61 protein-coding genes, 2 tRNA genes and 1 pseudogene (2 of these 64 only partly in view) are annotated in these 55,560 nt (G+C 72.4%); 34 read left to right on the plus strand and 30 right to left on the minus strand.

Annotated features, from left to right (window positions below):
* Window positions 1-1,234, minus strand: partial view of a NupC/NupG family nucleoside CNT transporter gene (locus tag FHX74_RS00535; protein ID WP_182558156.1) — the 5' portion only. 137 nt of this gene lie to the left of the window's left edge; the window shows 1,234 of its 1,371 coding nt (coding positions 1-1,234); its start codon is at window positions 1,232-1,234; its stop codon lies off the left edge, out of view.
* A 202-nt stretch (window positions 1,235-1,436) separates the two neighbouring features.
* On the opposite strand from FHX74_RS00535, the gene FHX74_RS00540 reads away from it, so the two are divergent.
* Together FHX74_RS00540 and FHX74_RS00545 are read left to right on the plus strand one after the other, a co-directional pair.
* The gene (locus tag FHX74_RS00540; protein ID WP_182558157.1) at window positions 1,437-3,182 is read left to right on the plus strand and encodes an alpha/beta hydrolase; all 1,746 of its coding nucleotides are present in this window, start codon (window positions 1,437-1,439) and stop codon (window positions 3,180-3,182) included.
* Window positions 3,183-3,256: 74 nt separating this feature from the next.
* Window positions 3,257-3,329 (plus strand) — tRNA-Lys (locus tag FHX74_RS00545).
* Here FHX74_RS00545 and FHX74_RS00550 read toward each other — a convergent pair.
* Window positions 3,327-4,247 (minus strand): TetR/AcrR family transcriptional regulator, encoded by a 921-nt coding sequence (locus FHX74_RS00550; protein WP_328823542.1) that lies wholly within the window; start codon window positions 4,245-4,247, stop codon window positions 3,327-3,329. The two genes, FHX74_RS00545 and FHX74_RS00550, sit on opposite strands and share 3 nt — an antisense overlap.
* Here FHX74_RS00550 and FHX74_RS00555 point away from each other — a divergent pair.
* Both FHX74_RS00555 and FHX74_RS00560 read left to right on the plus strand, forming a co-directional pair.
* On the plus strand, window positions 4,210-5,535 hold the full coding sequence (locus FHX74_RS00555; RefSeq protein WP_328823543.1) for an MFS transporter: 1,326 nt from the start codon (window positions 4,210-4,212) through the stop codon (window positions 5,533-5,535). The two genes, FHX74_RS00550 and FHX74_RS00555, sit on opposite strands and share 38 nt — an antisense overlap.
* Window positions 5,536-5,568: 33 nt before the next feature.
* The gene (locus FHX74_RS00560; protein WP_182558159.1) at window positions 5,569-6,588 is read left to right on the plus strand and encodes an aldo/keto reductase; all 1,020 of its coding nucleotides are present in this window, start codon (window positions 5,569-5,571) and stop codon (window positions 6,586-6,588) included.
* Between the two features lie 80 nt (window positions 6,589-6,668).
* On the opposite strand, the gene FHX74_RS00565 is transcribed toward FHX74_RS00560, so the two are convergent.
* The gene (locus FHX74_RS00565; protein ID WP_268925837.1) at window positions 6,669-7,334 is read right to left on the minus strand and encodes a TetR/AcrR family transcriptional regulator; all 666 of its coding nucleotides are present in this window, start codon (window positions 7,332-7,334) and stop codon (window positions 6,669-6,671) included.
* 57 nt (window positions 7,335-7,391) lie between these two features.
* Here FHX74_RS00565 and FHX74_RS00570 point away from each other — a divergent pair, with 57 nt between their 5' ends.
* Together FHX74_RS00570 and FHX74_RS20855 are read left to right on the plus strand one after the other, a co-directional pair.
* Complete coding sequence (locus FHX74_RS00570) at window positions 7,392-7,799, plus strand: ester cyclase (protein WP_182558161.1); 408 nt, start codon at window positions 7,392-7,394, stop codon at window positions 7,797-7,799.
* 152 nt (window positions 7,800-7,951) lie between these two features.
* A pseudogene (locus FHX74_RS20855) lies at window positions 7,952-8,455 on the plus strand (dihydrofolate reductase family protein); the annotation flags it as partial.
* Window positions 8,456-8,565: 110 nt separating this feature from the next.
* On the opposite strand, the gene FHX74_RS00580 reads toward FHX74_RS20855, so the two are convergent.
* Entirely contained in the window at window positions 8,566-9,384 is an 819-nt protein-coding gene (locus tag FHX74_RS00580; protein ID WP_182558162.1) for an alpha/beta fold hydrolase, read from the minus strand.
* A 44-nt stretch (window positions 9,385-9,428) separates the two neighbouring features.
* On the opposite strand from FHX74_RS00580, the gene FHX74_RS00585 reads away from it, so the two are divergent.
* Together FHX74_RS00585 and FHX74_RS00590 are read left to right on the plus strand one after the other, a co-directional pair.
* Window positions 9,429-10,064 (plus strand): TetR/AcrR family transcriptional regulator, encoded by a 636-nt coding sequence (locus FHX74_RS00585; RefSeq protein ID WP_182558163.1) that lies wholly within the window; start codon window positions 9,429-9,431, stop codon window positions 10,062-10,064.
* 69 nt (window positions 10,065-10,133) lie between these two features.
* On the plus strand, window positions 10,134-10,511 hold the full coding sequence (locus tag FHX74_RS00590) for a VOC family protein (RefSeq protein WP_182558164.1): 378 nt from the start codon (window positions 10,134-10,136) through the stop codon (window positions 10,509-10,511).
* A gap of 31 nt (window positions 10,512-10,542) precedes the next feature.
* On the opposite strand, the gene FHX74_RS00595 is transcribed toward FHX74_RS00590, so the two are convergent.
* Window positions 10,543-11,334 carry an SDR family oxidoreductase gene (locus FHX74_RS00595; RefSeq protein WP_182558165.1) on the minus strand — a complete coding sequence of 264 codons (792 nt, stop codon included), beginning with the start codon at window positions 11,332-11,334 and terminating at the stop codon, window positions 10,543-10,545.
* Window positions 11,335-11,388: 54 nt separating this feature from the next.
* On the minus strand, window positions 11,389-11,748 hold the full coding sequence (locus FHX74_RS00600; RefSeq protein ID WP_182558166.1) for a nuclear transport factor 2 family protein: 360 nt from the start codon (window positions 11,746-11,748) through the stop codon (window positions 11,389-11,391).
* A gap of 78 nt (window positions 11,749-11,826) precedes the next feature.
* On the opposite strand from FHX74_RS00600, the gene FHX74_RS00605 reads away from it, so the two are divergent.
* Window positions 11,827-12,621, plus strand: a complete 795-nt coding sequence (locus FHX74_RS00605; protein WP_182558167.1) for a MerR family transcriptional regulator — start codon at window positions 11,827-11,829, stop codon at window positions 12,619-12,621.
* Window positions 12,622-12,640: 19 nt separating this feature from the next.
* On the opposite strand, the gene FHX74_RS00610 is transcribed toward FHX74_RS00605, so the two are convergent.
* Together FHX74_RS00610 and FHX74_RS00615 are read right to left on the minus strand one after the other, a co-directional pair.
* The gene (locus FHX74_RS00610; protein ID WP_182558168.1) at window positions 12,641-13,327 is read right to left on the minus strand and encodes a class I SAM-dependent methyltransferase; all 687 of its coding nucleotides are present in this window, start codon (window positions 13,325-13,327) and stop codon (window positions 12,641-12,643) included.
* Between the two features lie 106 nt (window positions 13,328-13,433).
* Window positions 13,434-13,823: a hypothetical protein gene (locus FHX74_RS00615; RefSeq protein WP_182558169.1), complete on the minus strand. Its 390-nt coding sequence runs from the start codon at window positions 13,821-13,823 to the stop codon at window positions 13,434-13,436.
* Window positions 13,824-13,972: 149 nt separating this feature from the next.
* Between FHX74_RS00615 and FHX74_RS00620 the strand changes: the two genes are divergently transcribed.
* Window positions 13,973-14,542, plus strand: a complete 570-nt coding sequence (locus FHX74_RS00620; protein WP_182558170.1) for a GNAT family N-acetyltransferase — start codon at window positions 13,973-13,975, stop codon at window positions 14,540-14,542.
* A gap of 26 nt (window positions 14,543-14,568) precedes the next feature.
* Here the strand turns inward: FHX74_RS00620 and FHX74_RS00625 are convergent, their stop codons facing one another.
* Window positions 14,569-15,201: an MBL fold metallo-hydrolase gene (locus FHX74_RS00625; protein WP_328823544.1), complete on the minus strand. Its 633-nt coding sequence runs from the start codon at window positions 15,199-15,201 to the stop codon at window positions 14,569-14,571.
* A complete protein-coding gene (locus FHX74_RS00630) occupies window positions 15,198-15,794 on the minus strand; it encodes a dihydrofolate reductase family protein (RefSeq protein ID WP_220483356.1) in 597 nt (198 codons plus the stop codon). The genes FHX74_RS00625 and FHX74_RS00630 overlap by 4 nt, the downstream gene beginning before the upstream one ends.
* A gap of 68 nt (window positions 15,795-15,862) precedes the next feature.
* Here FHX74_RS00630 and FHX74_RS00635 point away from each other — a divergent pair, with 68 nt between their 5' ends.
* From FHX74_RS00635 to FHX74_RS00655, 5 genes are all read left to right on the plus strand, one after another.
* Window positions 15,863-16,366, plus strand: a complete 504-nt coding sequence (locus FHX74_RS00635; protein ID WP_182558171.1) for a winged helix-turn-helix transcriptional regulator — start codon at window positions 15,863-15,865, stop codon at window positions 16,364-16,366.
* Between the two features lie 55 nt (window positions 16,367-16,421).
* On the plus strand, window positions 16,422-17,204 hold the full coding sequence (locus tag FHX74_RS00640) for a MerR family transcriptional regulator (RefSeq protein ID WP_182558884.1): 783 nt from the start codon (window positions 16,422-16,424) through the stop codon (window positions 17,202-17,204).
* A complete protein-coding gene (locus tag FHX74_RS00645) occupies window positions 17,201-17,596 on the plus strand; it encodes a VOC family protein (RefSeq protein WP_182558172.1) in 396 nt (131 codons plus the stop codon). The genes FHX74_RS00640 and FHX74_RS00645 overlap by 4 nt, the downstream gene beginning before the upstream one ends.
* 85 nt (window positions 17,597-17,681) lie before the next feature.
* The gene (locus FHX74_RS00650) at window positions 17,682-17,912 is read left to right on the plus strand and encodes a hypothetical protein (RefSeq protein WP_182558173.1); all 231 of its coding nucleotides are present in this window, start codon (window positions 17,682-17,684) and stop codon (window positions 17,910-17,912) included.
* Window positions 17,913-17,931: 19 nt separating this feature from the next.
* A complete protein-coding gene (locus FHX74_RS00655) occupies window positions 17,932-18,840 on the plus strand; it encodes a phosphotransferase family protein (protein WP_182558174.1) in 909 nt (302 codons plus the stop codon).
* Between the two features lie 45 nt (window positions 18,841-18,885).
* Here the strand turns inward: FHX74_RS00655 and FHX74_RS00660 are convergent, their stop codons facing one another.
* Window positions 18,886-19,431 (minus strand): hypothetical protein, encoded by a 546-nt coding sequence (locus tag FHX74_RS00660; RefSeq protein ID WP_182558175.1) that lies wholly within the window; start codon window positions 19,429-19,431, stop codon window positions 18,886-18,888.
* Between the two features lie 127 nt (window positions 19,432-19,558).
* Here FHX74_RS00660 and FHX74_RS00665 point away from each other — a divergent pair, with 127 nt between their 5' ends.
* The 3 genes from FHX74_RS00665 to FHX74_RS00675 all read left to right on the plus strand — a co-directional run bounded on the left by FHX74_RS00665 (window position 19,559) and on the right by FHX74_RS00675 (window position 21,907).
* Entirely contained in the window at window positions 19,559-20,389 is an 831-nt protein-coding gene (locus FHX74_RS00665) for an oxidoreductase (RefSeq protein WP_182558176.1), read from the plus strand.
* Between the two features lie 67 nt (window positions 20,390-20,456).
* A complete protein-coding gene (locus FHX74_RS00670; RefSeq protein WP_182558177.1) occupies window positions 20,457-21,344 on the plus strand; it encodes an aminoglycoside phosphotransferase family protein in 888 nt (295 codons plus the stop codon).
* Window positions 21,341-21,907: an NUDIX domain-containing protein gene (locus tag FHX74_RS00675; protein ID WP_220483358.1), complete on the plus strand. Its 567-nt coding sequence runs from the start codon at window positions 21,341-21,343 to the stop codon at window positions 21,905-21,907. The genes FHX74_RS00670 and FHX74_RS00675 overlap by 4 nt, the downstream gene beginning before the upstream one ends.
* Before the next feature lie 78 nt (window positions 21,908-21,985).
* On the opposite strand, the gene FHX74_RS00680 is transcribed toward FHX74_RS00675, so the two are convergent.
* From FHX74_RS00680 to FHX74_RS00705, 6 genes are all read right to left on the minus strand, one after another.
* Window positions 21,986-22,816 (minus strand): phytanoyl-CoA dioxygenase family protein, encoded by an 831-nt coding sequence (locus FHX74_RS00680; RefSeq protein WP_182558178.1) that lies wholly within the window; start codon window positions 22,814-22,816, stop codon window positions 21,986-21,988.
* An 83-nt stretch (window positions 22,817-22,899) separates the two neighbouring features.
* Window positions 22,900-23,178, minus strand: coding sequence for a hypothetical protein (locus FHX74_RS00685; RefSeq protein WP_182558179.1), 279 nt, complete (start codon window positions 23,176-23,178; stop codon window positions 22,900-22,902).
* Window positions 23,178-23,411: a hypothetical protein gene (locus tag FHX74_RS00690; protein ID WP_182558180.1), complete on the minus strand. Its 234-nt coding sequence runs from the start codon at window positions 23,409-23,411 to the stop codon at window positions 23,178-23,180. Before FHX74_RS00690 ends, FHX74_RS00685 begins: the two co-directional genes overlap by 1 nt.
* Before the next feature lie 143 nt (window positions 23,412-23,554).
* On the minus strand, window positions 23,555-24,046 hold the full coding sequence (locus tag FHX74_RS00695; RefSeq protein WP_182558181.1) for an SRPBCC domain-containing protein: 492 nt from the start codon (window positions 24,044-24,046) through the stop codon (window positions 23,555-23,557).
* On the minus strand, window positions 24,043-24,360 hold the full coding sequence (locus FHX74_RS00700) for an ArsR/SmtB family transcription factor (protein ID WP_182558182.1): 318 nt from the start codon (window positions 24,358-24,360) through the stop codon (window positions 24,043-24,045). Before FHX74_RS00700 ends, FHX74_RS00695 begins: the two co-directional genes overlap by 4 nt.
* Window positions 24,361-24,411: 51 nt before the next feature.
* A complete protein-coding gene (locus FHX74_RS00705; protein WP_328823545.1) occupies window positions 24,412-24,942 on the minus strand; it encodes a Chromate resistance protein ChrB in 531 nt (176 codons plus the stop codon).
* Between the two features lie 334 nt (window positions 24,943-25,276).
* Here FHX74_RS00705 and FHX74_RS00710 point away from each other — a divergent pair, with 334 nt between their 5' ends.
* Window positions 25,277-25,552, plus strand: a complete 276-nt coding sequence (locus FHX74_RS00710) for a GlsB/YeaQ/YmgE family stress response membrane protein (protein ID WP_182558184.1) — start codon at window positions 25,277-25,279, stop codon at window positions 25,550-25,552.
* 173 nt (window positions 25,553-25,725) lie between these two features.
* On the opposite strand, the gene FHX74_RS00715 is transcribed toward FHX74_RS00710, so the two are convergent.
* The gene (locus tag FHX74_RS00715; RefSeq protein WP_328823546.1) at window positions 25,726-26,994 is read right to left on the minus strand and encodes an MFS transporter; all 1,269 of its coding nucleotides are present in this window, start codon (window positions 26,992-26,994) and stop codon (window positions 25,726-25,728) included.
* A gap of 7 nt (window positions 26,995-27,001) precedes the next feature.
* Window positions 27,002-27,604, minus strand: a complete 603-nt coding sequence (locus tag FHX74_RS00720; protein WP_182558185.1) for a DUF2127 domain-containing protein — start codon at window positions 27,602-27,604, stop codon at window positions 27,002-27,004.
* Between the two features lie 225 nt (window positions 27,605-27,829).
* On the opposite strand from FHX74_RS00720, the gene FHX74_RS00725 reads away from it, so the two are divergent.
* The 3 genes from FHX74_RS00725 to FHX74_RS00735 all read left to right on the plus strand — a co-directional run bounded on the left by FHX74_RS00725 (window position 27,830) and on the right by FHX74_RS00735 (window position 30,258).
* On the plus strand, window positions 27,830-28,873 hold the full coding sequence (locus FHX74_RS00725; RefSeq protein WP_328823547.1) for a TerC family protein: 1,044 nt from the start codon (window positions 27,830-27,832) through the stop codon (window positions 28,871-28,873).
* 170 nt (window positions 28,874-29,043) lie between these two features.
* Window positions 29,044-29,319, plus strand: a complete 276-nt coding sequence (locus tag FHX74_RS00730) for a hypothetical protein (protein WP_182558186.1) — start codon at window positions 29,044-29,046, stop codon at window positions 29,317-29,319.
* An 81-nt stretch (window positions 29,320-29,400) separates the two neighbouring features.
* A complete protein-coding gene (locus FHX74_RS00735; protein WP_182558187.1) occupies window positions 29,401-30,258 on the plus strand; it encodes an NAD-dependent epimerase/dehydratase family protein in 858 nt (285 codons plus the stop codon).
* 167 nt (window positions 30,259-30,425) lie between these two features.
* On the opposite strand, the gene FHX74_RS00740 is transcribed toward FHX74_RS00735, so the two are convergent.
* The 6 genes from FHX74_RS00740 to FHX74_RS00765 form a co-directional block, all read right to left on the minus strand.
* A complete protein-coding gene (locus tag FHX74_RS00740) occupies window positions 30,426-31,850 on the minus strand; it encodes an APC family permease (protein WP_182558188.1) in 1,425 nt (474 codons plus the stop codon).
* Window positions 31,851-31,914: 64 nt separating this feature from the next.
* Complete coding sequence (locus FHX74_RS00745) at window positions 31,915-32,829, minus strand: proline iminopeptidase-family hydrolase (RefSeq protein WP_182558189.1); 915 nt, start codon at window positions 32,827-32,829, stop codon at window positions 31,915-31,917.
* Window positions 32,830-32,903: 74 nt separating this feature from the next.
* Complete coding sequence (locus tag FHX74_RS00750; RefSeq protein WP_220483359.1) at window positions 32,904-34,454, minus strand: GMC family oxidoreductase; 1,551 nt, start codon at window positions 34,452-34,454, stop codon at window positions 32,904-32,906.
* The gene (locus tag FHX74_RS00755; RefSeq protein ID WP_182558190.1) at window positions 34,451-35,842 is read right to left on the minus strand and encodes an alpha/beta hydrolase; all 1,392 of its coding nucleotides are present in this window, start codon (window positions 35,840-35,842) and stop codon (window positions 34,451-34,453) included. The genes FHX74_RS00750 and FHX74_RS00755 overlap by 4 nt, the downstream gene beginning before the upstream one ends.
* A gap of 131 nt (window positions 35,843-35,973) precedes the next feature.
* On the minus strand, window positions 35,974-36,552 hold the full coding sequence (locus tag FHX74_RS19915; protein WP_182558191.1) for a polysaccharide deacetylase family protein: 579 nt from the start codon (window positions 36,550-36,552) through the stop codon (window positions 35,974-35,976).
* A complete protein-coding gene (locus FHX74_RS00765) occupies window positions 36,549-36,857 on the minus strand; it encodes a hypothetical protein (protein WP_182558192.1) in 309 nt (102 codons plus the stop codon). The genes FHX74_RS19915 and FHX74_RS00765 overlap by 4 nt, the downstream gene beginning before the upstream one ends.
* A gap of 133 nt (window positions 36,858-36,990) precedes the next feature.
* Between FHX74_RS00765 and FHX74_RS00770 the strand changes: the two genes are divergently transcribed.
* From FHX74_RS00770 to FHX74_RS00780, 3 genes are all read left to right on the plus strand, one after another.
* Window positions 36,991-38,433 carry a YcaO-like family protein gene (locus FHX74_RS00770; protein ID WP_182558193.1) on the plus strand — a complete coding sequence of 481 codons (1,443 nt, stop codon included), beginning with the start codon at window positions 36,991-36,993 and terminating at the stop codon, window positions 38,431-38,433.
* Complete coding sequence (locus tag FHX74_RS00775) at window positions 38,430-39,446, plus strand: NAD-dependent epimerase/dehydratase family protein (protein ID WP_182558194.1); 1,017 nt, start codon at window positions 38,430-38,432, stop codon at window positions 39,444-39,446. The genes FHX74_RS00770 and FHX74_RS00775 overlap by 4 nt, the downstream gene beginning before the upstream one ends.
* A 169-nt stretch (window positions 39,447-39,615) precedes the next feature.
* Window positions 39,616-41,499 (plus strand): outer membrane protein assembly factor BamB family protein, encoded by a 1,884-nt coding sequence (locus tag FHX74_RS00780; protein WP_182558195.1) that lies wholly within the window; start codon window positions 39,616-39,618, stop codon window positions 41,497-41,499.
* Between the two features lie 49 nt (window positions 41,500-41,548).
* Here FHX74_RS00780 and FHX74_RS00785 read toward each other — a convergent pair whose 3' ends face one another.
* A complete protein-coding gene (locus tag FHX74_RS00785) occupies window positions 41,549-42,394 on the minus strand; it encodes a DMT family transporter (RefSeq protein ID WP_182558196.1) in 846 nt (281 codons plus the stop codon).
* Between the two features lie 192 nt (window positions 42,395-42,586).
* Between FHX74_RS00785 and FHX74_RS00790 the strand changes: the two genes are divergently transcribed.
* Entirely contained in the window at window positions 42,587-43,351 is a 765-nt protein-coding gene (locus FHX74_RS00790; protein WP_182558197.1) for a sigma-70 family RNA polymerase sigma factor, read from the plus strand.
* A gap of 45 nt (window positions 43,352-43,396) precedes the next feature.
* Here FHX74_RS00790 and FHX74_RS00795 read toward each other — a convergent pair whose 3' ends face one another.
* The 3 genes from FHX74_RS00795 to FHX74_RS00805 all read right to left on the minus strand — a co-directional run bounded on the left by FHX74_RS00795 (window position 43,397) and on the right by FHX74_RS00805 (window position 45,289).
* Window positions 43,397-44,206, minus strand: a complete 810-nt coding sequence (locus tag FHX74_RS00795; protein ID WP_182558198.1) for an SDR family NAD(P)-dependent oxidoreductase — start codon at window positions 44,204-44,206, stop codon at window positions 43,397-43,399.
* Window positions 44,207-44,217: 11 nt separating this feature from the next.
* Window positions 44,218-44,772, minus strand: coding sequence for a type 1 glutamine amidotransferase domain-containing protein (locus FHX74_RS00800; RefSeq protein WP_182558199.1), 555 nt, complete (start codon window positions 44,770-44,772; stop codon window positions 44,218-44,220).
* A gap of 205 nt (window positions 44,773-44,977) precedes the next feature.
* Entirely contained in the window at window positions 44,978-45,289 is a 312-nt protein-coding gene (locus tag FHX74_RS00805) for a hypothetical protein (RefSeq protein ID WP_182558200.1), read from the minus strand.
* A 179-nt stretch (window positions 45,290-45,468) separates the two neighbouring features.
* On the opposite strand from FHX74_RS00805, the gene FHX74_RS00810 reads away from it, so the two are divergent.
* From FHX74_RS00810 to FHX74_RS00840, 6 genes are all read left to right on the plus strand, one after another.
* Entirely contained in the window at window positions 45,469-46,455 is a 987-nt protein-coding gene (locus FHX74_RS00810; protein WP_182558201.1) for a TIGR03557 family F420-dependent LLM class oxidoreductase, read from the plus strand.
* 68 nt (window positions 46,456-46,523) lie between these two features.
* Entirely contained in the window at window positions 46,524-49,913 is a 3,390-nt protein-coding gene (fdh, locus tag FHX74_RS00820) for a formate dehydrogenase (RefSeq protein WP_328823548.1), read from the plus strand.
* Window positions 49,910-50,869: a 4Fe-4S dicluster domain-containing protein gene (locus FHX74_RS00825; protein WP_182558203.1), complete on the plus strand. Its 960-nt coding sequence runs from the start codon at window positions 49,910-49,912 to the stop codon at window positions 50,867-50,869. The genes fdh and FHX74_RS00825 overlap by 4 nt, the downstream gene beginning before the upstream one ends.
* Window positions 50,870-50,966: 97 nt before the next feature.
* A complete protein-coding gene (nrfD, locus tag FHX74_RS00830; protein ID WP_220483360.1) occupies window positions 50,967-52,100 on the plus strand; it encodes an NrfD/PsrC family molybdoenzyme membrane anchor subunit in 1,134 nt (377 codons plus the stop codon).
* Between the two features lie 50 nt (window positions 52,101-52,150).
* Window positions 52,151-53,236, plus strand: coding sequence for a spore photoproduct lyase family protein (locus FHX74_RS00835; protein ID WP_182558204.1), 1,086 nt, complete (start codon window positions 52,151-52,153; stop codon window positions 53,234-53,236).
* Window positions 53,237-53,294: 58 nt separating this feature from the next.
* The gene (locus FHX74_RS00840) at window positions 53,295-54,182 is read left to right on the plus strand and encodes an SDR family oxidoreductase (protein WP_182558205.1); all 888 of its coding nucleotides are present in this window, start codon (window positions 53,295-53,297) and stop codon (window positions 54,180-54,182) included.
* A gap of 102 nt (window positions 54,183-54,284) precedes the next feature.
* Here the strand turns inward: FHX74_RS00840 and selD are convergent, their stop codons facing one another.
* Window positions 54,285-55,283 (minus strand): selenide, water dikinase SelD, encoded by a 999-nt coding sequence (gene selD, locus FHX74_RS00845; protein ID WP_182558206.1) that lies wholly within the window; start codon window positions 55,281-55,283, stop codon window positions 54,285-54,287.
* Between the two features lie 56 nt (window positions 55,284-55,339).
* Here selD and FHX74_RS00850 point away from each other — a divergent pair.
* A tRNA-Sec gene (locus tag FHX74_RS00850) sits at window positions 55,340-55,435 on the plus strand.
* A gap of 47 nt (window positions 55,436-55,482) precedes the next feature.
* On the plus strand, window positions 55,483-55,560 hold the 5' end (the start) of the coding sequence (gene selA, locus FHX74_RS00855) for an L-seryl-tRNA(Sec) selenium transferase (protein WP_328823549.1). 1,227 nt of this gene lie beyond the right edge of the window; only the first 78 of its 1,305 coding nucleotides appear in the window; the start codon lies at window positions 55,483-55,485; its stop codon lies beyond the right edge, outside the window.

The raw sequence follows: 55,560 nt of genomic DNA on the forward strand, positions 1-55,560 counted from the left end.
TGGCGATCGAGCCGAAGTTGGCGAACCCGGCGAGCGCGAACGTCACCACCACCACGGTGACCGGCGACAGCCGCGACACCTGCGGGCCGAACTCGCCGTAGGCCACGAACTCGTTGAGCACGGTCTTGAGGCCGATGAACTGGCCGGCCTCGACCGCCTCTCTCCAGGGCACGCCGAGCAGCCAGGCCACCGGGGCCATCGCGTAGCCGAGCAGTTTCTGGAAGGTCAGGCCCTCGACGCCGAACAGCCCGGCGATCCCACCGATGATCCCGTTGGCCAGCGCGATCAGGGCGACGAAGGCGATCAGCAGGCAGCCGATGGTCACGGCCACCCTGCCGCCGGCCAGGGCGCCGCGGGCGAGCGCGTCGAGGATGTTGGTCGACTCGGTGTCGCGCACGTCGCGGACGTCGAAGTCGTCGGCGGTCGTCGCGGCCTCGGCCCGGCTGACCCGGGTGACCTCGAGCCGCGCCCGCTTCCCACTGTTCGCCTTCGCCGGGGCTGCCTCGGCGTCGGCATCGGCCGACGCCCCGGTCGCCTCGGGTGTGCCGGCGGGGACGCCCTCCACCTCGGCCCGGACAGTGTCCGGCCAGATGATCTTGGCCATCACCAGCGCGGCCGGGGCGTTCATCACGGTGGCGGCGAGCAGGTAGGGGAGCGGGGCACCGAGCAGGGCGTAGCCGACCAGTGTCGAGCCGGAGGCCGCGGTGAGGCCGGCGACCACGATGGTGAAGGTCTGCGAGGCGGTCAGCCGCTTCAGATAGGGGCTGATCAACAACGGCGCCTCGGACAGCCCGAGGAAGACCACCACGGCGGCGTACATCGACTCGACCTTGCTGACCTTGAGCAGCTTGCCGATCGCCCCGCCGATGACGTGCGTGGCGAACTGGATGACCCGCAGATAGAGCAGCAGATAGATCAGCGCGCCGAGGAAGATGATCACCGGCAGCACCTGGAGGGCGAAGGCGACCCCGCTGGGGGCGCCGACCTTGGCCAGCGGTCCGAACACGAAGTCGGTGCCCGACTGGGTGAAGCCGATCAGCTTCTCCACCTGCCGCGAGAGCCAGTTGAGCACGTCGCGGCCGGGGGTGGTGCGGAGCACTAGGAAGGCGAAGATCACCTGGAGCAGCAGCGCGACGATCACCGTGCGCCAGCGGATGCCGCGCCGGTGCCGGGAGGCCAGCACCGCGATGCCGAGCAGCAGGACCAGGCCCAGGACACCGCGCAGTGCTTCCATGTCCGCAATGTAGCGGCGCCGACCGTCGAGCACGCCGGGACGGGGCGGTTGGTAGGTCCGTTGCCGAATCGTCACCCGACGCACACCGCCGGACCTTGTCGCGCGGCGGACGAGATCGTTAGGGTCGTGATTCCGCCAGGCCCGGCCGGCCCCCGACGTCGTTCCGGCCGCGTGGCACGGCGTCCCCCGATCGAAGGAAGCCATGACCCGCTCGTCCGCACGCCGTCCGTCCCGTGCGCGCGGTCGGTGGTCCGCCGCCGCGCTCGGCCTGGTCTCGTCCGTGCCGCTGGCGGTCCCGGTGCTGACTGCCGCGCCGGCCGAGGCGGCGCCGGCCGTTCCGCCGGTCACGATCACCACGACGGGTCGGCCGGCGGCTCCGGCGCCGACGGTGCCGAAGATCAGCTGGGCGAGTTGCGGACCGGACTACCCGGCCTTCCAGTGCGCGACCGTTCGCGTCCCGACCGACTACGACAGGCCGCGGGGGGCGACCACGAAGATCGCGATCACCCGGTTGCCGGCGGCGAGGCCGTCGGAGCGGATCGGCTCGTTGTTCACCAACCCGGGCGGTCCCGGCGGGTCCGGGGTGGACTTCGTCCAGCAGAACGCGCAGGCCGTCTACAGCCAGACGGTCCGCAACCGGTTCGACATCGTCGGGTTCGACCCGCGCGGGGTGAACCGCTCGAATCCGGCGACGTGTTTCCGCGACCCGGTGGAGGAGAGCAGCGCGCTCTCCTCGACGCTGCCGTTCCCGCTCAACCCGGGCGCCGAGCCGCGCTACGCGGCCGAGTCGAAGTCGCTGGCCGCCCACTGCGCCGCGACCTCGCCGGGACGGCTCTCACACATGTCCACCGCGAACGTCGCGCGCGACCTGGAGCTGCTCCGCCGGGCCGTCGGCGACGCCCGGCTGAACTACGCCGGCTACTCCTACGGCACGTTCCTCGGCGCGACCTACGCCAAGCTGTTCCCCGGGAAGATTCGCGCGATGGTGCTCGACGGCACCCTCGACCCGCGGGTCTACGTCGGGCGCGACGCGCGCTACCGCAACGTGCCGGCCGGGATCCGGATCGGTCAGGACCGCGGCGGGGCGGAGGTGTTCGGGCAGTTCCTGACGCTGTGCGCCCAGGCGGGCCCGGACGTCTGCTCGTTCGCGCAGCTCGGTCAGCCGTCCACGGTGGCCCGGACGATGTTCGACCGGCTCAAGCAGCGTCCGGCGGTCTACCGGGTGCCGGGGGCGCAGACGGTCAGCGTCGACTACCAGCTCGCGGTGGGGACGATCTACAACGGCCTGTACACCCCGACCAACTGGCTCGACCTGGCCGACTTCATGACCAGCGTCGCCCGGGCGCTCGAGCCGTCCAGCGCGCGGGTCCGCCCGCTGCCCACCGCGGTGCTGCAGCGGGGGAGCGATTACCTGGCGACGGTCCGGCGAGGTCAGGACTACCCGTCGATCGGTGGCGCGCTGGGCAGCAGCTGCGTCGACACGGTGACCCCGAACCCGCGGGTCTACCCGGCGGCCGCCGACCGCTCGGACGCGAACCACCCGGAGTTCGGGCGCTACCGGACCTGGGAGGACCTGCCCTGCTGGTATCTGCAGCGTGACGGCGTCGTCGACCGCGACGCCTACCGCGGCGGCTGGAAGCAGACGACCCGGACGCCGGTGCTGGTGCTCGGGACGCGTCACGACCCGGCGACGCCCTACGCCAGCACCAAGCCGTTCGCCTCGCTGTTCCCGAAGGCCACGGTGATCACCCTCGACGGGTGGGGTCACACCACCCTCGGCCAGAGCGCCTGCACCGACGCCCAGGTGACCAGTTATCTGGTGGCGCCGACGGCGAAGCGGTCGGCCACGACGTGCCAACCGGACAGCCGGCCGTTCACCTTCACCTTCTCGAGGCGGGCCGAGCAGCGCGCCGCCGCGGGAGCGTGGCTGGCGGCCGTCGACCGCTGACCGGTCGCGGTCGGCGCTCGCCCGCGGTTCGGGCGGACCGGTAGGTTGGGGGCGCGTCCGGCCGTCCGGCTCGCGGGCCTCTAGCTCAACTGGCAGAGCAGCGGACTTTTAATCCGCGGGTTGTGGGTTCGAGTCCCACGGGGCCTACCGAGTGCCGCCCCGCTGGATCTCGCCGACCCTTCCCGACGTTCGCGGCCTCGTGGGTGCCATCACCGCGTGAGTCTGGTCGCTCGTCAGCGGCCCGACCGGCAGCGGTGTCGCGGGCCCCGGGTGGGCGCGCAGGCCGTCCAGCATGAGGTGGAGATACCGGCGGTAGAGCTCGGGATGGGCGTCCCGGGATCGCGTCATGATGGCGTTGAGCCCGATCTGGATGAAGGTCAGATCGGTGCCGGTGACGTCGCTCCGCAGCTGACCTGCCTCCTGGGCCCGCGCGACGAGAGCGCGGTTCTTGGGGGCAGTGACCTCGCGGTTCCAGTCGTGTTGCTCCTGGCTGATCCGGTCTCCGCTCACGATCTGCGCAAGACCCTTGTCGCGGAGCTGCAGCGCGAGCGAGGTCTCCAGATAGCCGACCAGACCCTGCCAGGGATCCGGATCCGCGAGGCCGGCGTCTGCGGCAGCGGCCAGTTCGATGGTCTGCTCGGCGAAGAGGGCGTCGAGCAGCTCGCCCTTGTTGGCGAACCGACGGTAGGCGGTGCCCACGCCGAGGCCGGCGTGCCGGGCGATGTCGTCGAGGGTGACGTCGAAGCCCTGGTCCGCCAGCAGCTCGCGAGCGGCGGCCAGCAGACGGCGCCGGTTCTGCGCGGCGTCGCGTCGCAGGGTGCGCGGTCCCTGTGCTGCTGCGCCTCCGGCCATGCCTCGACTGTAGCCGATCCGGAGACCGCTTCTCCGTTTCTGTGGTAGCGTCGGCGCGGAAGCGGAGGCGTTGGCTCCGTTTATGACCAGGAGGAGAGACGCGATGTCCGTCCGCACCGGCAGCCGCCTGGCGCCTCCGGTCGTCAGGTCGCCGAACGGGCCACGGGCGCGGGTCGTGATCGCGGTCGCCTCGATGGGGTTCTTCCTGATCACGCTGGACATCTCCATCGTGAACGTGGCGCTGGCCCGGATCCGGGCCGAGCTGGGCGGCGGCACCGTGGGCCAGCAGTGGATCATCGACGGCTACACCCTGCTCTTCGCCGCCCTGTTGCTGTTCGCCGGGAACCTGTCCGACCGGATCGGCGCCAAGAGGGCCATGACCCTGGGCATCACGATCTTCACCGTCACGTCGGCGGCCTGCGCTTTCGCCCCGAGCGCCGCCGTGCTCATCGCCGCACGTTGTGTCCAGGGTGCCGGAGCAGCGATCATGCTGCCCGCCTCGATGGCGCTGGTCCGGGAGGCCTTTCCCGACCCGGCGCGACGCGCCAGGGCGCTCGGCGTGTGGGCGGTCGGCGGCGCCGTGGCGGGCCTGATCGGTCAGCCGTTGGGCGGGTTGCTGACCACCGTCGACTGGCGATGGGTCTTCACCATCAACCTGCCGGTCTGCGTCGGCATGCTGATCTTCCTCCGGGCGGTCGGCTCCTCGCCGACGCAGCCGGCCCCCTTCGACTGGGCCGGTCAGGGCCTCGCCGTCCTCGGACTGGCCACCCTGGTCTACGGCCTGATCGAGGGTGGGCACTCGGGGTTCGGTTCGTGGCCGGTGCTGGCGGCGCTGGTGCCCGCAGTCGTGGCGCTGATCGGTTTTCTGCTGGTCCAGTCCCGGGTCCGCCACCCGATGATGCCGCTCGGTCTCTTCCGGGCCCGCGGGGTGCGGCTGGCCCTGCCGGTCGGGTTCGCGTTCATGATCGGCAACTACGGCAACGTCTTCGTGGTCAGCCTCTTCCTCCAGCAGCAGCTCCGGCTGCCCCCGCTCCGCGCCGGTCTGGTGTTCCTGCCGGCAGCGTTCTTCGCGATCGCCGGCAACCTGGCCTCCGGGCCGGTGACCAACCGCTACGGCGCCCGGCTGCCCGTCGTGTCCGGCTTGGTCGCCATGGCGGTCGGCCTGGCGGCGATGCTGATCATCGCTCCGCTGGGGCAACCGCTCGCGATCGCTGCCTGTCTCGTCCCGGTCGGGGCCGGTGGTGCGCTGGCCATGCCCTCGGTCACCGGCGTCGTCCTCGACGGTGTGCCCGCCCGCCAGGCCGGAACGGCCTCTGCGGTGTTCAACACCTTCCGACAGGTGGGTGGGGCCGTCGCCATCGCCGTCTTCGGCGCGCTCATCGCCGATCCGGGCCGGGTGGTTTTCGGGCTGCGTCTCAGCCTCGGCATCGCCGCCGCGCTCCTGCTCCTCGCGGCGCTCAGCAGTCTTCGCATCCACGCACGCCCCGACGTCACACCCTGACCCAACCGACCCATCGAGAACAAGGAGCACAACATGCGCCACAACATGCTCGGACGCAGCGGCGTCTCCGTCAGCCGGTTCTGCCTCGGCGCCATGATGTTCGGTGCCTGGGGCAACCCGCATCACGACGAGTCCATCCGCATCATCCACACCGCCCTTGACGCCGGGATCAACATCATCGACACCGCCGACGTCTACGCCCAGGGCGAATCCGAGGAGATCGTCGGCAAAGCCATCGAGGGCCGTCGCGACGACATCATCCTGGCGACCAAGTTCCACGGCGCGATGGGCGACGATCCCAACCGGCAGGGCAGTTCCCGCCGCTGGATCATCCGGGCCGTCGAGGACTCACTCCGTCGGCTCCGCACCGACTACATCGACCTCTACCAGGTGCACCGGCCCCGTACCGACACCGACATCGAGGAGACCCTCGGCGCCCTCACCGACCTCGTCCACCAGGGCAAGATCCGCTACCTCGGCGCCTCGACGTTCCCGGCGAGCCAGATCGTCGAAGCGCAGTGGGTGGCCCGCGAACGCGGCCTGCAGCGCTTCCTGACCGAGCAGCCCGCCTACTCGATCCTCGTCCGACGGGTCGAGGACGACATCCTGCCGACCTGCCAGAGGCACGGGATGGGCGTGCTCTCCTACAGCCCACTGACCGGGGGCTGGCTCTCCGGACGCTGGCGCAAGGACGCCGGCCAGCAGGAGTCGTCGCGCGCCAGCCGGCTCCCGCAGCGTTTCGACCTCTCGCAACCCGCCAACCAGCGGAAACTCGATGCGGTCGAGGAACTCGCCCAGCTCGCCGACGCCTGCGGGCTGACCCTCATCCAACTCGCCATCGCCTTCGTCCTCACCCATCCGGCGATCACCTCGGCGATCATCGGACCCCGGACGCTGGAGCAGCTCGAAGGGCAACTGGCGGCCGCCGACGTCGTCCTCGAGCCCGACGTTCTCGACCGGATCGACCAGATCGTGGCCCCCGGCACCACGGTCAATCCCGTCGACAACTCCTTCGACAACCCGGCACTCGCCCCTGCGGCTCGTCGACGCTGACCTGGCCCGCTCGGAGGACCGCTCGCGGTCACCACACCTCTCGCAGGCTCGGGTGCTGTCGACCAGGTGGCTTCAGGGATTCAGCCGGCTCGATCCGGGCCGATCAGCGCGTCGGTCATCGTCCGGGCGAGCCAGTGCTCGTAGGCGTCCCAGCTCCAGCCGCGCCGCCGCACGAGCCGATCGGCGACCTCGGGGGCGGTGAGCACCCAGAGCACGTCGGCCGCCGCTGTCTCGTCCAGCTCCGGACGGAGGCCGAAGGTGGCCGCGAGGTGGTGCGCGGTCGCCGTGGTCCCGAACCCGCGTTCCCGTTCGACGGTGTCGGCGAGCTCGGTCAGCAGGGGGTCGCCGGCGGCCGCCTGCGCGAGAATCACGCTGATGATGGCCGCGGTGCGTTCGCCGATCTGGCGGGCGAGCTGCGCATAGAGCCCGAGTGCGGTGCGGGCGTCCGGCGCGCTGGTCATCGCCTGGATGATCGGCCGCTGCGCCATCGGGACCTCGGCGTCATCGCCGGCCACCGACCGGTCGTAGACCGCCTTGAGCAGCGCCGGCTTGCCGCCGACGAGGTTGTACACCGTCTGGACGCTGACGCCGGCGGAGCTGGCTACGTCGGCCAGCGTCGTCCCGAGATAGCCCTGGGAGCGGAACAACGCATCAGCCGACTCGAGGACACGCCGTCGCGCCGCGTCCGACTGCCGTGCTCGGCTCTCACTGTTGTACCGACGTTCCGCCACGCTGCCCCTTGACATTTGCTGGAACCAAGTTCAATCTAATTGAACGAGATTCCAATGTATCGGGAGGTCACGGTGCTCAGTGTCGAACGCGCGGCGCGCGAGGTCGAGGAGATCCTGGCGACGCGGGCCTATGACCGGCTTCGTGACGTCGTGACCGAGGACTTCGTCGATCACGGCGCTCCTCCCGGCGCGTCGACGGGCGCCGACGGGTACGTCGCGACCCTGCGCTTCGTCGGCGAGCAGCTCGGCATCGCCTACCAGGTCGTCGGCGTGATCGCTTCGGGCGACGACGCGGTCGTCCACACGATCGCCCGCGGCAGCTACACCGCGCCGCTGCTCGGGATCCCCGCCACCGGGCGCCCGTTCGCGGTGCCCGCGATGCACTGGTACCGAGCACGAGGCGACCGGCTGGCCGAGCACTGGGGCGTCATCGACCAGCTGGGCATGTTGACCCAGGCGGGGGCGCTCCCGCTGACCTGACTATTTGGCCTGACTGTTTGGCCTGACTGCTGACCTGACTGGAGCGACTGCTGGCCCGACCGATGACTCCGGCTTGTCCCGAGGGTCCACCACGGTGAGTGCCCGTCGCCGAACCCTCCGCAGGAGCAGTCGTGAGTGATCTGGTCGTCGTCATGTCCATGTCCCTGGACGGCTTCGTCGCCGCGCCCGGCGACGGCTCCGGGGCCGGTCTCGGGGTCGGCGGCAAGGCGCTGCACGCCTGGCTCGCTCCCGGCGACGCCGACCCGACCACGCACCGTCCGGCCGGCGGTGCCGACGCCGCGATCTTCGACGAACTGCTGGCCACCGGCGCGGTGCTCACCGGTCACCACACCTCCGCCTGGGCCGGGGAGTGGGGTGGTGATCATCACGACGGCGTGCCCGTGTTCGTGCTGACGAGGACCCCGCCGGCGACACCCGTGCAGGGCTTGGTGCACTACGTCAGCGATCCGGCCGACGCCGCCGCGCGCGCCAAGGCGGCGGCCGGCGACCGGGACGCCCTGGTCCACGGCGCGTCCTCGGTGCAGGCTCTGCACGCCGCCGGGCTGGTCGATCGCTACCTGATCACCCTGGTGCCGATCGTCCTGGGCGCAGGGAAGCGGCTGTTCGCCGCCGAGCCCGAGTCCGGACGTCTGCAGCTGACCGAAGCGGTGCCGGGTCGGGACGTCCTCCACCTGCGCTACCGCGTCGGCCCGCGCTGTCGCCCGGTCGCCCGGTCGCCCGGTCGCCCGGTTGCCCCGTCGCCTGGTCAGCCCGTCAGGAAGTCGGCGAACGGTGCGACGACGCCGGGGCGGGCGACGTTCAACGCGTTGTGGGTCCCGCGGGGGATCCGGACGCTGACGGCATCCGGCATTGCGGCGGCGAGGGCAGCGCAGACCGTGCCGAAGTACCGGGCGCTGCGCGCGCCGGCGGCCAGCAGGGTCGGCGCACTGATCGCGGCGTAGTCGGTCGCTGGTCCGTCGTGCGCGACGATCTGTCCGACCTCGGTCGCCACGGTCGGCAGTTGCTCGGCGATCCGTCTTCCCACCCCGGCGCGGAGCAGCAGCCGGCACATCAGCAGCTGGACGGCGAACGGCAGCCGGGCGGCGGCGCCGTCCGGGTCGGCCCCGGCGCCCATCAGCGCCATCGCCCGCGGGGTGTCGCCACGCCGGACGGCCTCGCGGAACGGCTCGAGCCAGGCGCTCGCGACCGATCCGTCGACGGAGACCCCCGGGTCGTAGACGGCGATCCGTTCGACCGGGAGCCGCAGTCCGGCGCGCAGGGCGACGAAGGCCCCGCCCGAGTGGCCGAGCAGCCGGCGCGCCCCGGTGCCCTCGAGCACGTGCGCGAGGTCGTCGACGTCGGTCTCGACCGTGTGCGTGTGGTCGGAGAGGTAGGGCGGTGCCCCGGGACGGCCTCGACGGTCGTAGAGGTGGACGGTGCACCGCTCGCCGAGCACCCGCGCGAGGCGCTCGTACTCGCGGGAGTCGATACCGCCGCCGTGGAGCACGACCACGCCCGGGCCCTGGCCTGTCGACCGCACCCGGAACCCGCCGCCGCGACCGTCCGGAACGCTGATCTCGTCCACTGCGCCTCCTACTGTGAACAGTGTTCGCAGTTTAGACTGCGGGAGTGCCGGATCGCCAGCGTGACGAGCGTCGGGGGACGCGCGGGCCGGCCCGGTCGCGGACGCCGGGCGAGATCGCCGATGCGGCCGTGCGCCTGGCCGACGCCGCCGGTCTCGACGCGGTCACCGTCCGGTCGGTGGCGGGGCGGCTGGGGCTGGCGCCCGCGGCGCTCTACCGCTATCACCCCTCGAAGGACGCCCTGGTCGAGGCCGCCGCGGACCGCGCCATGGACGACCTCGCCCTCCCGCCGGTGACCGGGGAGCTGGCCGCGGACCTGCTCGCGCTGGTGCGGGCCCAGATCGACGTCCTGCGTGCCCATCCCTGGCTGATGGACACCCTGCCCGGGATCCGTCCGGGCGCCCGGGCGATCGCGGTGCTCGAACAGGGCCTGGTGATCATGGACGACACGACGGCCCCCTCGTCGCGCAAGCTCGAGCTGCTGGGCGTGCTCACCGGCATCGCGACACTGTTCGCCCGGTCGGGCGGCGCCGCGGCACCGCGCACGCTCGAGGCGCTGGTCGCCGCGGCCCCGACCCACCCGCAGCTCGCCGCGGCCTTCCGCGAGGGTGCGGGTCCCTCGGCGCCCGACGAGCTGCTGGCGCGGACCACCAAAGCCCTGGTCCGCGCCTTCCTGGACTGACCGGCGCGGGTCGAGTCCGTCCGGGGCCACGGTGGTAGACAGAACCCGATCAGCTTCGAGGAGGGTGCGATGAAGATCATCCGACGCATCACCGTGTTCGACGCCGCGGACGTCGAACGGGAGAGCAGCTTCTGGGCCGGACTGCTGGGTGGCACCGTGCACCGCGACGACGACTGGCACAGCATCGTCGTCGACGGGGAGTGGATCATGGGCGTCCAGCAGGCGCCGAACCACGTCCCGCCGCAGTGGCCCGACGGCCCGCAGCAGCAGCAGGTCCACCTCGACCTGCACGTCGACGACCTCGAGGCCGCGGGCCGGCGCGCGCTCGAGTTCGGCGGCCGTCAGCTGCAGTCGGTCCGCGCTCCTGCGGACAACCCCGACGGCGACGAGCGGTTCGCCGTCTGGGCCAGTCCGGCCGGGCACCCGTTCTGCTTCGGGTCGCACTGACGCCGCCGGGCGCCCGGCCCCGGCCGCGTTCTCACACCGTGGGGACCGTCCCGCCGTCGATCACGTACTCGGCACCGACGATCGCGCCGGCCCGGTCCGACACCAGGAAGCCGATCAGGTCGGCGATCTCCTGGGTGGTCGCGAAGCGTCCGAGCGGCACCCCGCCGAGGGAGTCGAAGATCGTCTGCCGGGCCTGGTCGCGGGTGAGGCCGTTGCCCTCGGCGATCCGGTCGACAAACTGCTCGTAGCCCAGGGTCTGGATCCCACCGGGGCTGACCGTGTTGACCCGGACGCCGCGCGGGGCGAGCTCGTTGGCCAGACCCTTGCTGTACGTCCGCAGGGCGGCCTTCGCGGCGGCGTACGGCAGGGTCGCCTCGTGCAGCGGCTGCTGGCGCTGGATCGAGCCGACGTGGACCACGACCCCCGACCCGGCCGCGACCATGGCGGGCAGCAGGGCCCGGTCGAGCCGGACCGCGCCGAGCAGGTTGAGGTGGAGCTCGGTCAGCCAGTGCTCCTCGGTCGCGGCTGCGAAGCCGCCCGGCGGCGTCGAGGAGCCACCGACGACGTGCACGAGGACGTCGAGGGCGCCGCCGCCCTCGTCGGCGATGCGGGTGGCGACGGACTCGGCCCCGGCCAGCGTCGAGGTGTCGGCCGCGACGAACCGGTCGGGGTGCGGGTAGCCCGCCGGCATCGTGCGGGCCGACACCCAGACGTCGGCCCCCAGCTCACGCAGCCGGTGGGCGACGGCCTCGCCGGCCCCTTTGGTGCCGCCGGTGACCAGGGCTCTGCGGCCGTCGAGACGGTCCGGGTCTGCGTTCGTCACTGTTCTCTCCTCCGTGTGTGTTGCAGGTGTGGGTGGTGCAGGCGGTGGTGCGGATCAGGCCTCGTGATTGGCGATCACGAGCTCGGCGATGCGGTCGTCGCGCAGCGTGAACCGGTAGTCGAGGTCGGCGAGGCCGCCCGGGAACGTCCCCTCGAGCCGCAGGGTGACCACCCAGTGGGTGTCGTCGATGCGGCGGGAGCCGATCTGCTCGGTGGTGTAGCTGAACTCGGCGCCGGCGTCGCGGAGGAACGCGTGGATGTCGTCGTGGCCGCGGAAGGTCTCGCCCTGATCGACGACGACGGCGTCGTCGGCGACGAACCGCATCGCCGTGTCGGCGTCGTGGACGATCGAGGCGGCGAGGAAGTCGCGCAGCGGGGTCGGGATCGGATCGGTCGGACGGTCGGTGTGGGTCATGCGAGGAGCGTGTGGCCTCGCCGCGACAGAGGGTCAAGCGTTGGACTCTCCCCCGGGGGGAACGTCCAGACTGCAGAGGTGCTGACCATCGGTGAGTTCTCGCGGCTGACCCAGCTGAGCGTGCGGACGCTGCGGCGCTACCACGAGGGCGCCCTGCTCGAGCCGGCCGTGGTGGACGAGGCCACCGGCTACCGCTACTACAGCCTCGACCAGATCCCCACCGCACAGGTGATCCACCGGCTGCGCGAGCTCGACGTCCCGCTCGGCGACGTGCAGCGGATCCTCCGCACGCCGGATCCGGAGGTCCGCGCCGGGCTGGTCGCCGACCATCTGCAACGGCTGGAGGCCGAGCTGGACCGCACGCGGGCCGCCGTCGTCTCGCTGCGTCGGCTGCTGCGACCCGACCCCGCACCGATCGCGGTGGAGCTCCGCGCCGAACCCGCCCGGACGGTGGCGGCGGTCGAGGCGGTGGTGCGACACGGTGACGTGGCGTCCTGGTTCGCGGGCGCGATGGCCGAGCTCGGAGCCGCCGTCGGCACGGCGGTCACCGGCCCGCCCGGGGGGACCTTCGAGAACGCGCTGTTCGAGCAGGAACGCGGACGGGCGCTCGTCTATCTGCCGACCGACGCGCCGCCCCGCACCGGACGCGTCCACCCGGTCACCCTGCCCGCGGTCGAGCTGGCGGTGACCACCCACGTCGGCGAGCACGACGGGGTCGAGGTGACCTACGGGCAGTTCGGCACCTGGGTTATCGAGAACGCGATGTCCGTGGCCGGGCCGGTGCGCGAGCGCTATCTGGTCGGCCCCGCGGACGCCGAGGACCCCGAGGCGTGGCGCACCGAGATCGGTTGGCCGGTCTTCCGCGTCTCCTGAAGGCTTTCGTCGCGGGACCTCAGCGACGGAGAACGAAGCCGAGTTGCAAGCCGTCGCTCTCGAGCACCTCAGGTTCGGCCAGGACGGCGATCTCGTCGAGGAGCTGGTCGCGGGTGAACCAGTGGACGAAGCCAGCCCCGGCACTGAAGGTGTCCAGAGGTTCCAACGCGTCGAACCGCGCCGCGGCCGCGCGGTGTTCGGCGTCTCCGTCGAGTGCGGCCCGCGCCTCTGCCTCCGACGAGACGACGTGCGAGGTGAGCGCCAGGATCCCGCCGGGGCGCAGCAGCTCCCACAACCTCGTCAGGTAGTTCTTCCGCAGGTCCGCTCCCGGCAGGTAGCCGTATTGCTTGCAGGACAGGATGGCGTCGAACGAGGCTGCGGTGAAGGGCATCTCTGTACCCGACACCTGGACCAGGCTCACACGGGTGCCCGCCGCTGTTGCCCAGGCCCGGGCTTCGTCGAGCATCCGGCGACTGACGTCGGTGCCGGTGACCCGATACCCCTGGCGGGCGAGCGGTACGGCGATGCGTCCGGCGCCACATCCGACGTCGAGGACATCGGCGGGAGGTGCCGGGAACCTGTTCAGCACTCTCGACTCGAGAGGCGTTGGACCGTGGGCGGCTTCGGCGCGGTAGTGCTCGACCTGATCATCGCGGTCGAACCAGTCGCGCGCCGTGGCGAGGAGTTGCTCGTCCTGGGGCCGCACGAGAATCGATGCTAGGACCTCCTGACCCCGCACACTGCGGGATCCGACGCCCGGGACCGCGCGGTTCACCGTCCGCGGAGTCGACGAGAGTGCGTCCTCGGGCTGACTAGTCGGTCGTCGCGTCGTCCCGGACCTTCGGCCGCTGACGGCGGGCCAGGACGATCAACGCGACGAGCAGGCCGAGCTGGATGCCGACCGTCGAGACCGAGAGGATGCGGTCGGCCACGGGTAGCCGATGGGTGAGCAGATCGAGCCGGGCGCCGACGACGACCACGGTGGCCGCGGACACCGGGGCCAACAGCCCCCACAGCCGAATCCCGGCGCGGTACGCCCAGGGGAGGACCGCCAGCTCGATCGCGACGACGGCGTCCGACAGGAGCGGTGTCGTGCCGCGGAACGGTGCGCTGCCGGTCCTCGTCGAGACGAAGACGACGATCCCGATCGTCAGGATCAGGACCGCGGCTCCCGCGCTGATCACCCGGTCGGCTCCGCTCACGGGCGGAGCCTGGGACTCCACCAACCGCGTCGTGGCCCGACGGTGCGAATCCGGTGCCGACGTCAGTGCCGACCCCTACGGTGGGAGCCGTGCCGGTCCTCCTCGCCGGCGACAGGTCCTCGTCCCCGAGTTGATCATGGGAGGCAGTCGTGCAGGACGGCCGGACGGTGCGGGCGCTCGACCCGTCGACGTGGGAGGCGTTCGACGAGCTGTGCGCCAGCAGCAACGGATATCCCAGCGGGTGCTACTGCTTGGGGATGCACGCCGAAGGACTCACCCGCAGTGCTCAGGCGAATCGCGAGCGCAAGCACGAGCGCGTGCTCGACGGCAGCACCCACGCTGCGCTGGTCTTCGACGGCGAGCTCTGCGTCGGTTGGTGCCAGTTCGGGTCGCCGGCCGAAATCGTCCGGATCAAGAACCGGAGGGAGTACGACAAGCAGCAGCCCGCCGTCGCGCCCGACTGGCGGATCGGCTGCAACTACGTCCGCGCCGGCCACCGCCGGCAGGGAGTGGCGACGGACGCGCTCGCGGGGGCGCTGCAGCTGATCGCCGCCATGGGCGGCGGGCGGGTGGAGGGCTACCCCGAGCCTGCCGACGCCGTCCCGGCCGGCTTCCTGTTCCACGGCGCGCTGTCGACCTTCGAGCGGCACGGCTTCACCCGAGACCGGCTGATCGGCAAGCACCGATGGCTGGTGACGCGGGACGTCGATCCGGGCTGACCCGCGCCGATGCCGTCCACCCCGCGTCAACCCCGGGCGTCGCAAGGCGGTCGCCACGGCTCGCGCTGGTGCGCCAACCAGGCCAGCTTCGGCCGAAGATCACGGACCCGTCGTTGTCCGGGTGTCCGCGGTGCGTCGAGGTCATGCGAGGTGATCGCGAGGTCTCCGACGACCACGACCGGACCTCCGCTGTCCTCAACCAGGACGATCTGCGACCCGTCGGTGTGGCCGGGTGCAGCCAGCAACCGCAGCCCCGGAAACAGCTCGACGTCGCCGTCGACCGGCACGTACTCGACTCCGGGTGCCTCGACCCAGGCACGGATCGTGTAGTCGTCACCGGCCAGGGCGTCGTCGAGCTCGCGGCGCTGGACGTAGATCGGCTTGCCGGCGAAGAGATGGTTCCCACCGCAGTGGTCCCAGTGCAGGTGGGTGTTGACGACGATGTCGATGGCGTCGGGATCGAGGTCGTCCGGCGCCACCGCATGCAGCCGCGGGTCCATGTCGGCGACCAAGGGATGCAGCTGGGTCACGCCGGTGTCCACGAGGATCGTCGCAGCCGGGTGTTCGATGACGTGGACGATGACCGGCATCCGCTCGTCGCCCGCGAGCAGGTCCGCAACCTGGACCGGCCTGATCCTGATCAGAGTCGCGCCGTTCACCGGTCGGCCCTCCGCAGCAGCGGGCGGACCGCGTAGCGCTGCATGACCACGCCCGATCCGAAGGACTTCAGCTCGAGCAGGTCGAGGTCGAGCGGGTCGAGATCGCCGTCGAACAGGGGCCGTCCGAAGCCGAGCACAGCCGGGTGGACGAAGAGCATCAGCTCGTCGAGCAGATCGGCGCGAAGCAGCTGGGTGGCGACGTCCGCGCCTCCGACCCCGATGTCTCCCTCGGTCTCGGCGCGGAGGCTGGCGAGCCGGCCGATCGCCTCCTCCCCGCCGACAACGCGGGTGTTGTGGCCCGCCTCCCGGCGCGAGCGGCTCAGCAGCACCTTGGGCTTCGACGTCCAGATGGCGCCGTACTCGCGCAGCACGTCGGGGAGTGACTCGTCGTCGATCGCCCGGGGCCAGTACTGCTCCATGATCTCGTAGACGACCCTGCCCTGAACCATGATCGCGAGGCTCTGTGCACGGGCGTTGAACTCCCGGTGCAGCTCCTCGTCGATGCGCAGCCATTCGCCGGCACCGTGATCACCCGGGACCTGTTCGATCCGCAGGTCCAGCGACACGTTCATCCAGTAGACGAACCGACCCACTGGCTCCTCCTAGTGCTTGCAATTTGCAATCACTATAGTGAGGGCGAATCGGCTGTCAAGGAGAAACCGTGGATGCTCGGTCGGGCTGCCCGATCAACGCCGCCGTCGAATTGTTCGGTGATCGCTGGACACTGCTCGTGCTGCGGGACGTGATGTTCGACGACCGTCGTTACTTCCGTGCGCTGTTGGCAGGGTCCGCCGAGGGCATCGCCACCAACATCCTCTCCGACCGACTCGTCCGCCTGGTCGAGGCCGGACTGCTCAGCCGGGGCACGGCAGCGCGTGGGCAGCGTGCGCGCTACAGCCTCACCGAGGCGGGGATCCAGACGCTGCCGATCATCGTGGCTCTGGGGGACTGGGGAATCGCCTGGCGACCCTGCCGTGAACGGCTCCGCGCGCGCCAGCAGTTCCTCCGCGACGGTGGACCCGCCCTGATCGAGGAGGTGATGGACGAGTTGCGGGCTCGACACCTCTCTGCCACGGCGAAACCTGCGCACGAGGAGCCGTCCACGGATCGCTCGCGACTCGCCCAGCTCGCGTCGTTCCAGGATGACGCCGCGGAGCCCGGCTGAACCGATGCTTGCTCCTCACGTCGCGTCAGGTCCTAGCGTCGTCGTCGTGGAGCTCATGATCGGCGAGGTCGCCGCCCGGACCGGCGTCACCGAGCGCACGCTGCGCTACTACGAGGAGCTCGGGCTGCTCGCACCGGCGCGGGACGACGGCGGTCGTCGGCGCTACAGCCACGCTGTCCTCGACCGGCTCTACCGGATCCGGCTGCTCCGCCGGCTCGGCACCCGGCTCGGGGATCTCGATCCGGACGCCGCCGACCTGCGGTCGCTCACCCGCCGGCACCTGGCCGAGCTCGACGCCCGGCTCGCCGAGCTGGCCCGCCAGCGCGAGCGGGTCAGGGCAGTCGAGGACCGCTTGCTCGACGGTACGGCGCCGAGCGACGAGGCGCTGCTCGATCTGCTGTCCGGCCTGGGCGGCGACGAGGCGACGCCGACCCGCCGGATCACCCTGCTGGCCTATCGCGACCTCGCCGCGGCCCACTCCTGGCTGATCGAGGTGTTCGGGCTCGCTCCCGGGCCGGTCAGCCGTCACGACGGACAGGTCGTCCACGCCGAGGTCTTCGCCGGCGACGGCGTGATCTGGCTGCACCGCGAGGCCCCCGAGCACCGGCTGGTGCCGCCGCTCGCCCTGAACGGGTTCTGCACCGCCGCGCTCGCCGTCCACGTCGACGACGTCGACACCCACCACGCCCGTGCCGTCGCGGCCGGTGCGGTGATCACCCAGCCGCCGACCGACCAGGCCTACGGCTACCGCGAATACAGCGTCCTCGACCCGGAGGGCCACCTCTGGTCGTTCCAGACGCCGCTGCCCGAACCGCACCACCTCGAGGAGGACCGATGAGCGAACTGACTCCGTACATCTGCGTCAACGACTCGCGCGCCGCGATCGACTGGTACCGCGACGTGCTCGGTGCCGAGCTGACCGTCGAGCCGATCGTGATGGACGACGGCGCGGTCGGCCACTGCGAGCTCTCCGTCGGCGGAGCGCGCTGGATGATGTCCGACGCGTTCGCCTCCGCCGACGTCGCCCCGCCCGATCCGCGGCGCGGGGCGTGCGTCACCCTGCACCTCGGCGTCGACGACGTCGACCTGGTCGCCGCGCGGGTGGTGGCGTCCGGGCAGACGCTGGCCCGCGGGCCGGAGGACACTCCGGGGGTCGGTCGGGTCGCCGTGTTCCGGGACCCGTTCGGCCACCGCTGGTTCCTCAACCAGCCGCTCCCGGCCGCAGGCTGAGGCTCGCACCGGGTTCGTCCCGCGTGCAGGCCGGGGTGGTCCGGTGTTCACCCGACGGTCACGCCGGGCGCCTAGCTTCGTCGACGTGACACACGTCTACGCCGTGGCCAGCGAGCTCGAGGCCGCCCGGGCCAGCTACTGCCTGGGCACGCACCGCCGGCCGGTCACCCGGCACGCCGGCGTGGACGGGACGGTGCTGGTCGCCGTCGAGGGCTGCCCACTGCCGGAGACGATCGCCGACGCGCTGCGGGTCGCGGCACCGTCGGCGCGGCTGAGCTTCGTCTCGTCGGACGCGGTGGCGCGGACGCGTTCCTGACCACGTCCAGACTGGAGCCGTGGCGGAGGACGAGCGGACGATCTACGGCTACGACCTGGCACCGGACCTCCGGGTGGCGCTGACCGCGCCGGCGCCGGCCGAGGCGATCGCCTGGGTCGAGGACGTCGTCGGCGCCTCGGTGCTGGACCAGCGTGCGCTGCTCGGGGGGACGTCCTCGGCGATCCACCTGGTGACGACCACCGCAGCGCCGCCGCGTGACCGCCTGGTGCTCCGCCGGTACGTGCTCGACTGGGTCCGCGAGGAGCCGGAGATCCCCGGCAACGAGGCGCTGGCCCTCCGTCTGGTCGGCGCGGGTGCGGCAGGCGTCCCGGCGCCCGAGCTGCTGGCCAGCGAGCCGGAGGGAGCGCGACTGGGCTGTCCGGTGACGCTGATGACGGCGCTCCCGGGAACTCCGGTCTGGGACCCGCCGGACCGGACCGCCTGGCTGCGGGCACTGGCCGAGCTGGCGGTCCGGATCCACGCCATCCCGGTCTCTCCCGCGCTGTCGGACTGGGCGCCCTACGCCCCGGCTGCCCGGACGCCGCCGGCCTGGAGCCGTCATCCCGAGGCCTGGCTCACCGCCTATGCGCTCTGGGACGGGCCGACGCCACCGAGCGACCGGGTGTTCCTGCACCGCGACTTCCACCCGGGCAACGTGCTCTGGGCCGACGGCGTGATCACCGGCGTGGTCGACTGGACCTCGACCTGCGCCGGTCCTCCGGAAGAGGACATCGGGCACTGCCGCGCCGACCTGGCGATCCGGCTCGGCCAGGACTGGGCAGACGAGTTCCTGGCGCTGTGGCAGCAGCGGACCGGCACGCGGGACTACCACCCCTACTGGGACCTGACGAACGTGGTCTCGTTCGACCACGACCGTCCCGAGCCGCGGCTCGACGCCTTCGTCGCCGCGGCCGCCGCCCGGCTCTGAGCATCCGGGTGAACATGATCAGAGCCGATGATCAAGGAACGGTGATCAACCGCGCTGGTCAGGCGGGACGCCGAACTGACGGCGCCACCAGAGCAGGCCGAGGCCGGCGAGTCCGAGGGCGGCACCCATCTCGGCCAAGCCACGCAGCAGCGGCCAGTAGGTGCCCTGGGACTCGACGTCGGCACGGGCCATGGCGACGTAGGAACCGTCGTCGCGCTCCAGGTAGAGCACTTCGAACGGCGCCACGTAACCCGTGAGGGGCGTGGCGGGCTGCCAGCCCGGTGCGGGCGGCCGCTTCAGGGCGTCGAAATCCGTCCCCGGTCGCCTGATGTCGTCGAGGTAGACGAGGTTCGGCCGCCGGCCGATGCGGACCCGCACCTGTTCGAGGGTCAGACCCTTGCCCTGCTCGAGGTAGACCAGCGAGGCGGTCGCCGTCGCGGAGTGTCCGGAGTCGCGCAGCTCCCGAGCCGGTTGAATGTCTTGGGCACCGGTGATCGTCGTCGGCAAACCACTCACGCCGAGCACCCAGGCGCCGACCAGCGCGGCCGGGGCGAAGGCCGCGGCCGCGAAGCGGCGGATCTCTGAGGGCACGTGCCAGTGTGACCTGGCGCTCGGGTCACCGCCTAGGGTCGTGACGTCGGACTTCGTGCACCTGCGAGGTCCGCCCTGCGCTCGATCCCGATCATCCGGGCCTCATCCCCGACACGGAGGACCTCCCATGGCCACCTGGCTCATCACCGGCTGCTCGACCGGGCTCGGACGCGCGTTCGCCGAGGCGACCCTCGAGCGCGGCCACCGGGTCGTGGTCACCGCCCGCGATCCGGAATCGGTGCGCGACCTGGCCGACCGCTACCCCGAGACGGCGCTCGCCACCGCGCTCGACGTCACCGACGACGCGCAGGTGGCGGCTGCTGTGGCCGCCGCGGAGGAACGTTTCGGCGCAGTCGATGTGTTGGTGAACAACGCCGGGTACGGCTACCGCGCGGCGGTCGAGGAGGGCGAGGACGACGCGGTCCGCCGGCTCTTCGAGACCCACGTGTTCGGCACCGTCCGGACGATCAAGGCCGTGCTGCCGGCGATGCGGGCGCGCCGGTCCGGGACGATCGTCAACCTGTCGTCGATCGGCGCCCGGATCTGTCCCGAGGGGTCGGGCTACTACGCCGCGGTCAAGGCGGCGGTCGAGGCCCTGACCGCCTCGCTGCGCAAGGAGGTCGCTCCGCTCGGCATCGCCGCGATGGTGGTCGAACCGGGCGCGTTCCGCACCGACTTCGCCGGCCGGTCGCTGACCCAGTCCGCCGAACCGATCGCCGACTACGCCGAGACGGCGGGCCGTCGTCGCAAGGAGCACGACACCGTCCACGGCCACCAGAAGGGCGACCCGGCCGAGGCGGCGCGGGCCCTGATCGAGGCGGTCGAGTCCGAGGACCCGCCGTACCTGCTGCTGCTCGGCAACGACGCGTCCGACGCCTTCCGGCACGTGCTCGACGGCCTGCGGACCGAGATCGACCAGTGGGAGACGCTCAGCCGGGGCACCGACTTCGCCGACTGAGCAGGGGAGTCGCCCTTGCCGCGGGAATCGGCTAGCAACGCGGACGCCGACCTGGCACGGTGTCGGCGTGATCGCGATCGACGAGGCCCTGGTGCGGCGGCTGGTCGCCGACCAGTTCCCCGAGTGGGCCGGGCTGCCGGTGCGCTCGGTGCCGCGCCAGGGCTGGGACAACCGCACCTTCCGGCTGGGCGACCAGCTCACCGTCCGGCTGCCGAGCGCGGCCGGGTACGTCGCCGCGGTGGCCAAGGAGGACCGCTGGCTGCCCGAGCTCGCGCCGCTGCTGCCGGTGCCGATCCCGACGCCGGTGGCGGTGGGAGAGCCCGCTCACGGCTATCCCTTCCCCTGGTCGGTGCGGCGCTGGCTCGACGGTCGGCCGCTCGACGCCACCGCACCCGCCAGCCGGTCGGCCCTCGCCGCCGCGATCGGGGACTTCCTGGTCGCGCTGCGCGGCGTCCGGCTGCCCGGAGCGCCGGTCGGCCCGCTGGCCGGGGCGCACAGCTTCTTCCGCGGCTGCCACCCCGGTGCGTACGCCGACGAGGTGCAGCGCGCGCTCGAGACGCTCGGCAGCCGGGTGGACTCCGCCGCCTGCTGGCGGATCTGGCGCGAGGGGATGGTCACCGTGTGGACCGACGACCCGGTGTGGTTCCACGGTGACGTCGCGGTCGGGAACATCCTGCTCGACGAGGCGGGCGCGCTCGGGGCCATGATCGACTTCGGCACCTGCGGGGTCGGTGATCCGGCCTGTGACCTGCAGATCGCCTGGACCTACTTCGACGGCCCGGACCGCCGCGTGCTGCGCGAGCACGCCGCGCTCGACGACGACTGCTGGCGGCGCGCCCGGGCCTGGGCGCTGTGGAAGGAGCTGATCACGGTGGATCCTGTCGCGCTCGACCGATCTGACGGGACGCCGGTGCTCCGCGCCCTCCTCGACGACCCGGTGGTGACCGCGTCGTGACGGCCGGACCGGGTGCGGACCGGGCGATCCTCGACCACCTGCTCGACGCGCTGCGGCAGCTGCCGACCTCCCCGGACCGCGACCGCTATCTCGGTTTCCTCGCGGAACAGGGCACCGACGCGCTCCGCCGCGACGGGGGCCCCGAGCACGTCACCGCGTCCTGCTTCGTGCTGTGTCCGGAGCTCGACCGGGTGCTGCTCTGCTATCACCGCAAGGGACGCTTCTGGGTCCAGTTCGGCGGCCACCTCGAGCCGGAGGACCGCGACGTCGCCGAGGCCGCTCGACGCGAGGCGCGGGAGGAGTCCGGGCTCGCCGACCTCGAGCTGGCGTCGCCCGACATCGTCGACCTCGACCGCCACGACCTCGGCCCCGGGTTTGCCTGCCGGGCGCACTGGGACCTCGGCTTCGTCGCGTTCGCCTCACCGGCCGCGGAGACGACGGTCAGCGCCGAGAGCGAGGACGTCGGCTGGTTCGGGATCGCCGCGCTGCCGCCGGAGATCCCGAGCGGGTTCGCCAACCGGCTGCAGACGGTCGTGGACCGGATGCGTCACCGCCCAGTCTGATCAAGACCTGATGATCACGACCTGATGATCAACGCCCGATGACCAACGGGTGAGGATCAACAGGTGATCGGGCCCCGATCACCAGTCGTCCACGCCGAAGAGCTTGCGACCGAGCTCGCCCATCGCCTCGGTCTGGTGCGTGTTGTAGGCCCCCGGGGCCGGCTTGGCTCCGGCGCCCCAGGTCTGGTCCTCGCGAACCCAGCGGACGAAGTAGGCGACCCGGGTGGTCGGGTTCCGGTTGTGCGAGGCGCCGTGCGGCATCAGGTGGTGCAGCAGCGCGAAGTCGCCGGCCTCGCCGGTGATCTCGATGCTCTCCATGTCCTCGATCCGCTTCCAGTTCTCGCGCAGGTGACGGCCGCCGGGACCGTGCGCCTTCGCCTCCTCGGCCACCCGACGGTGCCCGCCGGGCACGACGTGGATGCCGCCGCCGCCCGGCTCGACGTCGGTCAGGTAGTAGCAGCCACCCACCTGGAGCTCGGCCGGCTCGAAGGTGAAGTCGTCGGCCGTGTTGGGCACCGAGGCGTCGATGTGCAGCGTCTGGCTCAACGCGGTGTCTCGGTGCGCGTCGTTGCGGAGGGTGATCCCGATCGAGCCGTCGAGCACCCGGAGCTTCGGGGACCCGAGCAGCTGGCTCGCCGCGGCGTAGAGCGTCGGGTTGGCCATCAGCGGGATCAGGTCGGGGGTGTCGAAGGTGTGGTTGCCGGCGGAGTACATCGGCTTGATCCGGCCGTCGTGCGAGCCCCAGGTCGCCGGCAGCTCGAGGGTCGGCGGCACCAGCGAGAGGATCTGCTGGCGGTAGTGCTCGGCCTCGGCCCGGGACAGCGCTCCCTTGACCACGACATAGCCGAGTTCGTCGAACTGCTCGAGATCGGACGTTGACAGGACCGGACGGGCGTCGGTGATCGTCATGTCCCCACGCTAGGCCGGGTCACCCGAGCGGCGGAAGGGGGTCGGGAAAGCCCTTGCGCACGGGTTGCCGGTCGCCCGCGGATTCAGCAGCGGCCGGGTGCGAAGACGAGGTGCTCGCCGGTCACGGTGGTGAAGGTCGCCTGCGGTTCCCCGGTGCCGGTCACGAATCCGACCGACCGGATGCCGGTGGTGCGGGCGTCGGGGTCGACGGAGGCGTAGACGACGCCGTCGTAGCGGAACTGCGGCCGCCCGCACACCCCCAGTCCGACCTGGACGACGTGGTCGCGCAGCAGCACGACCGGGACGCCGAGGACGACGAGGACGGTCAGCGCGGCCGCGCGGACCCCGCGATGGGCGGCCATCAGCGTCGCCGGTTGGGCCAGGTCCTGAGGTCGGCACGGAAGATGAAGAACGCGTTGCCGCCGAGCGCGAGGAACTCCACTCCGACCAGGAAAGGCAGCGGAGCCGTCGTCCACGCCGCACCTCGCGTCGCGAAGCAGAGGACGATCAGGACGACCATCGACACGGCCACGGCCATCAGCACAGCGAGCGCGATCTTCTGCCCGAGGGGAACGGCGCGCACCAGCGTCAGCATCGGATCCTCCTGATGTACGGCTGAGTCGCACGCTAGTCCAGTGCCGCCATCCCGTCACCCGGTACCGAGGCTCGTGATGCAGAACGTGCGCTGAGCTTGTCGAAGCGCCGGCACGCCCTTCGACAGGCTCAGGGCACCGTGGGTCAGCGCACCGGCTCGCGGCGGTAATCCTCGATCAGCGCCGACCAGCGGGCGCCGAGGTCACAGCGATCGCCGCTGGCGAGGGTGGCGGCCAGGTCCTCGAGGTGCACCTGCCAGCCGGCGCCGTAGGCGGGCAGCTCGTCGACGGGCAGGTCGTACTCCTCGATGATCAAGCGGCAGCGGTCGCCGTCGGGGACCAGGGTCGCCTCGAGACGGTGGTCCTCGGCTTCGCCGTCCTCGCGGGTGACCAGCACCAGTCGGCGTGGCGGTTCGCAGACCTCGACCCGGCCGGTGCCCGCCCAGCCGCTGGTGAAAACGGCGCGGAACGTCCCGTCCGGTCGCAGGTCGCCCTCCACCTCGGCGATCCAGCGGGCGAGCCGCTCGGGCCGCGTGCAGGCGTCCCAGAGGTCCGCGGCGTCGGTGGTGAAGACGTCGTCCACCCGCACCGAGCCCCGGCCGTCGGTTCCTTCGTGCAACGAGGCGGTCAACTTCATCGTCGTTCCTTCTTCCCTCGGGCGATCTCGGTCTGTAGGGCCGCCATCCGGCCCTGCCACAGTGCGCGGTACCCGTCCAGCCACTGGTCGACCTCGGCCAGCGGATCGGTGCGCAGGCTGTAGATCCGGCGCTGCGCCTCCTGACGGACGTCGACCAGGCCGGCCTCGCGGAGCACGCGCAGGTGCCGGGACACCCCGGGACGGGCGATCGGCAGCGCGTCGGCGAGCTCGCCGGCCGTCGCCGGGTGGTCACGCAGGATCTCCAGCACGGTGCGACGGCTCGGATCGGCCAGGGCCTGCAGCACGGCGTCCACCGCCGCAAAGTAACCGATCAGGTACGTAACCGCAAGGGTACCTAGCGGCGATCAGTCACCGGTCGTCGGTGAGCCCACGGCGGTGTAGACCTGCTCGGCGTAGCTGTCGAAGGTCGCCTCGCACTGCTTGAGCTGCTCGGCGGCCGAGCTCGCCCCTGGGGTGCCGAGCACGTCGCGGCGCCGGAGATCGCGGTACCAGCGCCGGAGCCGATCGAGGCTCTGCTCCTCCTCCTCGAGCTCACCGAGGGTGAACTTCCGGATCCGCTGCTCCTTGGCGATCTCCTCGAGGTACTTGTCGCAGTCCGCCTCGAACTCGGTCCACTCGTCCCGTCGGGCGTCGTGGTAGCGCTGCAGCAACCGCTCGGCGTCCCGCGGTGCGTAGCCGCTCGCCCCCAGGGCCACCAGTGACCCGCCGGCCCGGTCGGTGAGCTCGCGGACCCGGTCGAGCAGCGGGCCACCGGCCGGCACGTCGGGCATCGCCCAGGTCGAGGTGCCGATCAGGATGGCCCCGGCGCGGCGGAGCTCCCGCCAGACCGCCATCCGGTGCCGGGCCGGCTCGTTGGGCAGTCGCGCCAGCAGCACCAGCCAGCGCACAGGTTCGTCCGGGCGCCTACTTGTCACGGCCGTCACCAGCCCCTAGGTTTCGATCACGAGGTACGACGACCCGCCGACCGGTCCATCCGGGCGGTGGGAAGACGGGCGAACCGGCCACCGGCTTGCTCGCCCCGCATGTCGATCGATGATGCACCGCCCCCGGTCGTCGATCCAACCGCCCGGCCGAACACCGTGCCGGGCACCGCAAGATCGAACCGGCAGCGAAGGGACCCCAGCACGACGGGCGTCCGCCTGTCGTCGTTCCGCGTCCCCGGACTGCATCCACGCGCGGCCCGACCGGCCGCCGACACAGGAGGTCCTGATGGGCACCATCATCGGTTACATCGTCATCGGCCTGATCGCCGGAGCCATCGCCAAGGCGATCCTGCCCGGCCGCCAAGGGGGCGGGATCATCGTCACGATGCTCCTCGGCATCGTCGGGGCCCTGCTCGGCGGCTTCCTCGGCGGCGCGCTCTTCGGGGTCAAGTACGACAAGATCTTCAGCTTCCAGGGCCTCATCACGGCGGTCGTCGGTGCCCTGATCGTGTTGATCATCTACGGCTTCATCCGCCGCCGGACCGGTGGCTCGCGCGCCTGAGGCATCACGACGTCCGTCGCTCGGCCACGCGTTCCGTCCGGGGGGTTCCGGCGGGTCGGGCGGGGCGACGGCGCAGAGATCGGCGCGGGGCTCCGGCCTGACCCGTTGACGGGCCGTGGGCCCCGCGCCGGTCTTGATCTTCTGGTCACGCCCCGGCGAGGGCCGGGCGCCGTTCAGCGCCGGGTCCGCGTCTGAGGTGACCGCCGCAGCACCCAGAGCAGGACGAGCGCGCCGACCACCTGGGTGGCGACGACGTAGCCCACCAGCGCAGGCAGCGAGCGGCCCGAGAGCGCACCGGCCACAAGGCCGCCGAGCACCGCCGCTCCGCCCTGGACGGCGGCGAACAGGCCGTAGGCGGTCCCGCGCCGGGCCGGCTCGACCTGGTCGGCGACCAGCGCCTTGACCGTCGAGTCCTGCAGCCCGGTCGCCGCACCCCAGACCACCACGCCGGCCACCACCACCGGCAGCCCGGACCCGAACGCGGTCAGCGGCACCGCGATCACCAGCACCGGCAGGGCGAGCAGGATGCGCCCGTGCCAGCGGTCGTAGAGCGGGCCGGCGGCCAGGGCGGCGAGCCCGCCGGCGCCCATCGCCACCGCGTAGAGCACCGGGACCGCGGCCGCACCGACCAACCGGCTCTGCACCAGGTGGTAGCCGATGACCGCCCAGCTGACCAGGCCCGCCGTGCTCAGCGCCGCGGTGATCGCGTAGAGCCAGAACGTCCGCGGCAGTCCGCCGGTCGTGCCGGGGACCGGCCCAGGCGCCGCCGGCCTCGCGGGTGCGCTGCCGGGTGCGCGGTCCGCGCCCCGGTCGCGGGCGCGCAGCACCAGCACGACGGCGACCGAGACCGCGCCGGGAACGGCCAGGGTCGCCAGCCCGGTGGCGAGCCCGCCGGTGAGCGCGGCCAGTCCGGCCACCAGCAACGGCCCGGCCACCGCTCCGAGCTGGTCGAGCGCCTTGTGGACACCGAACCCGCGGCCGAGCCCGACGACCTGCGAGGCCCGGGCGAGCAGCACGGTCTTGGCCGGGCTGCGGACCGCCTTGCCGAAGCGCTCGAGCAGGATCAGCGCCACGCCGGCCGCCAGCCCCGCGCCACCGAGCCACGGGGTGACGGCGAGCAGCGGCACGCTGAGAGCGGTGAGCAGATAGCCCGCCAGCGTCCAGCCCCAGTAGCGCCCGCTCCGGTCGGCGCGCGCGCCGGTGAACAACCGGGCCACCAGCGCCACGGCCTCACCGACGCCGCCGACCAGGCCGACCAGGGTGGCGCCGGCACCCAGCGAGGCCAGCAACGGCCCGTAGACCGACCGGGCTCCCTCGTAGACCATGTCGGCGGCCAGGCTGGTCACCCCGAGCCCGACGACCAGTCGCCAGGCCGCCCGGGCCGTGGGGGATCGTTCCCCCGCGCGCGACGGCCCGTCGCGGTCCGTCTCCTGGGCGGTCACCGGCCGCTCACCCCGCAGGACGGTCGCCGGCCCCGACCGTCGGTGCCGCGGGTTCGTCGGTGGTCTCCGACCGCGCCGCCCGGTCGCGGCGCTGCACCCGCCACTCGCGGACGGTCAGCGCGACGATCAGCGCGTCGAACACCGTCAGGGCGATCAGTCCCGCGGACGGCTGCAGGGTGATCTTGTAAACCTGATAGACGATGAAGGCGCCGAGGACGCCGATCATCCAGGGGTAGGCCCAGATCTTGTTCCGCAGCAGCGCGACCACGAGCACGATCTTCACGACGCCGTGGATCAGCAGGTAGGCGGCGCCGAACTCGACCGCGGAGCCGTTCAGCTTGTCGGTGGTGTGCAGCAGGTGGGTGGCGATGAAGTCGTGCGGGTCCTCGGACAGCTCGCCCTGGGTCAGCTGGCGCACCCAGCCCTTGATCCGCTCCGGGCTGACCAGCAACAGCAGCAGACCGCCGACCAGCTCGGACAGCCCGTTCAGCCCCTTGAGCACGATGCCGATCTCGAAGACGCGGTCGAGCCAGCCGTGCGGGCGGAAGCCGCTGCCCGCCCTCCGGGTCCGGAGCGCCGGCGATCCGGCCGTGGGGGTGGTGCTGCTCACCCGGCCACGCTAGGCGATGTCACATGTGTGACGACTGAGTCGTCACTGGTGTCACGCGAAATGGCGACCGTGACCCGTCGCCCGCTACACTTAGCGGCGAGGGGAGTACCTCGACAAGTTCCATCGGTCATGACGACGCGCCTTCGCGTCCCGGTGGACGCCCACCGCCTTCTGGGCGGGAGGTGAGGGAGACCTCGAGCCGTGACCTGACTCGAGGAGCCCACTGTGACTCTGACCCCCGTCGTTCCGTTCCAGATCGACACCGTCGGTACGCCCATGCTCTGGGCGGCGACCATCGGCGCCGTCGTCGCGTTGCTGGTCGTCGACTTCCTCGCCACCCGCAAACCGCACGAGGTCTCGATGAAGGAGGCCATCGGCTGGTCGGCGTTCTACATCGCCCTGCCGCTCGCCTTCGGCGTGTTCATCTGGACGCAGTTCGGCGGTGAGCGCGGGGTCGAGTACTACACCGGCTATCTCGTCGAGAAGAGCCTCAGCGTCGACAACCTGTTCGTGTTCATGCTGCTGCTGGCCGCGTTCGCCGTGCCGGCCGCGCTGCAGCAGCGGGTGCTGCTCTACGGCATCATCGGCGCGCTGGTGCTGCGCGGCGTCTTCATCGGTCTCGGCGCTGCGGCGCTGTCCCGCTTCGACTGGGTGTTCCTGATCTTCGGCGCGATCCTGCTGGTCACCGGCGTCAAACTGCTCAAGGACGCCGTCAGCGGGCACGACCACGACGAGAAGGACGTCTCGACGATGCGCTCGGTCCGGCTGATGCGCCGCATCATGCCGGTCAGCGACGACTACGACGGCCCGAAAATGTTCACCAAGCTCGGCGGCAAGCGCGCGCTGACCCCGCTGGCCCTGGTCACGGTCGCGGTCTTCGCCACCGACATCGTCTTCGCCGTCGACTCCGTCCCGGCCGTCTACGGCATCACCGGCGATCCCTACCTGGTCTTCGCGACCAACGCCTTCGCTCTGCTCGGCCTCCGCGCCCTCTACTTCGTGCTCCAGGGCGCGCTGTCCAAGCTGGTCCACCTCAGCTACGGCCTGGCCGCGATCCTCGGCTTCATCGGCGCCAAGCTGGTGCTGCACTGGGCCCACCTGGTCTGGCCGTCGGTGCCGGAGATCCCGACGCTGGTCAGCCTGGTCGTGATCGTCGGGATCCTGGTGCTCACCACGATCACCAGCCTGCTGGCCACCCGTCGTCGGGAGGCTGCGGCGGACCCGGCCGCCCAGGCGACCGAGAACGACAAGGCCCCGACCGCCGGCTGAACCCGTGCGAGCACCCCGGACTATCACGGTCCGGGGTGCTTCGTCGGAGCCGGAGCAAAAGGCATTACTTCCGACAGGGAACGGACCTCGGATGCACGAAAGCCCGTGGTCACGGCGATTTCTTCGGTTCCGCGCGTGACGATCGGCGGCTGCGCGACGTCTTTGTGGTCATGAGCCAGTCGATCTCCGAGGGCGTCCCCCCGACGCCGAAAGGTCTCCGTCGTGACCCCCGCGAGCTCGTCGCCGACCGCGCGCGGCAACGGCTCGAACGCCAGGTCGACGTGTGGCTCGCGGAAGAGGCCGGCGGCCTGACTGCTGCCGAGTTCGTGGCGGTGGTGACCAGCGTCTTCGCCGACACCCTGAGCAGCTGGGCGCGGCACGAGATCCGCAGCGAGCGCGACGTCGAGGACGACCGACAGGGCCGGGGGAGCCGCGGCGGCCGCTGAGGCACCGCTCGGTAGGGTTCGGACGTTACCGGTCCGGACGGCACCGTCGTCGGCCGGATCTTCGTCTCTGCAGGAGGTCTCGTGCGCGTCGTCGTCACCGGAGGGTCCGGCAAGGCCGGTCAGTGGGTGGTCCGTGAGCTCGCGGCCGCCGGTCACGAGGTCACCAACCTCGACCTGGTGAACCCGCCGGAGCTCGACCTGCCGGGCGCCTTCTGCCGGGTGCCGCTGACCGACGCCGGCCGCGTCTACGACGCGCTGCTGCAGTTCCGCCCCGAGGCGGTCGCGCACCTGGCCGCGAACCCCGCCCCGAGCGGCCAGGCCCGGATCGACGTCTTCGACAACAACGTGCTCAGCGCGCACAACGTGCTGCAGGCGGCCGGCGACCTCGGTGTCCGCCGGGTGGTCTACGCCTCGAGCGAGATGGCCACCGGGTTGCTGACCGACGGCGTCGTCCCGGGGCGGATCCCGTTCGACGAGAGCGACCGACGACCCTCGCCGAACGCCTATGCGCTGAGCAAGTACATCAGCGAGGTGATCGCCGACTCGCTCGCGCTGGCCCACCCCGACACCGCCTGGGTAGGGCTGCGGATCAACAACGTCATCCCGCCCGACGACTACGGCCGGTTCCGCGCCGAGTGGGACGACCCGGCCCGCAGCAAGGGCAACTTCTGGAGCTACATCGACGCCCGCGACGTCGGCACCGCCTACCGTGCGGCCGTCGAGGGGGAGAGCACCGGTCACGAGGTCTGCCTGATCGCCGCCGCGGACACCCGGGCGAAGCGTGGGCTCCGTGAGCTGATGGCCGAGCACTACGACGGGTACGACCGGTTCGCCGCGGACTACCAGGATCCGCAGTCGGCCTTCGACTGCCGGCGGATGCGTGAGCTGTTCGGCTGGACCCCGAGCTACAGCTGGCGCGACCGCGACGACCGCGGCTGAGACCCGCTCCCTGAGCCCGAGCCCCGCTCCCTGAGCCTGTCGAAGGGCGATGGGCGCTTCGACGGGCTCAGCGTGCGTCGGGGGCTTCGACGGGCTCAGCGTGCGTCGGGCGCTTCGACGGGCTCAGCGTGCGTCGGCCGCTTCGACGGGCTCAGCGTGCGTCGGGGTCAGTGCTGGGGTTCGGTGAACGGGTCGGCGGCGTGCTCGCTGAGGATGCCGGTGCCCTTGCGCTGGTAGTAGAGCATCACCAGCGCGCCGATCACCAGCCAGACGACACCGCCGATCTTGGCCGCGGGCTCGGCGTTCCAGAGCACGAAACCGATGATCGCGAAGCCGAGCACCGGGCAGATCAGGTGCAGCAGGACGTTGCGGCTGCGCTGCCGGACCAGGTACCAGCCGACCACCGAGACGTGCAGCAGCAGGAAGCTGGTCAGCGCACCGAAGTTGACCAGGGTGCTGATCAGGTCGATCTGTCCGACGAAGAACAGCCCGGCCACCAGGGTCAGCCCGGCCACCACCAGGATCGCGCGCTCCGGGCTCTTGGTGCGCGGGTTGACGTGCGACAGGAAACGCGGCAGCCGGCCGTCCCGGCTCATCGAGAACAGCAGCCGCGAGGTGGCGCTCTGGGCGGCCACCGCGTTGGCGATGCCGACGGCGAGCGCGTTCATGGCCAGGAAGGCGATCTGCCAGCCGTGGTTGCTGATCGTCGCGACGATCCCGAAGAAGGCGTTGTTGACGTCGGCGTCGGCGAACTGGGTGGTGTTCGGCACCAGCATCGCGGCGAGCCAGGTCTGCGCGACGAAGAAGAAGGCCACCAGGACCAGCCCGGTGATCATGGCCACCCCGGCGGCCTTGCGCCCGCCCTTGGCCTCCTCGCTCAGGGTGGCGATGCCGTCGAAGCCGAGGAAGCTCAGCACCGCGATCGACAGCGCCGTCGCGGCCAGGCCCGGGGTGAACTGGTCGGGGTTGAACAGCGGGGTGGTGGTGAACCGGGCGCCGTTGACCCCGCGGACGATCGCGCTCACCGCCATCACCACGAAGATCACCACGAAGACCAGCTCGGCGGCCAGGAACAGCCGGTTGACCAGCGCGGTGAAGGAGATGCCGATGTAGTTGACCGCGGTGTTGACCAGCAGGAAGACGATGATCCACACCGGCTTGGGCACCGCCGGGAAGATCCCGGACATCGACTCCGCCGCGAACACGTAGAGCAGGGTCGGCACCAGCAGGTAGTCGAGCAGGATCGTCCAGCCGGCGAAGAAGCCGACGACCGGGTGCAGCCCGCGGCCGACGTAGGAGTAGACCGAGCCGGCGATCGGGAACGCGCGCGACATCTGGGCGTAGGACAGCGCGGTGAAGATCATCGCGACCAGGCCGATCAGGTAGACCAGCGGGACCATGCCCTTGGCCTCGTTGAAGACCACGCCGAAGATCGCCCACGGTGCGATCGGCACCATGAACACCAACCCGTAGATGATCAGGTCGGGGGTGGACAGGGTGCGGTTGAGCTCCTGCTTGTAGCCGAAGCCGGCGAGGTCGGCGGAGGCGTCGGTGCGGGCGGTGGAGGTGGGGTCGGCGCTGCCGGTGCTCATGGTGTTCTCCTGCGGACGGGAACCGGACGAGGTGGGACGAGCGTGCAGGGCGGGCGGACCGGCGTCAGTGCGGGTCGTGCTCGCGGAGGAAGCCGCCGACGACCCGGGTGAACTCCTCCGGCTCCTCGACGTGCGGCATGTGGCTGGACCCGGCGAAGACGTGGCTGCGGACGTCGGCGATCCGGTCGAGGAAGGGCTGCCAGACGATCGGCATCGCCTCGTCGTAGGCGCCCGCGACCACCAGGGTGGGCACCCGGATCCCGTCGAGCCGGTCGACCACGCTCCACTCCTTGAGGCTGCCGACGACGTGGAACTCCGAGGGCCCGTTCATGGTGTGGTAGACGGTCGGGTCGTCGTCGATCTGGGCGAAGCTCGCCGTGACCTCCGGCGGCACCGGCCGGGCCCGGCAGACGTGCCGGCCGTAGAAGACGTCCATCGCGGCCACGTACTCCTGGCTGTCGGTGGTGCCGGCCGCCTCGTGCTCGAGCAGCGTCCGCTGCACCTCCGGCGGCAGCTGCTCGCGGAGGGTGTTCGCCGCCTCCAGCCACAACGCCATCGAGGCCGGGCTGTCGCAGATGCTCAGCGAGGCGACGCCGGTGTCGTCGGCGAGGACGACCTCCGGGCCGAGCATCCCGCCCCAGGACTGCCCGAGCAGGTGGAACCGCTCGATCCCGAGCGCCCCGACCAGGTTGCGGAACTCGCGCACGAACAGGTCGACGGTCCAGAAGCCGGGGTCGGCGTCGGGCAGGTGGGTGCTGTTGCCGCAGCCGAGCTGGTCGTAGTGGACGACCGCGCGGCCGTCGTCGGCGAGCCCGGTCATGGCCAGGCAGTAGTTGTGCGCGGCGCCGGGTCCGCCGTGGAGCACGACGACCGGCGGCTTCCCCGTCGCTGCGGAGGCGTCCAGGTCACCGGTGACGCGGTACCAGGTCTGGTGCCCGTCGAAGTCGACGGTGCCGGTGCGGACCTCGGGCGTGGCCATGGCGGTACTCAAGCACAGCAGGCGATCCGGGTGGTCCCGGGTCGCGATCCGGGCAGGTGCACCGGTCGCCGGCGTCAGGCCGCGGCGAGCATCCGGTCGGCGGTCCGCAGCGACAGCGCCATGATCGTGAGCGCCGGGTTCGCCACCACCGAGCTCGGGAACACCGAGTTGTCGCAGATCCAGAGGTTGGGCACCTCGAAGCTGCGGCCGTCGGGGTCGACCACGGCGGCGGCCGGGTCGGTTCCCATCCGGCAGGTGCCGATGGTGTGCGCGGTCCGGGCCACCACGGTGGTGGTCCGGGCGCCCGCCGCCTCGAGGATCGCGATCATGGTCCGGGTGGCGTGGGCGTCGATGGCCTGTTCGTTCGGTCCGGCGCTGAAGCTGACCCGGGCCTTCGGCACCCCGAGCGCGTCGGTCTCGTCGGCGAGCGTGAGCCGGTTCTCCGCACGCGGCAGGCACTCGGCGTTGATCCCCACCCCGGCCATGTGCGGGTAGGCGTCGAGCGCCTCGACCAGCGCCCGGCCCCACAGCCCGGCCCCGCGGGCCAGCGTGGTGGCGAAGGTCAGCGGCTGCACCCCGAGGCTTTGGATCAGGTAGCCACCGGCGAAGTCGGCGTCGGCGGGGCGGACGAAGTCCTCGGTGATCGCGGCCGACGGATACCCGCGGTAGCTGCGGATCTCCCGGTCGAACCGGCCCCAGACCTGGGTGGCGCCGTGCGCCATGAAGTTCGCGCCGACCTGCCCGCTGCCCAGCGCAAGCCCGGTGTGCAACAGCAGACGTGGCGTCTCCACCGCCCCGGCGGCGAGCACGAGCCGGTCGCAGCGCTGGCGGACGTCGCGGCCGTCCTGGCGGTAGACCACGCCGGTGACCTGACCGGTCGCGTCGGTCTCGACGGTGTGGACGGTGGCCCCGGCGCGGATCTCCGCCCCGGCGGCCACCGCGCGGGGCAGGTAGCTGACGTCGGTGCCGCCCTTGGCGCCCGTGCGGCAGCCCTGGTGGCAGCTGCCGCAGTTGACGCAGGCCAGCCGCAGCCCGGCCTGCGGGTCGTCGCGGTCGCGGGTGAGGACCGCCGCCGGGGCGTCGGTGGCCCGGATGCCCAGCTCGGTGCAGGCGGCGATCATCAGCTCGGCCGGTGCGTTCCGGCGCGGCGGTGGCATCGCGTAGCGGCGGTCCGGGTCCCACGGGTAGTCGGCCGGACCGGAGACCCCGACGTCGGTCTCGACCTGTTCGAGATAGCCGGTCAGCTCGGCGTGGCCGATCGGCCAGTCGACCCCGACGCCGGCCAGGCTCCGCAGCCGCAGGTCGCGCGGGTCGGGTCTGGGGGTGAACGCACCCCAGTGCAGCAACGACCCGCCGACCCCGCGGCCGCTGTTGTTCGGGCCGAACGCGGTCGGGTCGTCGCCCGCGCTGATCCGCTCCTCCATCCAGTTGATGCCCGCCGCGGCGGTGTCCTCGTCCGGGGTGTGGTCGCGGGGGTCGTGGTTCATCCCCGCCTCGAGCGCGACCACCCGGAGCCCGGCGTCGGCCAGCCGGGCCAGCAGCGGACCGCCGCCCGCCCCGGTGCCGACGACCACGACGTCGGCCGGCTCGTTCGGGTCGTAGCGCGGCATCGACTCGAGGTTCACGGGGTCACCTCCGCGGCACCGGCGCCCGGCTCCCACGGCTCGCGCTCGTCCGCACCGATCAGCCGGAAGCCCTGCTGCCGGGGCGCGTCGGCGCCGCCCGCCCACCCGTCGTAGCCGATCCGGGCCATCGTCGCCGGGTGCGTCACGTACGGGCGGACCAGGTCGACCCGGAGGTCGTCGAACCACAGCCGCAGCTGCGCGGCGGTCAGCCGGGACCCGACCGGGGCGTAGTCACCGTCGGCCACCGCCGCGAGGATCGCCTCGCGCTGGGCGGCGTCGAGGTCGGTCAGGCCCTCGAGCGCGTCCAGGGCGGCCCGGTAGGCCTCGACGTCGCCGGGCAGCCCGTCGTGCCGCCAGCCGTCCCCGCCGCCGTCGGCCAGCGCCCGGTCGACCCGCCGGGCCAGATCGATCGTCGGCCCGGTCTGCGGGACGACCACCTCGGCGAGCGCGCCGAGGGTGGCGAGCTGGCGGCGGTCCAGCACCTGCGGCTCCGCGTCCGGGACGTCGGGCAGGGCGCGCTCGGCCAGGGCGGCGCGGGTGCGGGGGCTGGTGCGGTCGGAGCCGATCACGGCGGCCACGTCGTCCGACACCCGGGGCCCGCGACCGGCGGTGCTGCGCCAGAAGTCGAGCACCGCCTCGGCCACCTCGGCCGGGCGCTCGACCGGCAGCAGGTGCCCGGCGCCGTCGAGCACCCGCACCCGGTGCCGCGGGTAGACCGGTCCGTTGAGGTCGCGCTGGGCGTCCGGTCCGAGGTCACCGTCGGAACCGCCGGCCACGATCAACGCCGGCACCGGGAGCGCGCCGACCTCACCGCTGACGTCGGTGCGGCTGCCGCGCTCGAGCCAGTCGCGCCAGGCGGTCGGTGAGCAGCGGCGCAGGTCGTCGATGATCATCCGGCGGACCTCGGGCCGGAGCGGGCCACCGACGTTGGCGTCGACGAACGCGTTCGCCGCGTCGTCGTCCATCGGCCCGCGGGCGACCCAGTCGATCATCGTGGCGCGGCGGTCCTCGTCCATCGGCTCCGGTGACGGCGGTGACCCGGCGAGCAGCACCACACCGCGCAGCCCGAACAGCGGCGTCGCGCCCTGCAGGGTCCGGGCCGCGACCAGGGTGACGATCTTGGCCCCCATGCTGTGCCCGAGCAGCAGCCAGCAGGAGGGCTGCGCGGCCGCGATCGCCCGCACCACCGCGTCCACCGTCGTCTCGAGACCGTCCACCCGATCGCCGGCCCGGTCGCCGAAGCCCGGCAGGTCCAGGGCGATCAGGTCGAGCCCGTCGGGGTCGCCGACGGGGCACAGGTCGGCCAGCCGGTCGGCCACGGGGTCGAAGAGGCGGTGGGACAGGCCGAGCCCGTGCAGGGCGAAGACGGTGGGACGGTGACCGGGCATGAGCGCAGATCCTCGGGTCCGGCGTGGTGGCCGCACGGGCTCGGCGGCGCGATCGTTGTCGTCCGGAGTCCTTCCCTCCGCGGACCCCGTCGCGGATGCAGGGACGGGACACCCGGCCCCGGTCCGCGGGCTCAGGCGGCGGGGACCGGCTCGATCGACCAGTTGGAGATCAGGTGTCCGACACCCAGCGAGCGCAGCACCCGGTTCCCGACCCAGGTCGGGTCGAACCGGGTGCCCCCGCACCAGGCGCCGAGCCGGGGGAGCCGGCCGGTGGCCGCCTCGATCCGGCGCACCGGACCGGTGACCTCGGCTTCGACGTTCGCCTCGTCGACCTCGGTGATGTAGAGGTGGCTGGCCGTGTGGTAGCCGATCTCGTGTCGCTCGGCGAGGGCGGCGAGGTCGTCGTCGGACAGCCCGGCCTGGCCCGGCTCGTCCCCGACGAAGATCGGGAAGAACCGGGCGGTCAGCCCGATCCGGTTGCACAGCTCCGCGCCCCACATGGCCGTCTCCCGGTAGCCGTCGTAGAAGCCGACGAACACGCTCGGCCCGTCGTGCGGCGCCTCCGGGTCCCACGACGGACCGACCCGGGCCAGGGCACGCAGGCGTGCCTCGGCCTCGTCCCGGTTCTCCGGGCGGAGCTCGTGGAAGTTGACCGCCAGGATCCCGTGCCGGGTCAGCCGGCGGCTGTCGGCGGCCGTCCAGGTGCTCACCGCACGACCTCGGCGTCCGGCGCGGCGAGGTGGCGATCGAGCAGCGCCTGGCCCAGTCCGCACTGCAGCACGTAGGCCTCCGAGGTGTGCAGGGACACCGTCGCGAGGTCGTAGCCCAGCCGGTCGGCCAGGGCGGCCGCACCGCCGTCCGACTCCTCGTGGCCGCCGGCGTCCTCCGCGTCCGCGGGGTCGGGACCGAACAGCAGCACGGGCACCGCGACGCCCTCGGCGCTCTGCGCCAGGATGAACGCGGTGAGCGCGTCACCGTCCCCGGGCAGCGGGTCGGGTCGGCTGGCAGAGGTCACGGACGAATCCAATCAGTCGGGCCCCGGGTAACCATGATCGCCGTCCGGCCGCGGCCGGTGGTCCCGGCCGGAGCGCCGGGGAGCATGATCGACAACGCCGACCATTCCACACCAGCCCGACGAAGGGATGCGCGTGACCCACGCCGACGAGGCCTACCGCGAGACGCTCGCCCGGTTCGGGACGGTGATCGACTTCGACCTGTCGTCGCTGGACCGCACCGGGGTGCCGGTGACCAGCTGCTCGCTGGCGGTGGACGGCCGATTCGCTCACCACGGCAACGGGTACGGCGCCACCGACCAGGCGGCTCGGGTCAGCGGGCTGGGAGAGCTGACCGAGGGCGTGCTCGGCGCGCAGACCGTGCGCGGGCTCGAACCCGAGACCGGGTCGCGGCGCGAGCTGGTCGGCCGGTACGGGGCCGGCGCCGTGGTCGACCCGCGGCTGCTCTGCCTGCCCGCGGGTGCCGACTACGACGACGACCAGCCGGTGTCCTGGGTGGTCGCCACCCGGCTCCGCGACGACGCCCCGGTCCGGGTGCCGCTGGCCTTCGTGGCCAGTGAACCCGACGAGCTCGCCGCCGACCGGGGCCGTTCCCTGATCACGCCGATCACCAACGGTCTCGGGGCCGGGCTCGACCGCGACCGGGCGATCGCGCACGGCATCGGCGAGATCATCCAGCGGCACACCAACGGGCTCCGGTTCCGCGCCCTCGACGCCCGCTCGCCCGTGATCGCCACCGACACCCTGCCGGCCCCGGTGCGCGAGCTCGTCGACCGGTTCGCCGGGCTCGGCATCACCGTGGTGGTGAAGTACGCGGGAACCGCGTTCGGGTCCTTCTCCTGCTACGCGATGGGTCTCGACGACGAGCTCGCCGACCCGATCCGGCTGACCGCGGGCGGCGAGGCCGCGGACCCGTCGCCGGAACGGGCGCTGACCAAGGCGGTGCTCGAGTACGCCAACTCGCGGGCCCGCAAGGCGTTCTGCTTCGGGTCGAACCTGTCGGCGGTGCGTGCGGTCGCGCCGGCGGCCTACTGGGAGGCGCTGCCGCCGTCCCGGGGCGAGCCACGGGCGGTCGAGGCGATGCGGGCCTGGGCGGAACTGCCGGCCGAGCGGCTGCGAGCCCTGACCGCTCCCGACCTGAGCCGGACGGTCAGCTTCGCCGAGGTGGCCGGCGACCCGGCTCCCGCGCCGGCGTCGGTGGCCGACTGGGTGGCGCGGCTGGAGGGCCGCGAGGCCTACGCCGTCACCGGCGAGGTCGACGGGGTCTGGTACGCCAAGACGATGATCACCGGCGCCGAGGTGGAGACCCTCTCCTACGGCCGGATCGGCGAGGACAACGCGCGGGTCTCGCTCGAGGGTGACCTCGACCTGGTCCGGGTGCAGGACACCCCGACCGGCGACCACCGCGCCCGGGTGGCGCTGACCGCCGAGGCCGAGGAACGGCTGGGGGGACCGGTCTGGTTCTCCCCGGCCCGGGCGGCCGAGATCGTCGGCCCGCTCTATCCGCTCTACCGCGAGCCACCCCGGCACTCGGTGGCCGTCGGCGCCGCTGCGGCCGGACGGGAGGTCCGGGCGTGAGCGCGCGGGTGCTGGTACTCGGTGGTGGCGGGTTCCTCGGGTACCACGCGGTCACCGAGGCGCTGGCCGCCGGCCACGAGGTCAGCGTGTTCAGCCGCTCGGGGCGCGCTCCGGTCGAGGGCGTCGAGGTGGTCACCGGGGACCGCGAGGGTGACCTGTCGGCCCTCCGGGGCCGCGAGTGGGACGCCGTCTTCGACACCTACAACGACCGGGCCGACGGGGCACCGGCGATCCGGGCCACCGCCCGGCTGCTCTCCGGGTCGGTCGGTGCCTACGGCTACGTGTCCGGGATGAGCGTCTACGCGCCGATGGGGCCCGCGGTGCCCGACGAGACCGGACCGGTGCGCGCCCGGGGTGTCGAGCCGGACACCGACCGGCTGCAGCTGCGGTCGTTGGCCAAGCTGGCCGGCGAGGCGGCGGTCACCGAGGAGTTCGACGGCGTCGCGCTGTTCCCGCGGGTGGGGATCATGGTGGGACCGCGGTCGACCCGGATGTCCTACTGGCCGGTGCGGTTCGCCTCGGCGCTGGCCGGGGAGACGCCGCGCCGGGTGGTGCTGCCGGGTGACCCCGAGCGTCCGGTCCAGTACTCCGACGCCCGCGACATCGCGGCCTGGTGCTGGCGGATGCTGGTGGACGGCCGCGGCGGCACCTACAACACCGTCGGGCCGTGCCGGCCCGATCCGCTCCGCCAGGTGCTGCTGGCGTGCCTCGAAGCGGCGGGTGGTGGCCCCGACGACGTCGAGCTGGTCACCGCACGGGACGAGGACGCGTTGCGGGCCCAGCTGGCCTCGGTCGACGAGGAGGAGCGTCCGCTCTGGTACCCCGAGGACCAGATCCCGCAGGTGGCGATCGACTCCGCGAAGGCGGCCGCGGCCGGGCTGGTCTTCCGCAGCGCGCGGGAGACCGCAGCCGACATCCTCCGCTGGGCCGAGGAGGCGGGGGAACGTCCGCTGCTCGACCGGTTCGTCGGGCAGGAACGGCTCATCCTCGAACGGCTGGCCGGCCGGGGCTGAGCGACGGGGTGGCGACCGGTGGTCGAGTTCCCCGGAACGGCCCCGCGGGGGTGTGGCTGAGCCTAGGCTGAGCGCACCCCCTGCGCTCCGCGCAGCAGTGAACCGAGGAGCCCCCGTGCCCGGTCAGCCGTCGTCGTCCGCCCCGTCCTCCCGCCGCGGAAGGCTCGTCGTGCGTCACCGACGGTCGGTCGTGGCCGGGCTCGCGCTGGTTCTCGCGCTGGCTGGTCTCCGGCCGGTCACCGCCCAGGCGGCGACCACCCCGCCCACCGTCACCGCCCCGGCGAGCGTGGCCACCGGGAGCACGGTCACCGTCACCGGCAGCGGGTTCACGCCCGGACGGAGCGTCGCGCTGGCCTTCGGGATCGTCCCGGCCGGGTCGGTCACCGCCGGTAGCGCGGGCACCTTCAGCACCGCGGTCACCGTGCCGTCGACGGTGATCGCCGGTCCGCAGCCGCTGGCCGCCACCGAGGCGACCAGCCGGCGCACCGCCACCGTCGCGGTGAGCGTCCGGACCGACTGGCTGCAGCCGGGCGGTGGGCCTGCCCATGTCGGGGCCAACCCGGCGCAGGTGCTGCTGGACCAGAGCTCGGCGGCGAGCTCGGCGGTGAAGTGGTCGGTCGCCACGGGTCAGGACTACCCGTCGGAGCCGGTCGTCGGCAGCGGACTGCTGGTCGTGGCCGGTTCCGGGTCGGTGCAGGCGCGGCGGACCTCGGACGGCGCTCGGGTCTGGTCGGTCGACGGCTCGGCCTATGCCCCGGCGATCGGCGGATCCACGCTGGTGGTGACGTCGGGCGCGGTCCTGACGGCCCGCGACCTCGGCACCGGCGCCCGGCGGTGGCAACGCGACCTCCGGGGCGCCCAGCAGTACGGCGGCCTCGGGCAGCCGGTCGTCGACGGCGCGCGGGTCTTCGTCCCGGTCACCCGCTACGACGCCGGCGCCACGTCGTTCGGCTACGCCGTGGTCGCGCTCGACCTGGCCACCGGGACGACGCTCTGGTCCACGACGCTGGCGAGCGACAGCGGGCTGGCGGTGAGCGGGGGCCGGGTCTATGCCGCCACCGGCACCGGCAAGCTGGCGGCGCTGTCCGCGTCGGCCGGCAACCTGCTCTGGGTGACCCAGTCGCCGGCCGAGAGCCTGGGCGACCCGGTCGTGGCCGAGGGATACGTGCTCGCCGGGAGCCACGTCTCCAGCGGACCGGGCTACGGGGTGAAGCCGGTCGGTGTGGTGGCCTTCGACGCCTCCACCGGCGCGGTCCGCTGGACGTTCTCGAGCGGACTCCAGCAGGGGGACGCCAGCCGCCCCGCGGTGGCGGACGGATCGGTGTTCGTGGCGGTGAACGGCGGCGAGTTCGAGGACTACGAGAGCGCCGCCTGGTACGGCCTGAACCTGACCACGGGCCTGCCGCGCTGGTACGCCTCGCCGCCGCTCTCGGGTCAGTCCGTCCCGACCGACCCGGTGGTCGCGGCCGGGGTGGTGTGGAGCGGTTCGTGCGGACCGAACGCCAAGTTCCTCGGCTTCGACGCGACGAGCGGAGCCAAGCTGCGTGACTACAACCCGGTCCGCTGCGCCACGGCCGTGGCGATCAACTCCCGGGTGTTCGTGCTGGACCGGGGCGGCAACCTGTCCGTGCTCGGGCTGCCGACCGAGGTCGGTGCGGTGCGCAGCCTGGACGACGACGACACCGGCTCGGGCTCCGAGCGGCTGGCCTACACGGGGTCGTGGGTGACCGGTTCGAGCACCGGGTCCTACGGCGGCGGACAGCACGCGAGCACCACGCCCGGGTCGCGGGTCACGGTGCCGTTCACCGGGACCGGGGTCCGCTACTGGTTCTCGGTCCAGCCGGACGGCGGCAGCGCCGAGGTGCAGATCGACGGCACCACCGTCGCGACCGTCGACCAGTACGCGGCCGCCCGCACCAACGGGCTCACCTCCTGGACCAGCCCGGTGCTGCCGCGCGGCCCGCACACGCTGACCGTGGTGGCGCGGGCGAGGACCACCGCAGCCTCCACCGGGAACCGGGTCGCCGTGGACCGCATCGACGTCGCCCACTGAGGTCACGGATCGAGGCGAACGCCCTTCGACAGGCTCAGGGCACCGTTGGTCAGTCGAGGGAGGCGAGCCGGACGATCCCCGCGATCATGATCAACAGGCCGAGTAGCTGGGTGATCACCTGGCCGGTGGAGGTGCCGATCGGTTCGGCCAGCACCACGACGCCGAACAGCAGGGCGATCAGCACCTGCGCGACGTTGAGGGTCGGTGCGCTGATCGACAGCTTGGTGGCCGAGTAGGCCCGCTGGTTCAAGATCACCGCCCAGACCCCGACGACCACCAGGGCGTACAGCGGCCAGTGCGTGAACACCCCGGACAGGCCCTCCGTGCCGAGGTTGCGCAGGCACAGCTTGAGCAGCCCGGCGACCAGCCCGAACAGCAGTCCGGCCGAGCCGCCGAGGAGCAGCCCGCGGGTGCGGTCGGCGTGGCGACCGCGACCGCGGGTCCGGGCCGCGACCACCCGCAGTCCCAGCACCCCGCTGGCCACCACCAGGGTGAGCACCAGCGCCAGGGTGGCGTGGACGTCGCGCTCACGGTCGTCGGGCCGGACGGCGAGGAACAGGGCCAGCCCGCCCCAGGTCAGCACCAGCCAGATGATCGTCCGGACCGGCGGGAAGCTCCGTTCGAGCCCGGCGCGGATGATCACCGCGAAGACGATGCCGCTGACGATGATCGGCTGCACCAGCACCAGCGCGCCCTGGCTGAGGGCGACGGCGTGCAACGCGAAGGCCAGCAGGCTGAGCAGCAACCCGAGCGTCCAGCTCGGACGCCGGACCAGCCGCTGGACGGTGCGCCGGGTGCTCCCGCGGGTGGTGGACTGGCCGACCGCCCGGTGCTGGAGCGCGGAGCCGGTGGCGAAGCTGGCCGCCGAGGCGAACGCCGCGATCACCGCGAGCACTGAGTTCAGGATCGGACCTCTCGTGAGTCGCGGCGTGGCTCGTCGCCGGTCACCGCTGCTGGCGCCGACCCTACTGGGCGTCCGCCGTCGCCCGGCGGCGCGGACCCGCCGACAGCGGTTTGGGACGACGTGGTTGGCTGGGATTCGTAGCCGAGGAACGCGCTGCTTCCGGATACCGACCGAGGGCGGCTCGTGACGGTCACGGCGAAACCCGACTCCGCGGCGTTGGACCAGCGGACGGCAACCCAGGCGGAGGACCTGCTCGCGCAGGCCTGCTGCGCCGAGCCCGGACGACGTGAGCAGCTGCTCAACGAGGTCGTGGTGCTCTATCTCCCGCTCGCCAGGCGACTGGCGATGCGCTACAGCGGACGCGGCGAGGAGTTCGACGACCTCGAACAGGTGGCGCGCGACGGACTGGTCGAGGCCAGCCGCCGCTACCAGCCTGGTCACGGGGGCTTCGTCGCCTTCGCGGTGCCGACGATCCAGGGCAAGCTCAAGCGCCACTTCCGTGACCACGGCTGGCTGGTCCGGCCGCCGCGCCAGCTCCAGGAGGTGCTGATCGGCGTCCGCCGGCAGTGGGCGCAGTCCGCGCAGGAGCTGGGTTCCGAGCCCGACGACGGGGCGCTCGCCGCGGCGGTCGGGGTCGACGCGCAGGTGGTCAAGGAGGCCCGGCAGGCGGCCGCCGGCTACCGCGGCGGCTCGCTCGACACCCCGGCGGTGGCCGGCGCCGAGTCCCGGGTCGAGACCGGCGAGGACGGCATCGACACCCGGGTGCTGATCGGCAAGGCGATCGCCCGGCTCGACGAGCCCGAGCGCCGACTGCTGAAGCTCCGCTACGTCGACGAGCTCTCGCAGGACGCGATCGCGACCGAGATCCGCACCAGCCAGATGCAGGTCTCCCGGTTGCTGGCCCGCACCCACGGCCGGCTCCGCGAGATCATCGGCGAGGTCGGCTGACGCGGGACGCCGTCCGGGGCGAACGGCGCGATCGGGTCCCCGCGATCAGATCGTCGCGACCGATCCGGCGTCCACCCGGTAGTTGGCGCCGTTGACGAAGCTGGCCCGCTCCGAGCAGAGGAAGACGATGACACTGGCGACCTCGACCGGTTCGCCCCGACGGCGGAGCTCGAGATAGGGCCGCTCCTCGTCGAGGAAGCTCTCGATCGCCTCGTCGACGTCGGTGCCGCGCTCCTCAGCCCGCTTGCTCATCATCGCGTCGGTCATCGGGGTGTGGATGAACGCCGGCGAGACGCAGTTCACCAGCAGGCCCTCCCGGGCGTAGCTCCGCGACAACCCCTTGGCCATCGCCAGCACCCCGGCCTTGGCCGCGCAGTAGGGCAGCTCGTCGTCGTAGGGCTGGACCGCGTCCTCGCTGCAGAGATAGACGATCCGGCCCCAGCCGCCGCGGCGGAGCGCGGGCAGGAAGGCGCGGGTCAGCCGCACCGGACCGAGCAGGTCGACGGTGATCGTGTCGACCCAGCCGGCGTCGTCGATCTCGTCGAAGGTGCCTTGTGCCCCGGTGATCCCGGATGCCTGCACCAGCACGTCGATGTCGCCGACCGCCGAGTGCACCCGGTCGCGCAGCGTCTCGAGCTGGGCCAGGTCGGTGACGTCGGCGGCGAACGCGTGCAGCTGCCCGTCTTCCAGGCCGTCCTCTCCCAGGCGTGCGGCGGCCTCGTCGAGCCGGTGCTGCTCGCGGTCGGTGATCACCACGGTGGCGCCCTCGGCCAGCAGCTGACGCGCGGTCTCCCACCCGATCCCCGAGTCGGCCCCGCTCACCAGCGCCGTCCGTCCGCGCAGCCCCAGGTCCATGATCGCCGCGCTCAGGCGCTCAGCGCGCTGACGATCGCGTCCGAGAACGCGTCGAGGTCGTCGGGCTTCCGGCTGGTGATCAAGGTCCAGCCGTGCGCCGGGCAGACGTAGACCTCCTGGTCGCGCCAGTCGCCGCCGGCGTTGCGGATGTCGGTCTTGAGGCTGGGCCAGCTGGTCAGGGTCTTGCCCTCGAGCACGCCGGCCTCGACCAGCGTCCAGGGGCCGTGGCAGATCGCGGCGACGACCTTGCCGGTGTCGACGAAGTCGCGGACGAACTCGACCGCGTCGTCGTCCAGCCGCAGGCTGTCGGGGTTGGTGGTGCCGCCGGGCAGCACCAGGGCGTCGTAGTCGTTGACGTCGGCGTCGGCGACCGCCAGGTCGGCCCGGAACTCGTCGCCGGGTTCGACGTCGTTGTTCATCGCCCGGATGGTGTCCTGCTCGGGGGCGAGCAGGACGACCCGCGCGCCGGCGTCGGTGAGCGCGTCACGGGGTTCGGTGAGCTCGACCTGCTCAACCCCGGAGTTGGCCATCAGGAAAGCGATCGTGCGTCCGTCGAGCGAGGGCATGGTTCTCCTCCCGGGCCGGTCGGGGCCGGCCGCAGCGGTACGGGATCCGCCGTCGGGAACTGGTCGAGCGCGACCCGCCCTGAGGCGGACGCACCGGGACGGGAGGCCGGGGCGGAGCGGGCGTCCCGCTGGTCTCGAGGACGTGCTGCGACGCTACCACCGGGCGGTGGGCCGCCGACGGCCCGCGGCCGTGCTCCGGCCTGCGTCAGCGCTTCGGCTCGGGCCGCTCGGAGTCCGGTGAGACCTCGGATCCGCCGTAGGTGGTCGAGCCGTCGTAGCGGTCGTGGTCGGCGTCGCGCCCGCGGCGCCGGAAGTCCTGCTGCTCGCTGTCGCCGATGTTGTCCTCGGCGACCCCGTCGGGGGTGTCGGGCACGCCGTCCGCGCCACCGAACGCGGTCTGCGGGTCGCTGAAGCTCGAGCCGCCCATGGAGACCTCCCCGCCCTCGTCGTCCTCCTCGCCGCGGGCGGCGAGGACGGCGGCGGGATCGTCGACACGGTGTTCGGAGCTCTCGGCCATGCCCCCGACTCTAGTCAGCGGGCACCAAGGCCCCGTCGTGACGGACGGAGGCGACGGCGCAGGTTTGACCTGCCGGGCCCCGGGGTAGGGCAGCGACGACCAGGCTCGAGCGCCCGTCCCGCGTCCGCGGTGGGTGCCCGGGCTGAAGCAGTGACGACATCTCGAGCGAAGGAGCCAGCGTGACCCGGTTCGGCTACACCCTGATGACGGAGCAGAGCGGACCGAAGGAGCTGGTCGGCTATGCGGTCGAGGCCGAGCGCCGCGGCTTCGACTTCGAGGTCTCGAGCGACCACTACTTCCCCTGGCTCTCCTCGATGGGTCACGCCCCGAACGCCTGGACGATGCTCGGTGCGGTCGCGCACGCCACGTCGCGGGTCGAGCTGATGACGTATGTGACCTGCCCGATCCGGCGCTACCACCCGGCCGTGGTCGCCCAGCAGGCCGCCACCCTGCAGATCCTCTCCGACGGGCGCTTCACCCTTGGTCTGGGCAGCGGGGAGAACCTCAACGAGCACGTGGTCGGCCAGGGCTGGCCCCCGGTCGCCCAGCGGCAGGACATGTTCGAGGAGGCCCTGACGATCATCCGCGAGCTGCTCACCGGCGAGCTGGTCACCTGGGAGGGCAAGCACTTCCGGGTCGACTCGGCCCGGCTGTGGGACCTGCCCGACGGCGGGCTGGAGCTCGCGGCCGCGGTCTCCGGGGACGCGTCGATCGAGCGGTTCGCCCCGCTGGCCGACCACCTGATCACCACCGAGCCCGAGGCCGACCTGATCGAGAAGTGGGGCACCGAGCGCCGCAAGGCGAAGCTCGACGCGCAGACCCGGACGATCGGCCAGATCCCGATCTGCTGGGACCCCGACGAGGACGCCGCGGTCGCCCGGGCCCACGACCTGTTCCGCTGGTTCGGGCTGGGCTGGTCGGTCAACGCCGATCTGCCGACGACCGCCGGGTTCGCCGGCGCCAGCCAGTTCGTCAAGCCCGAGGACGTGGCCGAGGCGATCCCGTGCGGGCCCGACCTCGACGCGATCGTCGAGGCGGTCAAGCCGTTCTGGGAGGCCGGGTTCACCGACATCGCGCTGGTCCAGATCGGCGACAGCGCCCAGCAGGCGTTTCTCGACCAGGTGGCCGAGCCGCTGCTGGAGAAGCTGCGGTCGGCGGCCCGCTGACCCGGCGTCGGGGGCGCGGCGTAGATTCCGTCCCGGACCGCAGGGTCCGGACCACGAGGAGGTGACCGGTGGCGCGGAAGACGTTGCTGGACTGGCCGGTGCTGCGTCAGCTGACCGGCCGCGACCCGCTCGGCCGCGGCGCCGCGGTGACCTCGGAACGCACCCGGAGCCTGGAGCCGCGCACCGTCCAGGCCGACACCGTGGTCAAGAGCATCTGCCCCTACTGCGCGGTCGGCTGCGGGCAGAACGTCTACGTCCGCGACGGCCGGGTCACCCAGATCGAGGGCGACCCGGACTCGCCGGTCAGCCGCGGTCGGCTCTGCCCGAAGGGCTCGGCCAGCGAGCAGCTGGTCAACTCACCGGGACGGGCCACCCGGATGCTCTACCGACGTCCGGGCGGGACCGCGTGGGAGCCGCTCGACCTCGAGCAGGCCACCGACATGATCGCCGACCGGGTGGTCGAGTCGCGGCGCCGGCACTGGCAGGACACCGACGAGCACGGCAAGCCGCTCCGCCGGACGATGGGGGTGGCCGCGCTGGGCGGCGCCACCCTGGACAACGAAGAGAACTATCTGATCAAGAAGCTCTTCACCGCGCTCGGCGCCATCCAGATCGAGAACCAAGCCCGTATTTGACACTCCGCCACGGTTCCCAGTCTGGGAGCCTCGTTCGGCCGGGGCGGTGCCACCGGCTTCCTGCAGGACCTGGCCAACAGCGACTGCATCGTCATCCAGGGCTCGAACATGGCCGAGTGCCACCCGGTCGGGTTCCAGTGGGTGATGGAGGCCAAGGCGCGCGGCGCGAAGGTGATCCACGTCGACCCGCGGTTCACCCGGACCTCGGCGGTGGCCGACACCCACGTCCCGATCCGGGCCGGCAGCGACATCGCCTTCCTCGGCGCGATCGTCAACCACATCCTGAGCAACGACCTGTACTTCGCCGACTACGTCAAGGCCTACACGAACGCCTCGCACCTGGTCGGTGAGGACTTCCGCGACGTCGACGACCTCGACGGCGTCTTCTCCGGCTACGACCCGGAGACCGGGAAGTACGACACCGACAGCTGGGCCTACGAGGGCGAGACCGAGCACGCCGCCACCACCGGGCCGACCGCGCACGCGGACGATCAGGACGGCGATGATCAGGACGGCGATGATCACGACGGCGATGATCACGCGAGCACGGCGCACGAGGGCGGGGTCAGCCCGGGCGGCGAGTCCGAGCAGTCCGAGTCGAGCCGCGGCGCGGCCCACGAGCTCGGCGGACACGGCGCCAGCGTCGAGCACCAGCAGATCCAGCGCGACGAGACGCTGCAGCACCCGCGCTGCGTGTTCCAGGTGCTCAAGCGGCACTTCGCCCGCTACACCCCCGAGCTGGTCCAGCAGGCCTGCGGCATCACCCCCGAGCAGTTCCTCGAGGTCTGCGAGGCGGTGACCGCCAACAGCGGCCGCGACCGCACCACCGCCTGGGTCTACTCGGTCGGCTGGACCCACCACACCGTGGCCATCCAGTACATCCGCACCTCGGCGATCATCCAGCTGCTGCTGGGCAACACCGGGCGTCCGGGCGGCGGGATCATGGCGCTCCGCGGTCACGCCAGCATCCAGGGCAGCACCGACATCCCGACGCTCTACAACCTGCTGCCCGGCTATCTGCCGATGCCGATGGCCGGCCAGCACGACACCCTGGCCGAGATGGCCGCCGGGATCGCCAGCTCCTCGCAGAAGGGCTACTGGGCCAACGCGCGGACCTACGTCGTCAACCTGCTCAAGGCGTGGTGGGGCGACGCGGCCACCGAGGACAACGACTTCGCCTACGACTACCTGCCGCGGCTGACCGGCGACCACGGCACCTACGCGACCGTGATGGACATGCTGGCCGACAAGATCGACGGCTACTTCCTGGTCGGTCAGAACCCGGCCGTCGGGTCGGCGCACGCGAAGATGCAACGACTGGGCCTGGCCCACCTCAAGTGGCTGGTGGTCCGTGACCTCAACCTGATCGAGTCGGCCACGTTCTGGAAGGACGCGCCGGAGATCGAGACCGGTGAGCTCCGCACCGCCGACATCGACACCGAGGTGTTCTTCTTCCCGGCGGCCAGCCACGTGGAGAAGTCCGGTTCGTTCACCCAGACCCAGCGGATGCTCCAGTGGCACCACAAGGCGGTCGATCCGCCGGGGGACTGCCAGAGCGACCTCGACTTCTTCCACCGGCTCGGCGTCAAGATCAGGGAGCGGCTGGCCGACAGCGGCGACGACCGCGACCGACCGGTGCTCGACCTGACCTGGGACTACCCGGTCGACGAGCACGGCGAGGTCAGCGCCGACGCGGTGCTGCGCGAGATCAACGGGTTCCACCTCGGCGGCGAGAAGGCCGGCCAGGCGCTCGGCAGCTACCTCGAGATGGAGGACGACGGGTCGACGGCCGGCGGCTGCTGGATCTACACCGGTGTCTACGCCGACGAGGTGAACCAGGCCGCCCGGCGCAAGCCCGGCCGTGACCAGTCCTGGGTGGCGCCGGAGTGGGGCTGGGCCTGGCCGGCCAACCGGCGGATCCTCTACAACCGCGCCTCGGCCGACCCGGACGGGAAGCCGTGGAGCGAGCGCAAGGCCTACGTCTGGTGGGACGAGGACCAGCAGAAGTGGGTCGGTCACGACGTCCCCGACTTCGAGCCGGACAAGCCGCCGAGCTACCGGCCGCCGGAGGGCGCCACCGGGATCGCCGCGCTGGCCGGGGACGACCCGTTCATCATGCAGGCCGACGGGAAGGGCTGGCTGTACGCGCCGTCGGGGCTGCTCGACGGGCCGATGCCCAGCCACTACGAGCCGCAGGAGAGCCCGGTGGCCAACCCGGTCTACCGGCAGCAGTCCAACCCGACCCGCGAGGTGTTCCCGCGCGAGGACAACCTGCAGAACCCGTCGGGCGACGAGCCGGGAGCCGAGGTCTACCCCTACGTGTTCACCACCTACCGGCTCACCGAGCACCACACCGCGGGCGGGATGAGCCGCTGGCAGCCGTACCTGGCCGAGCTCCAGCCGGAGTTCTTCTGCGAGGTGTCGCCGGAGCTGGCCCGCGAGCGCGGACTCGAGCACCTCGGCTGGGCCACCATCGTCAGCGCCCGGACCGCGATCGAGGCCCGGGTGATGGTCACCGACCGGGTGGTGCCGCTGCGGATGGGGGACCGGGTGGTGCACCAGATCGGGTTGCCCTACCACTGGGGGGTCGGGAACGAGGCACTGGTCAGCGGCGACTCGGCGAACGACCTGTTCGGCGTCACCCTCGACCCCAACGTCCACATCCAGGAGAGCAAGGTGGCCTCCTGCGACATCCGGGCCGGCCGCCGTCCGCGCGGCCCGGCGCTGCTCGACTTCGTCGCCGACTACCGGCGGCGAGCCGGGATCACCACCGAGACCGGCAACCAGCGCCGGACCCCGGGCACCGAGGGAGCCACGTCATGAGCCTCGCCGACACCGGCCCCGGGACCGGGCTGCCGGGCTTCCGGGCCGGAGCCGAGGGCCCGGCTGCCGACGCCGGCTGGACCGACCGGCCGGCGCGCAAGGGGTTCTTCACCGACACCTCGATCTGCATCGGCTGCAAGGCGTGCGAGGTCGCCTGCAAGGAGTGGAACGGCGTCCCGCAGGACGGGCTGTTCGAGCTGCTCGGCAGCTCCTACGACAACACCGGCGCGCTCGGTGCGAGCACCTGGCGGCACGTCGCGTTCGTCGAGCAGCGCAAGCCGCTCGGCGGCCAGCGCACCGGCGTGACCGACCTCGGGATGCCGGCCTTCGACAAGCCCGGTGCGGTCGCCGACCCGGACGAACGCACCGATTTCCGCTGGCTGATGAGCTCGGACGTCTGCAAGCACTGCACTAACGCCGCCTGTCTGGACGTCTGCCCCACCGGTGCGCTGTTCCGGACCGAGTTCGGCACCGTGGTGGTCCAGCCGGACGTCTGCAACGGCTGCGGCTACTGCGTCCCCGCCTGCCCGTACGGGGTGATCGAGCGTCGCGAGGGCGACGCCGCGCACGTGCCGAACGTCGGTGTCGCGCAGAAGTGCACCCTCTGCTACGACCGGCTGCGGGAGGACCAGACCCCGGCCTGCGCCAAGGCCTGCCCGACCGAGTCGATCCAGTTCGGCGACCTCGACGAGCTCCGCCAGCGTGCCGACCGCCGGGTCGCCGCGCTGCACGAGCAGGGGGTGATGGACGCCCGGCTGTACGGCAACGACCCCGACGACGGCGTCGGCGGCGCGGGCGCGTTCTTCCTGCTGCTCGACGAACCCGAGACCTACGGTCTGCCGCCCGACCCGGTGGTCACCACCGCCGACCTGCCGAGCATGTGGCGCCGGGCGGGCTTGGCCGCCGCCGGGCTGCTCGCCGCGGCCGCCGTCGCCTTCGTCGGGAGGTCGCGGTGACCCACACCCTCCGTGCCCTGAGCCGCCCTTCCCGTGCCCTGAGCCGCCCTTCCCGTGCCCTGAGCCCGTCGAAGGGCCGGCTCCGAGGAGCGAGCGCGTGAGCACCCCGAACCCGCCGGGCGGCCCGACCACCCCGAACCCCACCGGCCGCGACGACGCCCGGAACCCGACGGCCGGACGCGAGGGCGTCCCCGGCTCGCAGGGACCGGGCCCGCGAACCGGCGAGGGCAGAAGCGGCGGCCGGCGACGCGGACGCGGCGGGCGGGGCGAGCAGGCCGTGGTCCCGGACGCCACCTTCACCTCCTACTACGGACGCCCGGTGGTCAAGGCCTCGCCGTGGGAGGCCGACATCCCGGCCTACCTGTTCCTGGGCGGGGTGGCCGCCGGGTCGTCGCTGCTCGCCGCCGGGGGTGACCTGACCGGACGGCCCGCGGTGCGCCGGGCCGGGCGGATCGCCGCCCTCGGCGCGCTCGCCGTCAGCTTCGCCGCGCTGGTGCACGACCTGGGCAAGCCGGTCCGCTTCGTCAACATGCTGCGGGTGATCAAGCCGACCTCGCCGATGTCGGTCGGCACCTGGATCCTCTCCGCCTACGCCCCCGGCACCGCGCTCGCCGGTGCGGCCGAGGTGGCCGCCCTGCTGCCGTGGAGCTTCGGGTGGCCCGGCCGGCTGCTCCGGGCGTCCGCGCGTCCGGGTGGGATCGCCGCCGCCGTGATCGCCCCGGGGGTCGCCTCGTACACGGCGGTGCTGCTCACCGACACCGCGACCCCGGCCTGGCACAGCGCCTACCGCGAGCTGCCGTTCGTCTTCGTCGGATCGGCCGCCGCCGCGGCCGGGGGCCTGTCGATGATCACCGCGCCGACCGCCCAGGCCGGGCCGGCGCGTCGGCTCGCGCTGGCCGGTGCCGCCACCGAGCTGACCGCCGAGACGATCATGGAACGCTCGATGGGACTGTCGGAGGAGACGCTCCGGACCGGGACCGCCGGCACCCTGATGCGGATCAGCAAGCTCAGCACGGCGCTCGGCGCGGCCGGCACCCTGCTCGCCGGGCGCAGCCGGGTGGCCGCCGTGCTCTCCGGGCTGGCGCTGCTCACCGGCTCGGTGTGCACCCGGTTCGGGATCTTCCACGCCGGTCAGGCCTCGGCCCGGGACCCGAAGTACACCGTGGTCCCGCAGCGGGAACGGCTCGACGAGCGCGACGGACGTCCGGCGCAGGATCCCGCCGGCTCCTGACCGCCGCTCGGGACCCGGAACTGTCAGACCCGACGGGCAGAGTGGGGACGATGCCTGACACGGAAACCGACCGCTCCACCCGACCGCTGCTCGACATCGGCCGGATCTACGCCGAGCCCGAGGCTGCCGCGTCCCCGCGCGGTCGGCAGGTGCTCGACCGCTGGCCCGACGCCGAGGTCGTCGAGGTGCCCAGCCACTGGCAGATCCCCGAGCTCCACGGCAACGAGGCGAACGTCGCGCGCTGGGTGCGGATCAAACGCGAGGCGCTGGTCCTCGGCGTGAAGAAGTCGCTGAGCGCCCGGCCCAACGGGCGTTCGACCGACTTCATCGCCCCGTCGACCTCCAACGGGTGCGCGATGGCCTGCGCCTACTGCTACGTCCCGCGGCGTAAGGGCTACAGCAACCCGATCACCGTCTTCACCAACATCGACAAGATCACCGGCTATCTCTCCCGGCACGCGCGGCGCCAGGGTCCCAAGCCGCAGCCCAACCAGTGCGACCCGGTCGACTGGGTCTACGACCTCGGCGAGAACAGCGACTGCAGCGTCGACGCGCTGGTCAGCGACAACGTCGCCGACCTGGTCGCCACCTTCCGCGGGCTGCCCAACGCCAAGGCCTCGTTCGCCACCAAGTACGTCAACCGGGAGCTGCTCGACCTCGACCCCCAGGGCCGCACCCGGGTGCGGTTCTCGCTGATGCCGGCCGCCCAGGCCATGCTGCTCGACATCCGCACCTCGCCGATCGTGGCGCGGCTGGCCGCGATGGACGACTTCGTGGCCGCCGGGTACGAAGTGCAGGTCAACTTCTCCCCGGTGGTGGTGGTCGACGGCTGGCTGGAGGCCTGGGCCGAGCTGCTCGGGCAGCTCGACGACGCCACCTCGGCGGCGACCAAGGCCCAGCTGGCCTGCGAGGTGATCTTCCTGACCCACAACGACCGGTTGCACGAGGTCAACCTCGGCTGGCACCCGCAGGCCGAGCAGGTGCTCTGGCGCCCCGAGCTGCAGGAGCCCAAGCGGTCCGAGAACGGGATGATCAACGTCCGCTACCGGTGGCGGGAGAAGCAGCGCTATCTCGAGCAGTTCCTCGGGCTGCTGGCCGACCGGGCACCCTGGTGCCCGGTCCGTTACGCCTTCTGAGCGCCGCTCGGCCGGCCGGCGTTGGTTGGCGGCCCGCCGGTCCGGGTACCCCGGCGGCATGAGCGAGCGCCCCGAGGACCCGACCGAACGCTTCGACCAGCCCGAGAACACCGGTGACCAGATCCCGCACCCCGGGCTGACCGGCGAGATGGACGACCAGCCCGACCACGGCGAGGACAGCTACGTCGGTCACGAGCGGCTGGTCGGCAAGCGGGCGGTGATCACCGGGGGTGACTCGGGCATCGGTCGCGCCGTCGCCATCGCCTTCGCCCGCGAGGGCGCCGACGTGGTGATCAGCTATCTGCCCGAGGAGGAGCCCGACGGCGCCGAGACCGCCCGGCTGATCGAGGCCGCCGGCCGCAAGGCGGTGCGCTGCCCCGGGGACATCCGCACCGAGGAGGCCTGCCAGCAGCTGATCGACACCGCGGTCTCCGAGCTCGGCGGCCTCGACATCCTGGTCAACAACGCGGCCTTCCAGATGGCGCAGCCCGGCGGCATCGCGGACATCACCACCGAGCAGTTCGACCGGGTGATGAAGACCAACCTCTATGCGATGTTCTGGCTGTGCAAGCAGGCGTTGCCGCACCTCGGGGCCGGCTCGTCGATCATCAACACCGCCTCGGTCCAGGCCGTCGACCCGTCGCCGCACCTGCTCGACTACGCCACCACCAAGGCCGGGATCCACAACTTCACCCGCGGGCTGGCCGCCGAGCTGGCCGAGCAGGGCGTCCGGGTGAACGCGGTGGCGCCCGGCCCGATCTGGACCCCGCTGATCCCGGCGACGATGCCGACCGACACCGCCGAGGGACACGGCGAGTCCGCGCCGATGGGGCGCGCCGGTCAACCGGCTGAGCTGGCGCCGGCCTACGTGTTCTTCGCCTCGACCGACTCGAGCTACATCACCGGCGAGATGCTCGGCGTCGCGGGCGGCAAACCGGTCTCCTGACCCGACGGCACGTCGGAGGGATCTGACCGCTCGTCGCGTCCGGGGCACCCGCCCCCGCGTGGCCCGGGGCCCGAGGTGCGATCGAGCGGTCGGATCCTGCCGTCAGCTCACGACCAGGGCGTGCTCGCCGGCCGGGACGGTCTCGCCGATCACCGGGTAGCCCGGCACCTCGCCGACCACCAGCAGCCCGCCGGAGGTCTGCGCGTCGGCGAGCAGCAGCAGCTCGTCCTCGTCGACCGTCGCCTCGAGGTGCGGGCGCACCCAGTCGAGGTTGCGCCGGGTGCCGCCGCTGACGAACCCGTCGGCCAGGGCCTGCCGTGCGTCGTCGAGGTAGGGCACGGCCGCGGCGTCGATCCGGAGCGTGAGGCCCGAGGCCCGGGCCAGTTTGTAGCCGTGGCCGAGCAGCCCGAACCCGGTGACGTCGGTGGCCGCGACCGCACCGGCGGCCAGCGCCGCGGTCGAGGCGTCGGCGTTGAGGGTGGTCATCGAGGCGATCGCCTGGGCGAAGACCTGACCGGTCGCCTTGTGCCGGTTGTTGAGCACGCCGACCCCGAGCGGCTTGGTCAGGGTGAGCGGCAGCCCGGATCGGCCGGCGTCGTTGCGGAGCAGCCGGTCGACGGCGACGATCCCGGTGATCGCCATCCCGTACTTGGGCTCGGGGTCGTCGATGCTCTGGCCGCCGGCCAGGTGCACCCGCGCCTCGCGGGCGATGTCCGCGCCGCCGCGGAGCACCTCGGCGAGCAGCTCGGTCGGCAGCCGGTCACGCGGCCAGCCGACCAGGTTGAGCGCGACCAGCGGGGTGCCGCCCATCGCGTAGACGTCGGAGAGCGCGTTCGCGGCGGCGATCCGGCCGAAGTCGTAGGCGTCGTCGACCACCGCGGTGAAGAAGTCGGTGGTCGCCACCATCGCGCGTTCCGGGTCGCCGGGGATCCGGACCACCGCGGCGTCGTCACCGGTGTCGAGCCCGACCACCAGGGCGTCGTCGGTCCACGGGGTGAACCCCGCCACCGCCTGCTCGAGCTCGCCCGGCGGGATCTTGCACGCGCACCCGCCGCCGTGGGCGTACTGGGTCAGCCGGTAGCTCTCGCGCGTGGTGGTCACCTCCCCACCCTAGGGAGCGGGTCCGCGGGGAGGAGTGGGTAGGTTGGCGCCGGCGCGGAGGCGTATAGGTGCCTGGTGGCCCTCCCGGTCTTCAACACCGGCGGAGCCGAGGATCTCGGCTCGGCGGGTTCGATTCCCGTCCGCCTCCGCCACACTGTCGTGTGTTCGCTCGCGGAGCGCCGGAACTAGGCTGCCGGGAGTGAACGCCGATCCGCGCCGACGGGTGCCGCGCACCGACGCGGTGCTGGCCGACCCGCGGCTCCGCGACGCGGCGACC

The sequence above is a fragment of the Microlunatus kandeliicorticis genome, from assembly GCF_014137855.1.
Taxonomy (GTDB): domain Bacteria; phylum Actinomycetota; class Actinomycetes; order Propionibacteriales; family Propionibacteriaceae; genus Microlunatus; species Microlunatus kandeliicorticis.

Excerpts from the sequence above, each read along its gene's own strand:
- FHX74_RS00565 (WP_268925837.1), bottom strand. The coding sequence starts at position 7,334 with ATGTCAAGGGGCAGCGTGGCGGAACGTCGGTACAACAGTGAGAGCCGA.
- FHX74_RS00825 (WP_182558203.1), top strand. The coding sequence starts at position 49,910 with ATGAGCCTCGCCGACACCGGCCCCGGGACCGGGCTGCCGGGCTTCCGG.
- FHX74_RS00640 (WP_182558884.1), top strand. The coding sequence starts at position 16,422 with ATGATCGGCGAGGTCGCCGCCCGGACCGGCGTCACCGAGCGCACGCTG.
- FHX74_RS00740 (WP_182558188.1), bottom strand. The coding sequence starts at position 31,850 with ATGAGCACCGGCAGCGCCGACCCCACCTCCACCGCCCGCACCGACGCC.
- FHX74_RS00645 (WP_182558172.1), top strand. The coding sequence starts at position 17,201 with ATGAGCGAACTGACTCCGTACATCTGCGTCAACGACTCGCGCGCCGCG.
- FHX74_RS00600 (WP_182558166.1), bottom strand. The coding sequence starts at position 11,748 with ATGACCCACACCGACCGTCCGACCGATCCGATCCCGACCCCGCTGCGC.
- FHX74_RS00590 (WP_182558164.1), top strand. The coding sequence starts at position 10,134 with ATGAAGATCATCCGACGCATCACCGTGTTCGACGCCGCGGACGTCGAA.
- FHX74_RS00560 (WP_182558159.1), top strand. The coding sequence starts at position 5,569 with ATGCGCCACAACATGCTCGGACGCAGCGGCGTCTCCGTCAGCCGGTTC.
- FHX74_RS00690 (WP_182558180.1), bottom strand. The coding sequence starts at position 23,411 with ATGCTGACGCTGGTGCGCGCCGTTCCCCTCGGGCAGAAGATCGCGCTC.
- FHX74_RS00795 (WP_182558198.1), bottom strand. The coding sequence starts at position 44,206 with ATGGACCTGGGGCTGCGCGGACGGACGGCGCTGGTGAGCGGGGCCGAC.
- FHX74_RS00800 (WP_182558199.1), bottom strand. The coding sequence starts at position 44,772 with ATGCCCTCGCTCGACGGACGCACGATCGCTTTCCTGATGGCCAACTCC.
- FHX74_RS00755 (WP_182558190.1), bottom strand. The coding sequence starts at position 35,842 with ATGCCCGGTCACCGTCCCACCGTCTTCGCCCTGCACGGGCTCGGCCTG.
- FHX74_RS00745 (WP_182558189.1), bottom strand. The coding sequence starts at position 32,829 with ATGGCCACGCCCGAGGTCCGCACCGGCACCGTCGACTTCGACGGGCAC.
- FHX74_RS00805 (WP_182558200.1), bottom strand. The coding sequence starts at position 45,289 with ATGGCCGAGAGCTCCGAACACCGTGTCGACGATCCCGCCGCCGTCCTC.
- FHX74_RS00840 (WP_182558205.1), top strand. The coding sequence starts at position 53,295 with ATGAGCGAGCGCCCCGAGGACCCGACCGAACGCTTCGACCAGCCCGAG.
- FHX74_RS00695 (WP_182558181.1), bottom strand. The coding sequence starts at position 24,046 with ATGAAGTTGACCGCCTCGTTGCACGAAGGAACCGACGGCCGGGGCTCG.
- FHX74_RS00730 (WP_182558186.1), top strand. The coding sequence starts at position 29,044 with ATGAGCCAGTCGATCTCCGAGGGCGTCCCCCCGACGCCGAAAGGTCTC.
- FHX74_RS00685 (WP_182558179.1), bottom strand. The coding sequence starts at position 23,178 with ATGGCCGCCCATCGCGGGGTCCGCGCGGCCGCGCTGACCGTCCTCGTC.
- FHX74_RS00680 (WP_182558178.1), bottom strand. The coding sequence starts at position 22,816 with ATGACGATCACCGACGCCCGTCCGGTCCTGTCAACGTCCGATCTCGAG.
- FHX74_RS00835 (WP_182558204.1), top strand. The coding sequence starts at position 52,151 with ATGCCTGACACGGAAACCGACCGCTCCACCCGACCGCTGCTCGACATC.
- FHX74_RS00710 (WP_182558184.1), top strand. The coding sequence starts at position 25,277 with ATGGGCACCATCATCGGTTACATCGTCATCGGCCTGATCGCCGGAGCC.
- FHX74_RS00540 (WP_182558157.1), top strand. The coding sequence starts at position 1,437 with ATGACCCGCTCGTCCGCACGCCGTCCGTCCCGTGCGCGCGGTCGGTGG.
- FHX74_RS00665 (WP_182558176.1), top strand. The coding sequence starts at position 19,559 with ATGGCCACCTGGCTCATCACCGGCTGCTCGACCGGGCTCGGACGCGCG.